This is a genomic window from Haladaptatus rarus, from assembly GCF_054177585.1.
In genome coordinates, this window is sequence record NZ_JBPEHG010000009.1 from 115,344 (window position 1) to 161,621 (window position 46,278).

The following is a 46,278-nucleotide window of genomic DNA, read 5'->3' on the forward strand; positions in this document are numbered from 1 at the left end:
GTGTCAGACAAGGACGCTCAGGCACTTTACAAACGAGCAATTCAAAAGCCTAATTCAATTACTGATGGAGAACGAGAACAGTTGATTGACCTTTACGACGCTGAAATCCGTCTAAATGATGAATACATTGGGCGATTTCTCAAATCATTATCCGAGCGTGGGTTACTAGAGAATACGCTCATCGTTATCACTGCTGACCACGGGGACGCATTCGGCGAGCATGGATATTTCGAACATCCCCGGTACCTACATCAAGAACTAACGCATGTTCCCCTGTTCGTCCGAGTCCCGGACGGAACGAGTGAGACTGTGGATGCCCCAGTCAGCACTCTAGATGTTGCGGTGACTATCTCTGAGAATGCTGAGTACAACGCTCATTCATATCATCGCTCGCTCTTGTCCAAGCATTCTTCCTCTCGGACGGTTTTCTCCCAAGCTCGTGGTGAGGGTGAGTATAAACATATCCGACGATTTGCAGTCCAGTCGGAGCATGGCGAGTGCTTCGCCGAATGGGATGGAAAAGATCAGACGATTTCCGTCAAATCGTGTTCTGATGACGACCTAGCTGGGTCGTTGCGAAATTACGTCAGAGAACGTGTCGAACAGATTGACTCAACAGACGAAGATGATGGTGAAAAGGTTGACGAGGAAATTGAACGGCGATTGAGCGCACTTGGGTACAAGGAGTGATTGGATGCATATTGCTATGATCCAGGACGATTGGTGGCCTCGAACGGGTGGTGGGCCAGTCCACGTTCGCGAACTCGCAATTTCCCTCGCCGAACAGTACGGACATAATATCGATATCTATACACGAGCATTACGTCAGGATGGACGTTCCCATACAGACAGTGAGACGTACGCTGACGGCCTAGTTTCAGTCACACGGTTGAAACCCTGCACCGAGTACTGGAATGCGTTCGGTCGCGTTACATCCCTTGTCACCCCACTCCCAGCACTCCTTGCGAAAGATTACGATATCATACATGGGCATACGTTCCTTCCAGCGGTTCCGACACGCTTCGGTAGCATGCTATCTGACGCAGCAACCGTCTTTACTGTCCATGGAACTGCAATAACATCAGGAGTTGGCCATGATACATCTCTCCTTGGAGATTTAAAACTCCAGATTGAACGCCAGTTCGTACTTGAATTCGATTACGACCACGTCATCTCTGTGAATACAGAGCACCTCGATCTCTTAGCAGACCACCATTCGAATCTTTCGCCTGTTCCGAACGGTGTTGACCTAGATCGGTTTGATGTAGCCACCGAGTCAGAAGATGAAATTCTATTTCTCGGTCGTCTTGCGCCCAAGAAGCGTGTTAGCGATCTCATAGATGCATTTGCATTGATTGCAGCGGACTTTCCCAAAACAGAGCTCGTGATTGTGGGAACTGGGCCTCTAGAGGAAGAACTCAAAACACAAGCCGCCCAGTATGACGTCGCGAATCGTATTCGGTTCGAAGGGCGTGTCTCTGACGATGCAATACCACACCATTATCGTCAAGCGCGTCTGTTTGTCTTACCATCTGTCTGGGAAGGTCATCCATTGACACTTTTGGAAGCTTGGGCTGCTGAACTTCCGGTTATTACGAGTGACGTAGAGGGAATAGCAGAGTTCGTCGAACATGAAGAAACTGGCTATCTCGTACCACCCAAGTCACCAGAGAAATTAGCGGATGCTCTTCGATACAGCCTCTCGAATCCGGAGGTGGCTTCAGAATGGGCTACGAATGCATATGAGTTGGCGAAAGCGGAATACTCCTGGGATGGTGTCGCTGCCCGAACCAATGAAATCTACGAGCGGATTACGGACTAGCTGGACTAGTTATTCCATGTAGCCAAGGTCGGCAAGTCGGTCTTCAACACTTCTGGTGTCGTTATCGGACTTCTGATTGATATAATTGCCAGCAAGCTCATCCCAATCTTTGCGTTCTACAGTCTCCTCGAAACCGGGGAGAACTGTTCCATCCGTATTCGAATCGACTGGAATCCCAAGCGCAGCGGCGATTGTTGGTGCAATGTCGTAGATTTTGGCTTGGTCAATGTTGCCAAGGGAGTGATCTGAAATGAGGATGCCCTCTGACTTGTGGTTTTTGTGTGGATTTCGACGGAAGGTGTCGAGGATAGAGCCACTTACGTCATATTGGTAATCACGAGGTACAAGGAGGATATCGGGGGCGTCTTCAAGATGTTTTCCGCTGTAGACCGCCTCTCGAGGTTTTACTTCATCGAATACTAGGTTTCCGTCTGGGTCTCGCACTTTCCGGAGTTTGGTCATGAGTTCTTCGCGTTCATTATCGTACTCGTGTTTTGGGATGATACCTTCGGGATCGCGTCCCTTGACGTTGAGGTGAATCCCAAGGCTGTTGAAATACAACTGAAAAGCCTTCGAGTTCTCATGATCGACGACTTGATTCTGCGCCGCAATGAGTGCCTCTTCAGGCAATAGGCGTTCGACAGTCTCAGCTAACCCGATCTTCGAGAGCCCACGATGGATTTTTTGCGGTGAGAACCCGATCTGAGTGAGTATATCAGATACTACTTTGACACTACTCCCCAGGTTACTTGACTTTGAGTCGTTATTGACATCGCCCTTTAATTTCGATTTTTCTTGGCGGAAGTACTCTACGTCGCCTTCAGTCGTTTCACAGTAGCCGTTATCTGCTAACCAAGAATTAATGTAGAACGTCCACTCGTAGTTGCCCATTCCATGATCTGAGACAATGAATACACGGGTATCTTTGTCACCGAGGTCAATGATGTCATCCACAAACGAATCGATTTCCTTGAGAATTTCACGGATCATAAACCGGTTATCAAGATCATGGAAAATTGAGTCTGTCACCTGAAATTGAACAGCCATGAGATCCCAATTATATCGTTCATCAAGGAAACGGGCCATATCGCGTCGGCATCGGGCTACATCAATATATTCCTCAACCTCGTCATCATCAGAACCATAGTTTGGATAAATACGGTAGGAACCATATTTGTCTTCAAATTCACTCCGAATCTCTAGGGGGAAGAAGTCCACATCTTCTGTGGCTAAGTAGCCTGGTATGATTGCACCCTCATTTAAATTTGTTGTTGGATGAGTGACTGGATAATTGATAATGAGTGGAACCATCTCATTCGAATCTACGGCCTCGTTTAGATAGAGCGAATCAACGTCAGACCGATCAATGAGGTTTTTATCGTATCCATTTGATGTGAAGAAATCGAAGACGCCATGTTTTCCAGGATTTCTACCAGAAAGCAGTGATGGCCAGGCACACGGGGTCCAAGGGGGGTGCGTGCTAATTAAATCACAATATGTTCCATTCTCACTCAATGACGAAAGATTTGGTAAGGTGCAATCAGCCAACCACTCGCTTATTTCACTATCTCCTATCCCGTCTAACCCAATAAGAATAACTTGTTGGTCACCGGCCATCGTTAAACGAATTCTGAGATGGACGTATATGAATTAATTGCTTTCCGAACAATCCTGGAGATTCTATGGTAGCATCATTTAAGCCATCATTTTTACAGCTACTGAAGGTATCCCAGATCTTCTAGCCTTTGTTTCGTATCTTGCTCCATTTTAGTGTTGCTTTTGCCAGTAGCCCTCACCAAGTCACCCACCGCATCATAGAGCATGTCTTTATGCTCATTTACTATTTCGATATGATGTTCCGAAATGTCCTGATCTTCACCATTGAATTCATTTATTTTATAAAGCTCTTCTGAACCATCTGTTCCCTCGATAAATTTCCACTCTTTTGTATGGATTGATCGGAGTGCTCGATCGTAGCGTTCAATATTTTTATTTATTTCGCTTACATGTTTCTTTAGAGCCTCTTGCGATGGTTGAGGTTCAAGATACTCTGCAATAGTGAAATCACGGCCGTAGTCGGAATTATCTGGATGAACGAGACTATTTGATGAAGTGGACTCTTCAGAATACTCTGTTGGGGCACCAATGATTTCCAGAATAGTAGGAAAGAGGTCACGAAGTTCGACTAATTCATCAAACTGCCTATCCTCAGGGAAATATTTAGGATGGCGACATATGAGTGGCACATTCGTTAGAGTGTTATAGAGGCAATATTGGTGATCCATTAAGCCGTGGTCACCAATGTTCTCACCATGGTCGCCCACGACGATGAATACAGTATCGTCATATTCGTTAATGGATCGTAAAATTTCGACTAGCTCACCAATTCTATAATCAAGATAATTCAGTTCAGCTTTATAGAGAAGCTCAAGGATCTCAAAGTCCTCATCGTTCATCTCAACTGCGCCGGTTAGGTACTTCCAAGGATCTTGATTTACATCTTGAAATTCCTTGGATTGTATGAATTTCTCTTGGTAATTTTTTGGAGGGTCGTAGGGCAAATGAGGCTCAACATAGTTTACGAATAAGAAAAACGGCGAATTCGATTGCCGGTTTTGAAAGTAATTCTTCAAACGAGAATTAGTTCGAGCTGCACCCGAATCTTCTTGAGTTGAATAATTTAAATATGCGGCATACAGTACATTCGCAAGAGAGGTTAGTGGATTTGCTTGAATTTTGTTCCATAGAATTTTAAACTTCTCTTTAATTGATTCAGCCTTTTCAATAGAGGAGAGGTCGTCCCCTTCCTCAAAAATCTCCCATCTGACTAAGAAATCATCAAAGCCCGCATCAAATCCAAATTCTGGACTTACCCAGGTATTATTTGAATATGCAATTGTGTCGTATCCTTCTTTTTGTACTCGTTCAGCTAAGGTGGCAACCTCTGGATTGAATAACTTCGTTCCTGCATGTGTGTTATGAGAAGATGTATATTGTCCGGTGAACATTGAAGCATGAGACGGGAGGGTCCAGGGACCAGACGTCATGCAATTCTCAAATAAACTTCCTCCTTCCACTAAATTGCGAAGATGTGGCATATCTCCATCCTCAATCATTTGGGATACGATTGATGCACGAGCAGTATCCATAACGAGTAATGCTATGTTTGGTTGTTCCATTGACTGAGAGGAAATCATCCGTTCATATAACAATTCATAATTGGTGTAGTCAGTTTACTCTGCTCAGATTATCCTATATGCAATTGTTGCAACTTATAAACTTCAATAGCCACAAGTGACATCTATAGATTAAAGCGAGTGTGACCCTACCGGACAGGATTCTCCCCTTTGGTCAAGAGTTGAAGGCTTAGCCCAACAATGATACCCATTGCCTTTCTCCAATGGAAACGGAAACGTCGGGTGGTGAAAGGCGAAACCAGTTCGAGCATTATAACTCCAATCATTACCCAGACAAAGAGAGGTGAGTGTCGGAGGTTGCCGTATTTCCTGAAATATCGAAGCCGGTTGCGACCGTGTTTAACTCCGATTGTATAACCTGAATCTTGCTTCGGTGGGTCGAAATGTCGAACCGGTAATTCTGGGTCAATAATCGAGTATTTCCCTTCCTTTTTTAATTCCCAACCTACGGCAATATCTTCAAGCGCTTCTCTTCCTCCGTTATATTGTGGGAAGAGATGGTTAACGATTACTTCCCGGCGATACGCGAAGTTATATCCGGGCATCCAATCTGCTTTAGTGGGGGAGTCAATGCCGATAGAACGTGACTGGATGCCGGCTTTATTGATTTTCCACTCACCTTCTTCAAGAAGAAACACTCGACGAAATATTTTCTCAGCCTTCGTATATGTTCTAAGCCTGTTATCGAACCCAGCGAGACCAACGAAATTTGGATCATCGACTCGGTCAAACCAATTTGCGACCCGTGAGAGATAAGACTCTCCAATCTCTGCATCGTCATCTAATACAAGGATAATATTTCCATTTGATTTCCGTATTCCGGTATTTCGAGCAACTGAGAGACCTGGTGGCCCATTTGACTCAGTGTGTATTAGATCTGTATCCGCTGGTAAAGATTCCCTCATTTCGTCAATAACAACTGGTTCGATACCGCCATCATCAACAATAATGAGCTCAATTGGAGGGTGTGTCTGATTGCCAATTGAGTGAACACATCGTTTCAAATCTTCCAGACGATCTTTAGTCGCGATGATAACTGAAATTGTTTGCATATTCATTAGAAGCGCCATTTTAGAATAACATTTGTCATTTGGTCCGCTTAACTACGTATGTAATCGTCTCCTTTATTAATATGGGTGAAAGAGATTTCCATACTTAATGTCCTCGCGGATCATTCGTGGATTCATTTCCGTTGCAGGGGCAAGAATAGGAGCTATCGCTGTTACGATGATTATTACTCCTCTTCTTGTCCGAACGCTTGGAAGTGATCAATATGGAGAGTACGCCGTTGTCACATCTTTTCTTGGCATGACTATAATAATAATAAACGCAGGAATGTTCGATGGTTTGCGAAAGTTCCTGTCTGAAAATCCGGAATCAGAAATTTGGCGAAATTCGATATTCGGGTTTTATTTCCGATATAGTGCTGCTATCACAGCGGGAGGAGTCATCATAATATTGTTTGCTGTTGCACTTGGGTTGCCACAGTCCATTTTTGGAGCTCACTTTGGTCTTTACTTTGTGTTGGGGGCTGTCATCCTTACTGGGAGACAGTTCTTCCAACTGTCACGAAGTGCCCTAATGGGTCTTAATTTAGAACACCTCTCCGAACCTCTGCGAGTCGTTTCACATGTAATTTTCGGTATAGTGGCATTAGCACTCGTGAGTTTTGGATTTGGAGTCGAAGGAGTACTTCTCGGCCGGATCGTAGCTCTCTTGTCAATAGTGACAATTGGTCTATATTTCGTTAAAAGTTCCATATGTCTCTCTTCTGTCGCTACCCACTTCTCCTTAGACATCCCACGAAGAAATTTGATTTCCTTCAGTGCCTACAGTGTCGTATTTGCATTCCTTACTGAATCACTATATCACACTGATATCCTTCTTCTACAGCCAATGGTGGGTAGTTCCTCGACCGGTTATTATAAAGCAGCATTAATCGTGAGCGAATTTCTTTGGTTCGCACCCGTTTCTATTCAAACAGTTTTTCTTCATGCTACATCGCGAATGTGGGAAGAAGGTAAGCAAGAGCAGATTTCTGAATTAGCAAGTCGAGCTGCGCGTTATACCCTCCTTCTTTCACTTTTACTATCAATAGGGCTTGCAGCATTATCAGAAGAATTTATTAGTTTATATTATGGCTCTGAATTCCAGCCAAGTATTATGCCCCTTCTATTGTTACTTCCAGGAACAATTGGTTTTTCAGTTGCAAGACCAATCTTCGCGATTGGGCAAGGAAAAGGGGCTCTTCGGATATTGATTGGTGCTACAGGAGCTGCTGCAGTGATAAATTTGGCACTTAACCTTATCCTCATCCCAGAGTTTGGAATGAGAGGAGCGGCTGTCGCAACTAGCATTGGTTATGGGTCTATGCTATTTTTCCACATATATGCAGCTAGGAGAATTGGGTTTGATCCTCTCTCAGATTTGCGTTTGTTTCGAGTTCTACTGACGGCAGGAGTGGCACTTCCACTAATCTTCGGCATTGCATCGTATATTAGCTCAAATATTATTTCATTGTTCATTGTCCCGTTTTTTGGGTTATTAGTGTTTACTACATTATCAATTACATTTGGAGCAGTCACAAAATCAGAAATCAGTGCATTGTGGTCAAATTTTGATATCTAATATAAAATATCCCTATATTTAATTATTTATTGATATTGCTTTCAATCCATGTATCCGAGGGATTTCAGTCTCGATTCCACATCTGTGGTAGAGGGTTCATTTGGTCGCTCTGTCTTCGGTTGATAATTACCTTCATCTTTGCTAGAAACTCGGCACCAAGGAACCTCCCAAACCTCCCTGACCGGATAACCTCCATGGCCATAGAAACCTTTCTCGCCAAGAGCGTTCCCATGGTCTGCTGTGATTATTGGATCCTCCGCATCGAAATTGGACAATAATAGTTCTACGGATTCCATCACATATTTTGCATTCTCAACGTAAGCGTCCCAGACTTCGTCTTTTGTCACCTCGCCTCGAAGACACCGTTCCCAAATGGAACTTGGCCAGTCATCACCCACAACATCAAGCTCGATTTGAGATCCGAGATCTGGATTCGGGACAGATGGGAAATGAGGTTGCATATAGTGAATAATAACCCGTGTGGCCTGAGAAGATCGTCCGATGTCTATTGCTCGGTCTGTAATTGTCTCAGCTAAAACAGTTCCTACCTGTTCGTCCCATCCATATTTCCACACCTCATCGATTGTTTCAAAATCATCTTTTTCTACAGTTTCTTCTTCTTGTAAAACAATTTCTGTATGTGGATTGGCTGTGACATACGCTGTATTCTTAACTTCAGAGCTATTACTCTGGTCAAACATAGCTCTCATCCAATCTAGGGATTTTCCACTGATGCTAATCACTTCATCTTCCTGTTCGATGAAATCATAATTTTTCCCATTGGTTATTTCACGGAAGAGGTCTGCTCGACAAGCATCGAGGACAATCAATAAGTCCCATTCCCGATCATAGGGTAGTATACCCTCGAACATCTCTTTCCCAAAAATCTGCTTCATGATAAAATTATTATGTGTTTGGGCAGAAGCGTAGGCAATAGCCTCTCTTATTCCCTGTCGTTCAAATCTTAAGTGAGTTTCTGAAGTGAGTTTTCTGGCCTGACGAATTAGATTCATTATGATGAGTAATTCTATAACCAAAAATAAAGCTTTTGAGTCTATCCTAATTTCTGTTAATATTATTTTAGTGCTCTGGGCGACAGTATACTTTAGTCAGCCCCATACCAGAAACACCCCAGCTAGTACTCACCCATCGAAATAAACCAGAACAATACATATTTGTGTTGGGTCTGGAGAGAACTAGGTATGTCTTCGTGTCCTCGTCCAACATTCATTTATCCTGATTATGGTCAGTCAAGTCCATGTAATCACTATGCGCATCGTGATTTTGGCGAGGCGGTTAATGCAGAGTTTGTTGGAGTTTCACCGCCATCGATCATGCCCGCTGGTCATCAAACTATTGGTGGAAAGATATTACAACAAATGCATCTCCCACAGTTGGCAGAACAGCCAATCATTTTAGAATATAGTGAAGTGCTGTATACTGCTCCAAAAATAAAAAGGCAATACCCAAATCAACCACTGATTCTACTTGCAAGCCATCATAAGATCCTTGGTGCTAATATTCATATCCAGCCAGGCGGCATATCGAAAGCAGTTCGAAATTTACATCGAAGATTGGAATGTCGTACCGAATCAGCACTTTTGCGTTATTGTGATGGGATAATCGCCGTTTCAGACTTTCTCGCAGATTATTTTCGTATCAGATATCCAAATAAGATAATTCGCGCCGTAGCTCCTCACCTCAACGAAAACCTGCATTGTCAGCTTTTAGAATGCGATCCCGATTTGAACTCAAATCATGCCGTATTTGTTGGCGTTGCTCGTGACCACAAAGGGGTCAATCAACTCGTCGAGAGCTGGCCACGAGTTCGGGAACGCCATCCAAATGCTAAACTCAGTATAATCGGAAAGAATCATCCAGTAGAATTTGAAAAGATTTCGGGAGTGAATCTGGAAGGATTTGTTAAGAACTTAACCGATGAGTTTTCTACTGCTTCTTTATACATTCATCCAGCACGAATCGATCCGTTTGCTGTCTCTGTTACCGAGGCTATGGCCGCGGGAATTCCAGCTATAGTAACCGATACCACTGGTGCTAAGAAAGCAGTAGAACAGGTTGAATGTGCTAATGTAGTACCTTCATCAAGTGTAGAGATATCCGATGCGATCCTAAATTACTTCGATCAACCTCTCGAGAAGCGAAAAATAATGTCTGATAAAAGTCGGGAAATCGCTTCGAATTTAACCAAAGATACGCAAACAAAGAAATTTAGAGAAGCTTACAAGAGTGTGATCAATTTTCGATAAGTTATATTGTTATATATAAAATTATAATTGCACAGTGTGAATCAGGTACCTGATTTATCCGTTTAATTCCTACAACGTATCAGCTGCGGGGCTGTTGAGAGAAAGTGGACAACTAGCGACACTCGTCAGACCAATATACCCTGGGCACTCCAGTTCGTTAGACTTACTCCACTCACTCGGGGCAGGCTCGTGCTCAAGCTGGTGGTACTGATTGCAGAGGCGTACTTTGGGAGAGATGAGAGAGTAACTAGTTGTAATTTCGCACTCGTCGTTTCACTTGGGTAAGTAAATTCCTGATTCTTTCTCTCCATCAGAATTATATACTTTTGACCAGTATTTTGGTGGATGAATTTCGAAGACTTCATCATTATTCTTCCGAAATATCAAACTTTCTTTAGAACTAGTTTCATTTATATAATTTTTTGATGAGGATAAATTTGAATGATTATATAATGGCTCTAAATCGGCCCCTGAACTATTACCTTTTGCTACCTGATTCCAATAGTCATAATTTGATATATAACTATCTGCGCTGGTTCTGCCAGGGACGTATTTGTGGACAAATATAACCCCTGACACCTCGTTTTCTGTTGCCATCGGACGGAAGTCTCCTGGTTCTCGACTCGGGTATGCAAGACCGGGCATTAGGATACTCGAAGCAAGAACAGCACATACCAATGATATCCCCAGAAGCGACCCGACCTGAGATGCGTTCATTAGACGCATAAGTCCGAAGGCAACAAGTGGAATAACCACAAGTGTCACGGTCGGTAGTGAACGTGTGACTGGACCAGAGCCACCAATCGCATAGGCAACAGCAAACAAGCCGAAAAGGATCACGGTAACCAGTGTCCAATAATCTGGGAGTTTCCCTGACTTCTTCTGGTCACGGATATGTATGTCCAGTACAATCCAAATTCCCAATCCGACTAAAATAATTAAGACAAGTAATTGGGCGGCCCACATAAGTACCCCTGGCAAAACATAGTTGAAAACTTCAATTTGTGGTGGTTCAGCAGCATTTGTCGAAGAAATCGCGTCTGACCCGGTACCCGTGAAAGAAATAATTGTTGCGACTCGGACAACTTGATATCTAAAGTATCCAACTTGAATCCAATAATAAATACCAGTAATTCCAATTAGAAATACAGTGAAAATATCGGGGGCGGGAAAACTCTGGAGGTGGTTAGACGTTTCTCTCTCTCCAGACCAATGGACAATACGTCTAGATAGGACAACAACGATTGATGTCCCAGCAATGACTATCGGTGCGAGATTGTGTGTTATTACTGCGACGAATGAGAGTAGAATAAAAATAAGGAATATCCGTTTATCCGGTGAAGTTGTAAGTATCCAAATTACTCCGGCAACAAGAGTTGTTGCAACGGATTGTGCAATAGGGTTTGCACCCATTATCATTGGCCCCGTCGAAATTCCGAAAACCAGTGCTCCAAGGAGGGGAATTCTCTCTCCAGATACGAGTCGTGATGTTATACAATATGAAAACAGAATTCCGAGTGTTTGTGCGAAGCTGAGTGTGAGAAAAGTACCCAATTTAAGCTCACCAAGATCGCGGTTACTGAGTCCCATAATAATAGCTCCCACAGCTGCAAAATGGTGTGCGGCGGGGTAGTTTGAGTAGTAGCTTATTTTATCCGGAAGAAAATCCCCAGTTTCAATAATCCAACCAATGATCCCCATGTGATAGATCGAATCTTGACCAGTCACGGATGTACTGAACCAGAAAGTTGATCGAAGAATCAAAGAAAATACAAAAATCAATAATAATGTGTTAGCTGGCGAACTATCATTGACGAGAATTCGAACAGTAATGAGGATACATGTTGCAGCGGCTAAAATATAGAAAACATCCGGTATTGCTTCAGATGACATTCTTTGAATGGTTGGGATTGAAGCGATGCCTAAAATCGAACCGGCTGTCAAGAGTCTAGGTGGGGGGCTCTGTAGGTTCCGCCCAGTAAACGGTGGGAAAGCAGTAACTAAGAAAAGTAGACAGGCAATGCCTGCCGCAGCAAGTGGGTATGAAACAATCAAAGATGGAGCAATAAAAGCCCCGATAAGGGATAGAACCGAAATAATGGCAGCTAACCCATACAGGTGTTTGGAAGAGATTCGGTCTGGAACGCTGATCACAGTCAATCTGGTCTCTCTTTGTACTTATGGATGACTGTTAGAAAGTGTAAATTCACCCGTATACAAGTTCAATACATGATACTAAAGTTCAGTCTCGTATATAAGAAGAATCAGTACCTCACAAAGCATCACCACCTAACTTGGTCTGAGCCCACCAGTCCTTCTTGACGAACCGCCGTTAGTGTGTGAGCTCCGCCAAGAGAAGGGGGAGCTGTCGCTGTCGGCGGCGCTCAGCCGCCGACGCGACAGCGTTGCCACTCACGAAGAGGCATGCTTGACCGGCGACTACCGGTGGAACCGGTCGTCCGGTGGTTGGTTCACTGGGACGCCCCGACGCACCGCAAGGGCCGTCCACGCAGCCCGCCGAACCATATTGACGAACTCCTTGTACGGCCACCACCAGAGGCGACACCCGCCGATGGCGGGTGTCGCCAAGTATTCGTAGTGCAGATACCGCCAGACATTCTGCAACAGCAGACTCACCACGACATACAAGAGTCTCACCGTGGTGTCTCGTGTTGTTGTCGTCGCGATCGCTTGCTCGGACAAGCGATATCTCGCCTCGATACCGAACTGTTTCGAGTAGTGGACTCCAAGTTCAACAAGCTCCTCAAGCCCCCTGACGAAAGCAGGGCGTTCATTGGACATACCCGTTCCTGCCTCGGAGAAGGCACTAATATTCCTGGTTCCGTTACGCTACAGAAGAGCGATATTTCAACGACACTCCTTATACGGAGTTTTCGAAGACGGCGTACCCAACCACTTCTGAGACATGATTCGTTTCAGAGTCAGCGCTTCGCTCCTCTTCGACCTTGACCTCGACATCCGTTCCAGTTAGATTCCGATAACGTAGATTTGCCGTATCGAGACCGTTGAACGTCTGTAAGTCCGCGATGAACTGTGGTATTTCATACTTTTGTTGGAAGGTGATACGAGACCATTCATTAGTGACTGTTGGCCCGGTTCGTTGTACCTCGAACGGTGTTCCATCGAGTCGGGCGGTGGTTTGCTGGAGCGCAATATAGCCGACAGTCTCGTCATTTGGATGCGTGCCATCAGAGGCTTCCTCTTCTTGGACGCGCACCTCGAACGACCCACTCGAGACGTTTTGTAATCGCGAGACAATTGGGTCGTTACCATTGAACGTCTGTGACTGTGCGAGAACGACCGGTGTTTCCGTGCCAAAGAAGTCGTCGAGTGGAACTATAATAAACTCGGTTTGGGCTGAGACAGTTCCAGCTTTCACCCGATAGGACGTACCATCGCCAAGTTGCAACTCACGTTCACCTGGTTGCATAGCGAGTGTGTGAAATGTCTCGGCGGCATGCGAGCCATCGAGATACTCCCATTCTTCGAGCTTGTACTCGAAGTTACCCTCAGCGATGTTTTGGAGGCGGATGTGAGCCGGAGCGAGGCCATTAAATGAGAGTGGCTTTGCGATAGCAATATCAGTCGGTTGTACGACTGAATCGACCTGGTGCCACTGATCTCTGCTCGCCTGATTGCTAGAAATAGTGTTCGTCATGAGTACATCTTCTGCACCCGGATTGTACACCTCTCCATCAACCGTCCAGGTCGCTGAACCCTCTGCCTCCGTCGAGACAATACCGCCGGTCACGTAGAAGACGTACGCTTTGTCTGCTGGAACCGTACCACTAGCGACTTCCGCATTCGGTGGCCGTGTTGGGCCGCCGTTTGGCCCCCACTCAATCGGTATCGTCGCACCATTGGTACCCGCCGGGAGAACGTACTCGCCAGCGGTGATCTGATACGTCGTCGGCGAACTATTGCCCGTGTTATCGATACGAACCAACTGTGAAGGCATCATTGGAACCTCACCAAGTGGTGGGGGACTTGGCATTGGTGGTGTAGTATCTGGTGGTGTCGGATCACCATTCGTCGTCATTCGATTCCCGATATACGTAGAGTTGGTTTGCGGACCACTGCCCCCAATAACGCCAGACACGGTTCCCCACGCGTCCGGCACCTGCCCGATGTAGATGCCGTACTCCGAATTGTGATCGTTGGTGACCTGAACCTCCTCGAGTTGGAGGTACTCGAGATTCGCGGGCGTGCCATCGTTCATCGTCCCATTGTACGTGTAGATGGCGTCGTGATTCTTCGTCGAATCGTAACTGATTCGCACCCGCTGGACGTCGATACGCTGACACGGCGTCGGTGCTGTGATCGGCCCACCGCAACTGCTGTCGAGATACCGGTGATAGAAGTCACAATCGGCGATCAGGAGTGTGCCGTCGTAGCTATTAATCCCCGCGTCCGGATCCGCAGGATCGGTCGCCTCAGCGTTCACGCCGCGTTGGAGCGAGCCGCCGGACCAGGCTTGGATCGGGTGTTGGTCGTCTTTGATCGAGACGCAGTTGCGAACATCGGTGAAACCCCCGAGGCGCATCCCATTCTGCGTGTTACGAACGAAGCAGTTCTGGATTTTGAGCCGTCCTTCGACTTTCTTGGCGTAAATCGTGTTCTCGCCCCAGTGCTCGAACCAACACCGGTTGAACGTGAGCGCACCCTTGCCGGATTCGACCAGGATCGCTCGGCGGTTACTCGCTTCGTCTGGTTCACACGACCCCTCGTGGAAATAGCAGTCCTGTAAGAGCCCACGCGTCCCCTCCGCTGACGACAACCGGAAGTACGTCCGAGCTTGTCCCGAGTTGCCCGATCCTACGTTCGTGTCGGTGGCCGCCCGAACTTTTCCACGGGTGATGAGTCGCCTGAGTTCCCAATTCCCCGAACTCGAGTTCATTCGCACGAATGGGGGAACGGGTACGTTCCGCATATCGAGTTCGAACCCATCTAGCACGAACCCGTTCGAGTACACGTCGAACCACCGGATGCTGTCGCCTGACTGACCGGGCACCAAGCGTGCACCGTCCGGTGCGATGAGTTCGAGATCGTTGGTGCCAGATTGCACTACGAGTTCGTTCAGTTTGTACGTTCCCGGCGGGAACACGATGGTCGTATCGCTCCCGACGAGATCCCCAAGTACGGGGTCGATGGCATCCTCTCCGGTATCGTCTGCACCTTCGTCGACGATGTTGTAGGTCGGCATTTACATATCCCCCCTTGATGATCTCCAAAAGTCGACTCCGACACCCAAAGATCGACGGCTGTTCACGGATGTTTGTGATTGCGTGCCATCGAGAGGTCTGTCATACGTTCCCCAATCGGTAGTGCCAACTGTATGCGTTCGCTGAGCGAAGCTTTTACTCGAAACCATACCTCAATTATTCTGTATCGTAACAATTGTTATGAGGTGTCTGAAGATAAACTATCAAATTTATTTATCAATCAAGAACCCATTGATGGGGTAATTTTTGCTGGTTTTCTCGATAGAACTCACAGGGAAGATGGTAGAGCTGGAACCGCAGAACCCGTTACTGGCATTTTTCTGACTCTCGCTGGTGGACTCTGTGGCACCATGGACGTTGCATCCGGAATTGCACAGAAAAGCGAGTGTGGATACTGAAGTTCCTCAAACCCAATAGAGGTGTCGTTAGTGCACACACGGTTGGCCTTGACGACTGAATCGGTGGGCGATTTTAGCACCGCCGTCTTGTTTAGGGAGAGTCCTGAGGGGCGTCGTGGCACTCAACGCTACCGCTCGAGACAAGGAGTCCTAATTAACGACTGCTGCAATCAGCATCTGTTATTGTCAACCATTCCAGAATCGGCAGCTCTCAGTCGCGTGTTATAAACGGTCATCCAAATCTCCTATTCAGACTCTGACTGACGCATATGATTATTGTGCCGTGTTGAATAGCGATCTAATCGGCTGATATCGCGGGTTAGAAAGGTGAAGTCGAGGAATTCGACTCTATCCATGGAGGTCGATCTCCTCGACTTCGTTGAGCAGTGTCGTTACCTAGCCAAACAAGCGTTGGGAAAGCACGCGGGCGAGCCCGCCAGCGGCGGGTTCGCCCGCTGGGTCCATGTCGTCCTGCACTGTTTTCGGCTCGAAGAGGACCACAGCTACCGTGAAACGCCGAATCGGCTTGAGTACATGGCCGAGATTCGTGACGTACTTGGCTTAGATCGGGACGATCTGCCGGAATACACGACGATCTACAAATCGTTCGACCGGCTGAAAATGTGGGTATGGCGGGCGCTGCTGCGCGTTTCCGCGCAGCAACACCCGCAGTCTGGCCACGTCGCACTCGACAGCACGTTCTTCGACCGCCGCTCAGCCTCGACGTACTACCGTCAGCGATCTGGAAGCACCGTACAGACGCTGAAAGTGACGACATTAACCGACAGAGAGTCGCTTGCCGTTCTTGACGTCCATATCTCAGCGCGGTGGAAACACGATACGAAGACCGGGCCGCAGGTCGTCCGCCGGAACGCGGACGACCTGCTCTCGGTGGCAGCTGACAAAGCCTTCCACAACTGGATCACGAACTACGAGTTCTACGCGCTGGGTGTCGAGCCACTCATCTTACAGCGTGGATCGAGACCGTTGACGCTAGGACATAACGCACTCATCCGGGCAAAAGGCTACTCTCAGCGCTGGATGGCCGAAACATCGTACTCGTCAACGAAGCGCTCGCTCGGCGACGCCGTGCGAGCGCTCGGCTGGTATCGACAGTTCCGTGAAATCGTCCTTATGTTCGCCATCTCGAACATAGAACCGCTCTGTGAGCCACTCTAACCGTGACTCAGCATCTATTCAACACGGCAGATTATTGAATCGCTCGAAATACTGTGATTTGACATCCGTGACCCACTCGGGGTCGAACGTTGTTTCAATCTGCTTCACGCGCCCATAACGGCCACGCGAATCGATCCACGTTTCGACGAGACCCATTGTCTCTAGATCGGTCACGACATCGCGCATTGCACGCAAACCGATGGAAACCCCCTCCGGAAGCGAATACATAGAGTACGACTCTTCAACCTGTGCCAACGTAACCGGTTGGACGATCTCACCCGTTTGCCGATTCGTCCAGGCGGTAATCGACATCAAGACGAGAAAGTGTTGGAATGGAAGCTGCTTAACCCGGTCAAGAATGGCTGTTTTGTCTGTCTGTTTAAGATTGACCTCGATACAGTCACGGGTGATGGCATCAAGTTCTCGTTCGTTTGCCGTCTCGCCTGCGTGCCTGAAAAGTGTCAATGTCTTCCGTGCATCACCCCATCGTATCGCTGCTTGTTGGAGGCTATAGCGATATATGTCATCCGACAATGCATCCTCACGTAACGCACGTTGAAGACGTGGAGCCATCATTTCATCTAACTGTGACTGCGTGTACGGCGGGAAGAATATCTGCTCATCGCTCATCGCACTCTGAACGCGACTGTCGAGACGGAGATCCACTTCCAGCAGTTCGTTACTGATGAGGAACGTCGATAGCGAAATGTCGCGTTTGAGCCGGCCTTCACCACGCAATAAGCGATAGAAGAAGTCGTTTGGATCGTAGTTCGAGTCTTGGGCGAGCTGATCGATCTCATCCAGGAGAAGGATCGTGTATTCCGGATAGTCTTCGAGCGCCTCCCAGAGACTGGCAAAGACACCGTCGAACCCTTCGTAGGCCTTCTTCCGCTCGCCCGTTACCTCAAGCAGAATCTCATTGGCGGCACTAAACAGCGTTCGACACTCTTTGAGATTAACGTACTCGACGGCAACCTGTTCATTTCGATCAGCGAATTCGCGACACACCCGTCGTGTTGTCGTCGTCTTCCCTGTACCGGGTGGCCCATAGATCGACACCGTCGTGGGCAGATATCCTTCGTGAACCCCATTGAGGATCGTCGCAAGTTGCCGCTCTTGTTCGTCGCGAGCGATAATTTTGTCCGGTTTCGCCAATGGATCGAGCACACCCTTATCGTCGAAAACACTATCTGTGGGCGTGGTATCATCGAATAGATCGTCGTATCGTGTCATGGGATCTGAATAGAACAGTTGTTCGCTTACTCGTTCAGGGTTTCTTTGCTTAGAGTTCCAGCGGAACTACGAGTGTGTATGTGTCTATGTGATAGAATGGGCCTATGTGAAAGTTTTGTAAAATATTTGAGGGTTAGAACCAATGCTCTGTTGAAAAATTCCTATTCATAATCATTTGATATCTGATTACTCGATCCGTCGGGATATTTTAGTCTGGCGATGGCGACGATTCAGGTCCCTGTCGTGGTCGTTCCGAACTCAAACGAACCGGCGTTCTTCGTCCCACTGACCACCCACGAAAACTCACCCGACTGATAAACACTCCCAGAGAGAAAGGTCCCGTACGCGCGGTCGCGTGGTGCAGGGTTGAACGTTATCACACCTGCATCATTAGCCGGCTCCCGATTGTCGACTGTGAACCGGACGCTGTACCAGACAGACTCCGTGAAGACACTCTTATACGTCTGGCGTTCACCCGGTTTGAGGACTGTTGACGCCGACAGGGACCGCTGAGAGGGTGGCACGATGACGTCGCCCTGAGGGGATTCGGGTTCCTCTCCTGGTTCTGCACCAACGCCGGTTACTTGAGCGGTAATTAAGTGCGGAAGATCGTGCTGATTCTCAAACACAAGACTCCCGGCCGGAAGCCGCTCAGATGGAAGAAACGAACAGCCAGCGAGGCTAATGAGAGTCAGGGTACTGAGCGATGTAAGAACGGTCCGTCGATCAGGAGTGGGCATACGGTGCCCTTCTCATTCCGACAAATAAATTATTGGACTTTTCTATTTGCACTACTGGAATCTGTTTCAAACGCACCTAGGAGAAACGAGGTAAAATACCGTGTGCATAGTGAGAAAATGGGAAGATGCATTCAGCATAATACAGCCTCGTCTAGTGGTTGCAGAGCATATTGTGCGACATAGGTTGTCAATTTATCATAATTAAAATACAGGACGGGAACCAATATTGAAGATAACTCAGACACACAGCCAACCAGTAGAATTTTTAATAGTAAGTGTTATACACCACCGTTCAAGTTATAGCCTCCATGAAAGCAGTTATTCTCGCTGCCGGTGAGGGGTCGAGACTGCGACCACTCACCAATCATCGACCGAAACCAATGCTCCCGGTCGGGAACAAACCACTGCTCGAGTCCGTTATCGAAGCGGTTGCTGGAGCTGGGGTTACAGAAATCGTCCTCGCCGTCGGCTATCACCGGGAGCGGATTCAAAACCACTTCGGCGATGGCGACCACTGGAACGTCGATATCACGTACGCCATTCAAGAGAAGCAGCTAGGAACTGGGCATGCCCTCCTCCAGGCGGAACCCTATATCGACTCGGATTTCATCGTGTTGAATGGCGACCGGCACATCGAATCAAAGGTCGTCGAGGATCTAATCGACGAACGCCGCCAAACAGGTGAGTCGTGTCTCGCAGTGACGCGCGTTGAAATGCCAAACCGATTTGGTGTCGTCGAACTCGACGGCCAGACCGTCACCGAGATCATTGAGAAGCCGATTCCCGGGACAACGTCGTCAAAGCAAATTAATGCCGGTGTGTACGCATTCGGTCCAGAAATCTTTGCGGCGATTCGCCAGACTGAGAGTCACGGTGAACAGGCACTGACGACGACGCTGCAGACCCAATCGGAGATTCACCCAATCCAGGCGGTTCCGTGCAATGGCCTTTGGGGCGACGTCTCCTACCCATGGGATATTCTCTGGCTCAATAACTACGTCCTAGATCAGCAACACACCTCTCCTGAATCAGACGCTCGCCAATCGGCACACGTTGCATCAAACGCCATCGTACATGATGACGTTGTGCTGGATGAGAACGTAACAGTGCAACCTGGTGCAGCCGTGCTCCGTGGAACGTCCATCGGTGAGAACGTCACCATCGGATCAAACGCCGTAATTGAAGACGCTGTGGTCTTCCCGGATGCCACGATCGGCCCTGGTGCCATCATCCGAGACTGTATCGTTGGAGCAAACGCCACAACCGGCGCGAATACCACTATCGAGGGTGGGAGCGCCGACATCACCCTCGAAGATGAAGTCTATCGAGACGTGACATTCGGTGGCCTCATCGGTGATAACGCTCGCCTGGGGGGTAATGTTACGGTGCAACCGGGTACCATCATCGGCGAGGGTGTGACCGCAGATAGTGGTACGATTGTCAGCGGACAGATCGAAGATGGCGCGTTCGTGCAGCGAGGGTAATTCATGTGTGGAATAACAGGCTATATCGGAGATGGCGATTGCTCGACAATCGTTGCACAGAGTTTGAAGAATCTCGAGTATCGCGGCTATGACTCCGCTGGGGTTGCGCTACTGAATGGCTCAATGGAGGTACACAAGAAAAGTGGTCAGATCGACGACCTCACGATCCCCTCGATACCGAATGCCACCTGTGGAATCGGCCACACGCGCTGGAGTACACACGGTGCACCTACTGACGCAAACGCCCATCCGCACACTGACTGTACGGGACAAGTAGCAGTCGTCCATAACGGCATCATCGACAACTACGAGACGTTCAAACGAGACCTCCGCGACGACCACGAGTTCACGAGCGAAACAGATACCGAGGTCATCGCCCATCTCATCGAAGACGCGCTCGCAGCTGGCGATGACCTTGGTGAGGCCGTCGAAGAAGTTGTTTCGATGCTCGAAGGGAGTTTCGCAATCGCGGTCACTGCCGTTGGCCACGATGGCATCATCGCCGCAAGACAGGATAGTCCCCTCGTGATCGGCCACGCAGAGGATGAAACCTTCCTCGGGAGTGATATCACGGCTTTTGTCGAGCACACCCAGACGGTCACATTCCTCGAAGATGGTGACATTGCATATCTCACTGAAGACGATGTGACGATCGTTAATGGCGATCAGCTGGTTGATCGAGAACAGCAGACTATCGATATTGACGCTGATGCAGCCGAGAAGGGTGGCTATGAACACTACATGCGCAAGGAGATTCACGAACAGCCACACGCCGTTCGACAAGCGCTCTCGGGCCGTATCGACGAACTCGCCGGGGCAGTCGATCTCGACCTATCATTGTCCGAAGAGTACTGCAACTCACTCGATGAAATCCAGATCATTGCGTGCGGAACGTCGTACTACGCTGGTTTGTACGCCGCTGAATTGTTAGAACAACATGCGGACGTACGCGTTTCAGTTCACGTTGGGAGTGAGTACGAATTCCGAGGGAACCGTGACCCGTGGCGAACGCTCGTCGTTGCAGTCACCCAGAGCGGTGAGACCGCCGATACGTTGCGCGCACTTCGCAAAGCCGATGGCGCAGGTGCACGAACGCTTGCTGTAACGAATACAGTCGGGTCGACGATGGCCCGCGAAGCAGACGATACGCTCTTCATTCGGTCTGGCCCAGAGATTGGCGTTGCTGCGACCAAGACGTTCGCCTCGCAGGTGACGACGCTCACATTGTTGACTGTCTATCTCGGTCGACAACGCAACGCTCTCTCCTCGAACGAAGCATCGACCATTTTGAAGGAGGTGTCCGCAGTTCCAGGTGCAATTCAACAAGTACTGGATGCGGAGCCCACCGTGCGTGAAACTGCTGAAGAGTTCGCCGACAGTGATGCGTTCTTCTTTATCGGCCGGCGGCTCGGCCATCCGGTTGCACTCGAAGGTGCGTTGAAGCTCAAAGAGATTTCCTACGACCACGCGGAGGGCTTTCCTGGCGGTGAACTCAAACACGGCCCGCTCGCACTCGTCACGGAGAACACGCCTGTAATCGCTATCTTGACCGAGGGAACGAGTGCTGACGAGACGCTACACAACGTGAAGGAGGTCGAATCACGGGGGGCACCCGCCATTGGAGTGACCTCAGAGACTGACCCGAATCCAGTATTCGATGTCACGTTTGAGGTGCCGAAGGTTGGCTTGATGGAACCGGTCGTTGCGAACGTGTATCTTCAATTGTTTGCCTATCACGTCGCGAATCAGAAAGGCCGTTCCATCGACAAGCCACGGAATCTCGCGAAAAGCGTGACCGTCGAATAGGCCAATTTGTTGTTGGCTGTGCGATTTACAGGCCAGTCACGGTGAATTCGGCAAACCAACGAAACTCATTATGAGAATGATATTATTTCGTTTGGAATGCAGGTACCATCATTTTATTCGTTTATTTAGTTCAATAGGGAAAACGATGAGGCTACTATTTGTCATCTACTTCACTGAATACCAACGGCTGAAACATCATGGACCAAGATACACCCATAGGACGATCCAAGCCAAGTCTGGAAGTGTTAATGAAGCTTGCAGCTTACGAGGAAGTCGAACCGACAGCACTTGAACCACCGTTATACGACGTTATCGACCCAGAAGCACTTGACTCATTATTAACCTCCTCAATACGTGATCGGGCACAGTCTACTCAGCACGTAGTATTCAACTATCGAGGTAAGCGAATTCGAGTAGAGAGCGACGGGACGGTAGATATTAGCGATCGGGACGAGGACTGGGTCTAATAAACCAATTCGAGAAACGATTTGCTTGTCTGCGATGACGTCCTCACCTACCGTAAACGGCGGGATTTTCGCTGTTTGAAAACAGGGGAGAAGATGTTATCAGTTCGACCAATCATATTCAAAGAAGCGAGGACAGCAGTTACAGAGTTCAGCGACGATTTCAAGACTGCCAGTTGCCGACCCTACGAGTCGTTCCACTCAATCATCTCATTCACGTCGCCGAGCAGAGGTTCTTCGACGAGCGTTCGAAATGCGCCACGACCGGAGAGCGTCCGAAGGTGGGTCACGTACTCGCGCCATTCGGCGGCACACTCAGTGTGGAGGTGCCATGTGTAAGAAGGTGGGAGAGAGTCGGGTGATCCGATGGTGACATCATTAGTTTGTTGTTCGATAATTTCTTCACACCACGGGCACATCTCTAGACTGGTGCTACTTCCCTCGTTGACTTTTTCGGCGCTCATTACACTATTCAAACACATACGATTATGCTCAATTCTAGCCTTCAGTATATCATCTTTTATTTATACGGTGTCCAGTCACGTTTCCTTCCCTCTGCAAACGAAACGGTCGCGGTCCAGAGTGAAAGCGGCAATCCACAACCGAGGCCACGAGACTTATGCCAATTCGATTGATTCCTTTGCATTGATTGGTGGATCTAATGGGTTCTCAGTGCTGGACTAACGCCGAAGACTATCCGAAAAATGAGGATGGGCGCCCGATCTGTGGGCAGCCACGTCGGAGTGGGCCTGGGCGGTGTCAGTGTGTAGTGCCGATTCCTGGAATGGCCTGCCAGCATCATGATCCAGAGCCGTAACGTGAGGACAAAGTGAACGAGCTTGATTATGGCCCCCTCGCGTTCCCTGCTGCACAACTTCGATGGCACCCTTTTTTCCGGTAATTCTTCTCAACTAGCTCGACGTTCGTCATGCAAAGCCACGTGGTTTGTGCAGCACAGAGCGACGTGACGCCAAGCCATGCCTGCCCAATCACTTCCGAATGTGCATAGACAGTTTGTTGATTGATTCCGTCCCGCACTCACCGACACTTGTAGCAGACGACGCCTTCACCGCTCGTGATGCCGCTGCACTCAGGACAGTTCGGTTCGTTGCTCCACTCGATCTCGCTCGGCAGTGTTGCGTGTTCGAATTGGTCGCACTGTTTGCAGAGTCGCGAGCGAGGGGTGGTGCAGCCGCATTGTTTGCACCCCATGGTTAGTTACACTCCTGTTCGTCGGAACACTTTTCATTAGCGCGTATCGTAGCTTGCATTGGTCTTTCACCCTAGTCAGGAAGACCGGTTCCGGGTGCTGGAACACCCGGGACGATTCTACGTCCCTGAGGGAACCGTCCTTCCTTACCATGTACTAATGGTTACGCGGTGATAAATATACCGGTGTACCAATGAGTACGCGGATTTAAGTGTCCAACCCTCTAACTGGAATCTATGGCAAGGAACTCAGAGACTGGAAAATATAGCTCCAAGATATCTGATGAGGAGATTATCCGGTTTTTCGAGAGTGGTGATCGGCCATTTCACAGTGCTAATGAGGTCGCAGTTCGCTTCAACCAGAAACGTGAGACAGCCCATCGACGGCTTGAACGATTAGCAGGTGAAGGTGAAATTGAAAAAGTGAAGCTTGGGCCACGGAGTGTCGTTTGGTGGCGTAAAACCGTTACTAACAACGACTAATCGTTGTATCAGTCATTTGGATTCAATTCACTCACATCTAATTCCCCACTGAGGTATGCCTCTCCCTGTTCGGTAATCTGGTAGTAGCCTTTCTCACCGAGTAGCGAATTAACTAAGCCATGCGATTCTAACCCCTTCAACCGTCGCCGAACGGTCCTCCGTGTGAAATCATGACCCTGCAGACGAAGGTTTTCATGAATAGGCGTCACTGGCAATGCGAGCCCAGTTTCTTGTAGTAACTCAAGGATGATATCGTCCTTCTCATTCATCCATTTCGCCCGCTTGCGCATTCACATAGTGATTCCAGACATTAGGTTTAGTTTCTCCGGAAGTATCATCCTGTGTTCGTAAATCCAGACTTTGATATCAGTATTTACAGACAAGACTTAATATGGTCCCTTTCATCGTGTACACTAACGACTGCTCGACGGGCGATTAGCCACAGAAATCCAAAAGGCGCGTGGTACCAGCACGCGCCCGTCGTGCGGTCGTTAGGAACGAAACCGCATGCCCCTCTACACGCACGCGGGACAAAAGTGTCCCGTCCGAGAGCCGCAGCACTCGCAAAGCACCTACCAACTCACGACACCTCGTTTTGCACACCCGTCGAGGGGTGAGGTCCAATGACCGACTCCACCCCTCCCACGGAAACCATCCTCTCCCTCGAAGCAACCGACCCCATCCAGGTCACCACCACCAAACGCACGCTCACGGGCGTCATCTACGACCACGACCACTCAGACCCAACCCACACCCACTGGGGGCCAGAACCCGGCCACCACACACTGCTGTTCGCGACTCCCAGCAACGACCTGTACCGCCTCTGTTGCACCTACTACGACGCGTACGACCACACCCAACACCGACTCGACCGCTACGAACTCACACCAAATGGCAAGTACGCGTGGGTGCGCACACACGCCACGATCGAGACCGTCACGCGCCCCGCCGACACCCACACCACGGGTGAACACACCGACCACCAGCCAGCCGGTGTCACCGACGTACAGCAGGGGCGGGACAAATGAGCGAGTCCCACGACCCGACTACTGCGACACCTCTCCCCGATTGCTCGGTCAAAACACACAATCCAGAGACCACGTGGCGAACTACCCCCGTCTCTGACGGGCTGCTCGCGTTCTTCGACCCCTGTCGGTTCTGCTTCCCAGACGGTACCGTCGATGTCGACATCGTCGTCCGGAGTGGCTGCCATGGCAACTCCCTCCACCGCCCCAACACAGCCGGACCCGAGGAGGTGACGGTCAATGAGTGACACCACTCCGGTCGGAGCGGCCGCAGTCACCGAAGACGGGATTTCGGTCAGCGAGCTTGCCGAGTACGTCCAGGGACTCACCAACCGTATCGCCGACCTCGAAGCGGACGTGGCTGAGAAGAACGCGCAGCTCGACGATCTTGACGAGGCACTCACACAGAAAGACAACCACATTGACGAAGTTGAAGCGGAACTCGCACAGAAAAACCAGCGAATCAATGCCCTTCAGATGACCGTCGAGCAGCAAAACGAACGAATCGAGGAGCTCGAAACCACGACAACCAAAGCACAGGCCCATCGGGAAGCAATTACCCGCAAAACGGAGGCATGCAACGACCGTGTCGACGAGCTGCAAGCACGCGAACTCGAGAAAGGTGCCCATCTCCTCGCCGAGAACGTCGACCAGAATCGCATCACCGTCGAAGGTAACACCCTCGAACGTATCACGAAAGACGATGGTCAAACCTACTTCCGACTCCCTGGTGAAGAGGATGCGCTCGATCGGGGCGGCACAGTCGCCCATTCGACGGCCGACCTCCTCCCACTGCAACGACTCGCTCGCTACGACGACGAGATGCTCGCATCCGTCACGAATCGCAAGCCCGACGAACTGGCAAGCAAGGCGTGGCGTGAACGCGATGACGCCGGTCGCTATTCGTTATGGTCGACGGGCAGTGGCGAGATTCGTACCTATCTCGATGCTTCAGATCTCGCCGAGTGGATTCGCCTGAAAGAGTCCGGCGTGAGCAAGAAGTACTCCCAGGAACTCGCTCGTAGAACCATGGACGCGATGCACGAACTCTCGATGCATCGACTGGGGATGACCAAACGAAAGCGATCCAAGGATGGGTTACGGTATCGAGAGACGCGCCTCGTATTGAAAGCGGACGTTGAGCTTCCCGGTGAGGTGTCGAATCACAACCCGAACGATACCCCGGCCACAGACGAGGCTGCCGGAGAGTAGCGTGGCCGGAGCATAATCACGCCCGAGAAGGTAACACCGCTCCCACGAACATCCAAACGGACGCGGTTGTGGACGTCCCGAAGTGACACAGTTCAGGACTGACGCGATACGGCTACTCGTGAGTACGGCAGTTGTATCGGTGGCTATCGCCTATGATCCAGCGGGCGGTGGAAAGGTGGTACCGGCCACCATGTTTGTGGCCGGGACTCCCGTCATAGAATTTTCGAGTCGGTAGTCTCGTTCTCGGCATCGTCAGTAACCGTCAATACGACTTCGGCGGCGTTACTCGTCGTCCGGACGTCGGTGCTTCCGGCGGCTGTAAATCCACTCACGTTGGTCGTGGCCGAATCCAGCACGGAACCACTCCCATCGAGCAGTTCAATGGACACGTACGAGAGGTCACCGTTCGCGTCCGAGACGCTCCAATCGACCCTGAACCAATTCCAGCGTGGGTTGCTTCGATCGGTTATGATGAACATATCGATCGACGGGGGGGTGCCGGTATTGCTGACGGTCACCGTGATTTCGGACGCCGCGCTCGTGTTGGACGCGGAGTCGGTCGCCTGTGCTGTTAGGGTGTGGTCGGCGTCGGCGACAGCCGTTGTATCCCAACTGTCTTCGTAGTATCCGGTGGTCGAATTGTAGGACATGGATCGCCATGCGCCACCGTCGAACTGCCATTCGACCGTGAGCGAGCCCGTGGCGTCGCGGTCGTCACCGGCCGCGATTTGCAGGGTCGTCGAACCGCTCACGGTAGCCCCGTCGGTCGGGTTCTCCCAGGTGACCGTGGGTGCGTTATCCGTGTTTTCGGTCGATACGGTGATCGACGTGGTCGAGACGTTGCTGTCGCTGTCCGTTGCTCGGGCATCGAGCGAGTGAACGCCATCTGCCACGTCTGCGGTATCCCAAGAGCCTTCGTAGTACCCACTTCCGGCGTTCCACGTCGCCGTATTCCACGTCCCACCGTCGATTCGGTATTCGACGGCGAGCGATCCAACCGTGTCCTCGGCGTCAGTGGCGTTGATTTGGAGCGTGACCGTTCCGCTGACGGTGGCTCCATCCGTTGGATTCGCCCACGAGACGCTCGGCGTTGCATTGCCATATGGTTCCCCATCGACAGTCACGGTCGCTGGGCCAGTCGTTTCGATCGAGACGATACCACCAGTCACATAGAAGGCGTACGCCTTTCCTGCTGGAACCGTGCCAGTGGCGACGGCCGAATTCGGTGGCCGTCTCGGCCCACCGTCCGGACCCCATTCTGTCGTGATCGTCGCACCGTCGGTTCCCGCCGGGAGAACGTACTCGCCAGCAGTGATCTGATAGGTCGTCTCCGAACTATTGCCCGTGTTGTCGATGCGGACGAGTTGTGACGGCATCATCGGTATGTCCCCAAGTGGTGGTGGACTCGGCAGCGGTGGCGTGGTATCCGGTGGGGTAGGATTCCCGTTGATGGTCATGTGATTCTGAATGTAAGACGAATTGGTCTGCGGGCCGCTGCCGCCGATAACACCGGACACTGTCCCCCACGTATCCGGAACTTGTCCAATGTAGATGCCGTATTCCGAGTTGTGGTCGTTGCGGACGTGCACGTCCTCGAGTTGGAAGTACTCGAGATTCGCGGGCGTGCCATCGTTCATCGTCCCATTGTACGTGTAGATGGCGTCGTGATTCTTCGTCGAATCGTAACTGATTCGCACCCGCTGGACGTCGATTCGCTGGCACGGCGTCGGGGCCGTGATCGGCCCACCGCAACTGCTGTCCAAGTAGCGGTGATAAAAGTCACTATCAGCGATGGTGAGCGTTCCGTCATAGGTGTTAATTCCCTGTGACGAATTCGCCGGGTCAGTCGCCTCCACGTTCACTCCTCGTTGGAGCGACCCGCCCGACCAGGCTTGGATTGGGTGCTGGGCATCTTTGATCGAGACACAGTTACGAACATCTGTGTTACCACCGAGTCGTATCCCGACCTGCGAGTTACGAACGAAGCAGTTTAGAATTTTAAGCTTTCCTTCGGGTTTCTTGGCGTAAATCGTGTTCTCGCCCCACAACTCGAACCAACAGCGGTTGAACGTGAGCGCACCTTTCGATGATTCGACCAGGATCGCTCGACGATTACTCGCCTCAGTCGGTTCACACGACCCCTCGTGAAAGTAGCAATCCTGTAAAAGACCACGGGTGCCCGCTGCCGACGATAATCGAAAGTATGTCCGTGCATCGCTCGAGTTGTTCGACCCGATATCCGTGTCAGTAGCCGCCCGAACTTTTCCACGGGTGATGAGTCGTCTGAGTTCCCAGTCGCCTGCGCTGGAGTTCATTCGCACGAACGGTGGCACCGCCGAGTTCCGCATATCGAGTTCGAACCCGTCTAGCACGAATCCATTCGAGTACACGTCGAACCATCTGATATTGTCGCCTGACCGACCAGGCACTAGCCGTGCACCGTCCGGTGCGATGAGTTCGAGGTCGTCGGTGCCGGACTGCACCACGAGTTCGTTGAGTTTGTAGGTGCCCGGGGGGAACACGATAGTCGTATCACTCCCGACGAGATCACCGAGAATGGGGTCGATAGCGTTCTGGCCAGTATCATCCGCTCCCTGTTCGACGATGTCGTAGGTGGGCATTCACGTCCCCTCCTTCGATGAGGTCCTGGTGTCACCGCAGCTACCAGAGTATCGATTCCGAGCCACAGTTCTATCAGATTGTTTATCACTAAGAATTAATCCGATCGCCCGCCGATCGGTTATGCCACTCACATATAGTTGCCGATTACTGGTTTTATTCGATACCATGATCCATTTTTTGTTCACCCTAACAATTGTTATGAGGTGTCTGAAAATATAATATCAAAATTATTCACCGATCAATTACTCCATGACAGCGTGATTCTTACTTGTGTTATTGGCAAGCAGCATGCAAAAAATGTCGAATCTGGATCACTGAATCAGCGCATCCGCGCGTCGGTTTCACGGATCATCAACGGTATGACGACGCATACGGCGCGTTCATCGAATCGGAGTTGGCCGATTTCGTGAGCCGGTCGTTCGAAGAGCTGTGTTGTTCGGCACTTCGGTCGCTGTACCCGGAGGACACGATCACGCAGACCGGGCAGTGGTGGTACGGTGAACACAAGTTCGACGTCATGGGCCTCTCCGCGGGAGACACCCTGACTGCCGGTGAGTGTAAGTTCCAGCAGTCGCTACTCGGATACGACGCATTCTCGAAACTCGAACGTCACGTCGCTGAACCGCTCCTTGTGGTGGCTGGAAGAGCGGTGAGAGAAGGCACGTTTTTGTATCCTGACTGCGCATTATAACATGGACATGGAGGTGTCCATGGACATGTCGAACACTGATGACGACACAAAAGTCGTTCAAACCGAACTCAGTCCCGCCGAATACGCCCGCTTTCGCCGTCTCGCACAGGAAGAAGGGAAATCACTGAAAGAGGCACTGCGCGAAGCCGCTGCCGAATACATCGACGCCCATGATGCGCCAGACCCGAGCGACCCCCTCTTCACAGTCGCCGATGAGATGGCAGCACTCAATGAAGGCCGGCGCGGTGAGCCGCTCGCCCCGGACGAGCTTGACGATGCACTCTACGAGCGCCCACATGGGAATGACCATGAGTGACGAGGGCGACTCGCCGCCCGTCCCGCCGGGATTCGCGCCACCAGGGCAACGCGCGACACCCCTCTTTCTCGATACCAGCGGCTTGTATCCGTACTTTGACACCCAGTCGCCAGTCACAGAGGAAGTGACGCAGTTCATGCAGGCACTGCCGGAGTTATCGTATCGACCACTACTCACGAATCAGTACGTCGTTGACGAACTGCTAACCCTGCTCGACTCCCACGTTAACCATACGACGGCAACACGGGCGTTCGAGACGCTCCGTGACTCGGAGGCAATCCATATCTTGAGCATATCAGACGACCTCTTTTGGGCAGCTGGCGAGCAATTTTGCGCGTACGACGACCACACACTGTCGTTTACTGACCATCTGATAAGCATCCAGGCCCGCCGTGAAAACGCCGAGTACATTTTGACGTACGACCCGGACGATTTCGCAACCCTCGGATTGACACCGATCCCACGATTGTGACCGCGCTTATCGATTTCGAAGGCGTCCTGTTGAGTGTCAGTCGTCGTCAGAATTCACGACGAATCGAGATCATCCGATTGAGTCCCAACGCCCTCAGGCCACCCCGGAGGAACCTCTGCGCTTGGTTGTGCGAATGCTCATTTGAGTACCATCGGTGTGCGTTTGAGTGAGAGCACCAAATCGCCGTCTTGATTAAATGCACGGGGCTCCGTCGTGACGATTACGATGTGTTCACGGGATCCGCTTTCACGTTTCTCTAGTATCTCGGTCTCCGCGAAGATGGTGTCACCGTGGAAGACGCGAGCGTGATGGCGAACCTCGTCATAACCGAGATTTGCCGTCGCGTTGACTGAGATATCGATGACACCCATTCCGACTACGAGGGCGATGACGAAGTCCCGTCGACCAGTCGTTCGCCGAACTCCGTCTCGGCGGCGTATGCTTCGTTAAAATGCATCGGGTTACGATTCATCGTGACGTTCGTGAACCAGACGTTGTCCGTCTCGGTTACTGTTCTTCCAAACGGGTGTTTGTACACGTCGCCCACGGTGAAATCCTCGAAGTACCGCCCGTGCCAGCCAGCAACGAGGCGTCTATCGTTCTCGCTCATGGTACACATCGATAGTCGACCGAGAGCATACTACTATTCGCGGAACGGCACTGGCTGGATAACTGCTTCATAGCGATGTGAACCCGGTCGAACCCGTTGGGCAAAATTCTTTTTTACCAACCAGTGGTGTCGTCCATGGGGGAAATAAAGATGACACAGACACGACGACGAGTCCTTCGAGCCATCGGCGCGAGTGGACTCACCATTTTCGGTGGGGTTTCGAGCGCACAAGAAACGACTACGACGAGCGGCGGGGAGGTCACTCGTGTTCGAATCATCCACGCCATCCCCGACGCGCCGGCAGTCGACGTGTTCGTTGACGGAGAGCGTGTTCTGGAGAGTGTGGAATTTAAAACTGTCAGCGACTACCTCGAACTCAAACCAGGAAATCACACCGTTCAGGTCGCGCCCGCAGGACAAGGCCAGGGGAGTGCGGTTATTGAAGAACAGGTAACGCTCGAAGCAAACACAGATTCAACGATTGCGGCAGCAGGCACGGTCGATAGCCCCGAAACGTACTTGTTCGACGACAACAACGAGACGCAGTCAGGGGATCAGGCTCGTTTGCGAGTAGTTCATCTCTCACCCGATGCACCCGCAGTCGATATCGCGGCAGACGGTGACGTCCTCATTGAGGGACTCGAATTCGGCAATGCCAGTGACTACGTCAACGTGCCTGCCGGATCGTACTCCATCGAAGTTCGACCAGCCGGAGAGAACGAGGCTGTCGCGACGTTCGATGTGACGCTTGACGGTGGCACGGTCGTGTCGGCGTTCGCAGTCGGTCTATTGGAGGCCGGCGACGAAGCACAAGCGTTCGACCTCGTAACAACCCTGGATGCAGGGGGCGAAGAGGCATCGACCATGACTACCACCACGACCAGCTAACGGTTGGCGGTGGTAGTTATAAGATCGCAGAAGAATGCCCATGACTTCAGTCATAGGAGAAATCACGACGACATGCACATCTTTTCATAATAGAAATTAAATAACGGTGAGAACACGGACAGACGTACGTGACGGAGCTCCAGCGCGACGACTACGAACTCGGCCAGTCATCCAGTTACACTCGCAGCTATTGAGGCGTATGAGCACCGTTCTACTCCTGAATAGCTCCAACAATTAGCTGTTTGGTGGTAAGTCAATAGTAAGCTCATTTTTTATTTGATTCCCATCAGAAACCCTGTTGATGATGCCGCTCTCTTCAAGAGCGTCTAACTGACGCAAAATCGTCGATTGGTCTGTCTCAGTGATCTCACTCAATTTCGCTTCAGACAGTGGGCCGTGTTGATGAAGCGTATCGATGAGTTCACGCAACGCCTCGTTCCGGAACGCGGCAACGACCGAGCCATCATATCGACCATCGCTCCCTGCCACGAAGTATCGACTCGATCCCTGGACCGATTGCGTATCGAGAAACCCGTCTGCGGTGAGATTACGAAGATGGTGCTCCACCATCGATTGACTGATCTCCAGATGCTCCACGATGGATGCCATATTCGTCCCTGGATTTCGCGTGACGAAATCAAAGATATCCCTCCCTGTCGAGCTGTCGATTTGCTCGTTTGGTTTCAATACGGTCGAGCGAATAGTATCACGATACTTCCAGCCAGCAATCGTACCCAGGCCAAGAAGTCCCCCAACGGCAAGCAAAGCAAGTAGCAGTGATGGGAAACTATTCGTCCCGTTTTGGGATTTTCCCGTGTCGCCCTGTGATTGTGGGCCGTTTCCTGTACTGTTGTTCCCCTCTGTCGTTGATCGGGAAGTCGAAGAAGTGACCGTCGTAGTGGTCTCTCCTCCATCACTCGTCGATATCGATGTCGTGGATGACGTGGACGGTTCGCGCGACGTAGTGGTCTGCGTCGTAGAACTCTGCAACGTCGTTGATGAAGTCGTCGTGAATGTCGTGGTCGTTGTTGTTGTCGTGGTCGATGGTGTAGTTGTGGTCAGTGATGTAGTCGTGCTCGTTGGTGGTGTCGTCGTGCTCGTCGTTGAACCAGAGTCACACGGGAGCGGATTGTCTTTGGTGACGGTAGAGCCGAATGTATCGACTCGCACACTGAGGATATCTTCCCCTGCGTATTGCCCCTCACCGTGAAAGACGTTGCGACCGTCATACGGGCCATAAAACGACTGAGAACCCGAACGGAAATATAAAACGACTCTCACATACCGCTCGCCACTCACTGCAACTGATTTGCATGATTGGTATTCGATCTCGATACCATCCGACTGTAATGAGTGGGGTACCTGAGCAGTAGCGAGCGAGCTAGCGAGAAGCGTGCACAGCACCACCATACACAGTAGTCTTCCACCCGTTGTTCGGGATGAGGGCATTTGGCTAATTGCTTGGCTGTGGCGCACCAGCAAATAATTGTCGAACCTCAGAAATAATTTAGAAAATAGGTAAAATATATTCTTCTCTATCTAATTTGTGACCGATTGAATATTGCTTGGATCCTTTCCGACGAGGAGAGCAAAGCACTCCCAAACCACTGACATCTTCTCGCGACTTCAGTCGTAGGCTTTCTGCTTACAAATCAGAAAACCACGAGAAGAGTATGCGCGTCGAGTGGAATCATCCCGATCCCATGGGAGGGCTCGTGCCCACCGGGTGGCCGATTACAACGTCATATTCGGGGATTCGCCGAACCCGCTGAGGTCAATTCGCGGACACTCTATTCTGCCTGTAGAATACATTGTCGGGAACCCATTATACATCAATAATATTTTACATAACATTAAGTAGTTGTGAATGTAACTAGTTGTGGGAAGAGGGAAGTAGTTGTCGCAACCATTCACCCCTCTTTCCAATAGCAACCCATGTTGAACCGGAGAAATTCTAACACGAAAAGCAGTGACGCACTGAACGGATTGGGAAGCGCGAATCCGGCCAGAACCAACGCTCGTCCCGATGAGCACCACCGTGTCAGTTCAACGTCGATTGATCGCAGCGTGGGTGATACCACCGACGAGCTTTCATCGATAGCCACAGAAAGAAATCGAAAACGCGGCCGTGTCTCGTTGCACGCGACCATGCGATATGACGGAGGTGTTCTGCGACGATGATGGACTCCAACCGTCGCCAATTCCTGCAAACAACAGGCGCGTCCCTCGGTGCTCTTGCGCTCACATCGTCGATTGTCGGCGCCGATTCGACCCAGCGGTTCATCGTCGATCGACAGAGTTTGGGGAGCGAACGAAACGTCGAGGTGATCCACGACCTCGATCCAGTAGACCTCCTTGTTGTGAACGCGACCGAAGATGCGCTCACCGGCGCCCAATATGCCCGTGACGATCTGTACTCACCCAGGGTACCTGCCGGTGGTTCTAACCAGTCGCCACGGGTTGCGTATCCGCCAGAAGGTGACGAGTTGTTCACGTATCAATGGGATAAGCAAGATCAGCGGATTCCGGAAACTCACGAGATCACTCGCGGAGAAGGCACCCGAGTGGCAGTCATTGATTCCGGCATCGGAGCAGGACATCCGGACTTGCAAGGCACCGTCAACGCCGACCTTTCGAAGAACTTCACGCCTGACTCGTATGGAGCACCGGGCCCCTACGGCGGCGCTCACGGAACACACGTTGCTGGGAGTATCGCAGCCAGTGATCAGAGCGATGCAGGTGTCATCGGCTCCGCGCCAGGGACGGAACTCGTTGATTTACGCGTGTTCTCTGAAACCAATTCCGCCAGTTTCTCGGCGTGGATGGGTGACGTCCTGGCGGCGATTGTATACAGTGCCGAAATTGGGGCAGACGCTGCAAACCTCAGCCTCGGGTGGACGTTCCGATTTCGAGAGGATGATTGGGGGCAATTCTGGGGACAGGCGATGCAGCGAACGACGACCTATGCGAACCGAAACGGGACTGTCCTCACCCACGCCTGTGGCAACTGGGGTGGCACGCTTCAGTTCGACAAAGATCAACGTGACTCCTCCGAGACAGCAGGTGGTCTTACCGTGAGTGCGACTGGTCCGATCGGATTCAAGTGGGGCGATAACGGGCTTGAACAACCACCGTATGCGCCCGCATTCTACACGAATCATGGAACGAACGCCGTCGATCTCGGGGCCCCTGGTGGAAATGCAGCTGTCGACGCCATCGGGACGGGTGTCAACTGGCACTACGATCTCGTTGTGAACACCGTCGCAATACCGGAATACGATGAGAGCGGTGAATATCTGGGAGCCACCTATGGCTACGACTGGTATGCAGGCACCTCGATGGCTGCACCGCAGGTCGCAGGAGCCGTGTCACTGCTGAAAAGTGCCAACCCACAGTTGAATGCGAACCAGGTCAAGAGCACCTTGAAGCAGGTTGCAGCGGTGCCCGAGGAGTACGAGAAAAAGTATTACGGGTCGGGATATCTGGATACGTACGCTGCTTTGACCTCTATCTCGCCCTAACGGGGAAGATTCCACAACCGGGAAGTTACAGAGAGTCACGGAGAAAGCCCAATTCAGAAATCGCGGGCTTTCTCCATGGGCCTCTGTAATGGCGTTAAGGCACGGCGGTGGAGGTCATTCGATGATTGCCTCGTTTTGATCGCGGGCATCGGCAAGTTCCTGTTCTAGTTCGGCAATCCGATCCAGAAGGGCACAGATGATTGCAGCGTATGCACTACCCAGCTGTTTCTCCACTTCTGTATGGTCGGCTTTGAGCCCTCTTGGCCCGGAATCAACGGGTCTTCGACTCCTTCATGCAGTTCGAGTGCTAGTTCGTCCACCGCGTCGAAACAGGCGTCATATCCCTCGGCGATCGTTTCGCGAAATTCTTCGGACTCTGCCTCAGCTTCGATTTCAGCAATGAGTTTGAGTCGGGCTTTCTCATACAATTCATTGAGATGGGAAACTTCCTGTTCATGTTTGTAGAGTCGGTGTCGAAGTTCGGCGATCTCGTCACTTGGGATTATATATTTGTTTTCGAACATGAGTAATCAATTTTGTATTTGCTACTCCGGTTTTCGCCAATCACCACCGAACCATGAGATGGCCTCAGAGACACGCCCTTCAAAGAGAAGCGCAAATCCGATGACGAAGATGGCGATAGGGGTTAGGCAAAAGTGGCAGTCTTAACAGCGATCTGCTCGGGGGAGACATAGCGGGGACTCATTTTAGTCTTGGAGATATTCAACATCCAATAACAATCAGTACGGATATCCCGGTGACTGCGGGACAGCACCGCTAGCGAATCTCCGGCCAAGCGTAGGTGTGGATCGACTTGTCTTCTGGTCGGCGCCTGAAACAGGACTTATCACGAGAGTGACTTCCTCACCCGGAAGGTCGAGGATTTCGCATACAGATTCGAGGCCCAAACTCACGACTTCAGTTGGGTTCCTGATGTGATTAGATGTGTGAAATATCGTCTCTCAATTCAGATTTCTATTCTGACCGAAGCAACCAACTCTTACGCTCGAAAAGCCATCTTCAGACACCTCATAACAAAGCCCGAATCCTCGCTCTGATTTTTTGTTCATGGGTAAAAACAATGATGTAACTGGGATTGAACGTAGAGAATACATAAAGGGATTAACACTAGGTGGCACGAGCATCTTCGGGCTGGGTGGGCTGACCGCAAACGCCACTGCAAAGACGGACGGCGGAGACGAGGAGGATACCGATACCGCATGTACCATCGCACAAGCCAACAGTAACGCAGTTATCAGCGTTGATTCGTCGAATGCGACTGATTGGACGATTAATGACCGCATCTTCGGCAAATTCATCGAGCACAATGGGAGGGATGCATACCCCGGCATCTACTCAGATCACGTGGCCAACGGCTCCTTCGAGGTGTGGAATATCCCGACCGCAGGTGATCGCACGGCCGTCCTGTACCCAGGGACGCCAACATACGAGGAGATCGCCTATCCATGGGAACCAGTCGAAACGGCTGGAACCATCGATTACGTCCAGACACCCGGTGGGATACACGGACGAGAAGCGGAACCCGACTTAGAACTGGGCGATGGCGTACCCGCTGACAAGCGCCCAACCCCATCGGGCGTAACTAATTCTCGATTCCAGCGCATTTTCCTCACGCCAAGTGGAACAAACAGCGCTCAGGGCGGTGTAAAACAACGAACCGCGCTACCAGATGAGCGCACGCTCGAGTACGTCGTGAAGTTCTCAGTTCGCGGACGGCAGATTAACGTCTGTAATGTGCGGCTCGAGGCACCTGATGGGAGCGTCCAGACTACTGAATCGGTTCCCGTCACGCGGCGCTGGCAGCGGCGGTCGGTGACACTACAACTGAGCACCCAAAGTCCACAGCGATTTCAGGGCTCGCCATTCGGTGAATACGAACTCTCCTTCACCGCCGAGGGTGAGGGCCGGTTGGATCTCGATTGGGTGATACTCCGAGCCGGCGACGCCATCAATGGGAAATTCAATCCGACGACCGTCGATCTGCTCACCGAATTCAACGTGACGAGTCTACGGTGGCCGGGCGGCAATTTTGCGAGTCAGTATCACTGGCGAGATGGTGTCGGGCCACTCCAAGAACGCCCGGTCGTTCCGAACGTGAACTGGGGTGGGCTCGAACGGAACTATCTCGGTACCAACGAATTCCTTGAGTTCTGTGAACTCACCGGCATCGAACCGATCCTCAACGTTGGCTTCTGGTCGGAAATCCCACCGGAAGAGGCGGCTGACTGGGTCGAGTACGTGAACGGCGACCAGTCAACCGAAATGGGCCAATTGCGTGCAGAACATGGCTATCCCGACCCATGGAACGTGACCTCGTGGCAAGTCGGCAATGAGGTCTACGGGCAGTATCAGATCGGCAATGCTGATGTGTACGACTATGCCCGCGAATTCCAGCGATACCAGGCTGCAATGGAAGCAGCCGATGCAAGCATCGACGTCCACGCTGTCGGTATCGATCCGATGTATACGGATTTCCATGACGGATCGTCTGAAACCCGGTTTGGAGAGCCACCGATCTGGAATCAAGAGCTGTTCAGAATCGCCGGGCAGTCGGTGATGAGTATCGATATCCACCGCTATGTCCGGGGAATCGTCAATCGGGCGAATCGCGAAGACTGGCTGCAAACAAACGAAACAGACCCGGTCGGGTATAACGAGGTACTCGTCAACTTTCCCAGTGAATTCGACCAGCTCATGCAGGAGGTCGTCGGGGAAGCTGCCCAGTACGGCATCGATGGCCTCCAAATCGATGTCGGTGAGTGGAATCTCCAACCGGCAGTGAACCCCGGGTGGCCACGTGCGGACTATCCGACGATGGCTCATGCCGCGTTTACGGCCAGCATGTTCACCACGTTCATGCGTCGTGGCAATGCCATTTCGATGAGCCACATGCGGGATAACTCGCTGTTCTGGCGCCCGTATCCGATCGATTTCCGGCCGGTTCCACCGTGTGATTATGCCGCTCAAACCTTCGCAGAACCCTTCGTGGAGGACGGCACGGAGTGGAACCGTCTCTCGACAACCATTGATAGCCCGACGCTTACCATTCCCGAGACAGGTGTCAGAATCCGTCAGATGGAAAACGTCCCCTACGTGGACGCAACTGCCATTGGAGATGCGGAGAGTCAGTCGAAAGCCATCGTGTACGTTACAAACCGCAATTTGCGGGAAACGTACACGACCGAAGTAAGCGTCAATGGATGGTCGCCCACAGGCGATCCGTCTGCCGCCCAAGTCCCAGTCGTCCTTCAAGCACCAACGAATAATAACCCATTTGCAGAACAGACGAGCTGGACGACGACGAATGGGTTCACCCGAGAAACCGGCCAACTGGAGCCAAATGCTAACGGAAATATCGAGGTGACACTGCCGCCAGCCTCCATCGTGAGGCTCGAATTCACGCTCTCTGATCCACTATCTACCGCGACGGTCACGCAAAATCAGCCGAATAGCGATGTGTGGCACGAATTCGATTCCGATGCCCAACAGAGTCGCGTTGTTATCGCAAAACCCCTCTCGTACAACGGCGATCATCCCGCTCATGTTCGCCTCCGCAACGTTGTCAATGGCGACTTCGAGTACAAACTCGAAGAATGGGAGTATCTCGACGGCTCACACGTCGGCGAAACGTTCCACAGTCTCGCTGTGGAACCGACCGAACAGACGATGCAGTTGGGAGATGGCACGACCTATCGGGTGAAAGCAGGAACCGTAGCTGTTGACCACACCTTCGAATCCGTTGTGCTCGGGAATTACTTCGGCACGGAGACACCCGTCGTGCTCGCTCAAGCCCAGACATTTAATGGGGCCGACCCAATCGTCACCCGGCTCCAAAACGTCTCGAATAGTTCGTTCGATGTTCGAGTCCAAGAAGAGGAGGCCAAAGGCTGGCACACGACTGAAACGGTTGGCTACATTGCGCTCCAACAAGCATCGGGCGTACTCAACGGAAGACCGTTCGAAGTCCGGCGAACTGGCACAGCGGTCGATGAGAACTGGACGCGTCTCACGTTCGACCAACAGTACGAGCAGCCACAATTCATCGCCGACCTGCAGACGTTCAACGGCCCCGACACGGCAACCCTGCGCTATCGGAATCTCACGAGCACCGGCGTTGAGGTCAAGGTCGAAGAGGAGCAAAGCGCCGACACCGAGACGAATCACACGACCGAACGCGTCGGGTATGCCGTCTTCGAAGGCTCTGTTTGAGTTCTCCCACGACTACCGTCGTTGGATTTCCCACGGTTATCCAGGCCGGTCGTGGGTGCTAGGATACGAGAAAGGCACTGATGGCCGATTTCCTCAAAAATTTTCAGACAGACAGGCTGTCTTAGCAGCCCTCGTCGGAAGTGCGGTCAGACCCCCATATCCATTTGTCCAATTCTGAAGACGTAGCAGTACCACTACTCGACTTGCTGGATTTGGTTGTCCATCCATCTAATTCTGACGACGTAGTGGTACCGCTACTCGAATCCCCACTCGTTTCAGACCCACTGCTGTCATTCGACTGCGAGTCGTCCGATGTGTCACTACTCGAATCGCTGGATTTGGTAGTGGTAGTTTCGTCTCCGGAAGAGGAATCCGACGTCTCTGTCGAAGTCGATGTCTCGGTTGTTGTTTCGCCCGAGGAAGAACTCTCTGACGAGTCGTCAGTGGTCGTGGATTCTTCAGTGGTCGTGGATTCTTCAGTGGTCGACTCGCCATCACTGCTCGTGGACGAACTCGAAATCCGCTGCCCGATCCAGTCCAGCAGGTCGTCGGTCTCGTGATGGGGCGGGATGGTATCACCATCGAGGACGAGCGTCGGAGTGAACTCAACACCATAGTCGCCGGCTGTATAGCGGCTTTCTGTGACTTCGTCAGTGTACTGGTCGTCGGACGCTCGGTCGATGATCGTATCTCGATTCTCCACCCCACTGGACTGCATGCGGTCTTCCATTTCACTGAACGAGACGTTCCCCGAGATGAGCTCCGAGAACATGTAGTTGAAGAATCCCCAGTAATCCGCAGGAGAGACGTCCCAGACACCTAATGCAGCTTCCGAAATAAGGGGATCGCTATCAGAAATATAGTAGTACGAACTGCCGTGAGAGGTCGTTCCTGGTGGCTGGTATGCGAGTGCCCGGAACCGAAGGTTGAGATCACCAGAGGTGACATACTCGTTCAGCACTGCTTCAAGATTACCGTCACGGACAAATTCCTGCGTGTAGGGACACTTAAAGTTGCCATACACCGTCGCCGTGGGGTTGTCTTTGTCCGTCCCCATCGTCGCATACGTGAGTGAATCAGTATCGTCTGGAATTGGTGCATCAGGAGTTTCTTCAGCAATGACTGGAAGTGTGTTGGTTGCCCCAACTGTTCCGAATATACCAGTAGTTTTCAGAAATGTTCGCCGAGTGGGATTTTGCTCTGACATCCGTTCGTGGAAAGATAGCTCGAAGGTATAGAACTATACAACCGTTTACTGAATTTATGTGGGTAAGAACTGTTGCAAAACTGTTTCGGGCACATTTAACCGATTATGAGCCGATTATGTCGGTAATAATATCTATCGTGATTCAGAATGGCCTCAATAAACCGGCGAGCTGTTCTATAAATTCGTAATAATTTCAATTTAAATTTTATGTTGGTGAAATCGGCATATTGCCAATTTGATTTCCTCCTGCGACTAACGGCGTGGGCTTTCTCTTTGAATGTGTGTAACCACAACGCAACCAGAGAAATCTTTCCTTCGACTTCATAGATGTGTCCTCGAGAGACAATGTATACTCAGATCGGCCAGCATACTTTTAAAGCCGAATTCTAATACATAATTGTATGCTTGAGGATACTCAGGAACGAGCGAAGCAACGTGCTCAGTCCCACATAGATGAGGCGAAAGATGAACTTGGAAGACAGATGTTTGATGCTTTTGAAGAGCACTTTCCGGAGCAGACAAAAGCTCAACAGCGAGAGGATCGCCTACAGATGTTCGTCGTTGGTGTCGCTGTCGGTATTCTCGCTCACTACCTCTTCAATCGGTGATCTAATTCTAGCAGTTTTTATCTGATTTTAGAACAGAGCCGATAGTATCCTCCCGATGCGGTTTCAATATTGGCGATTGAAGCAAACTGAAGTAAAGAGAACCAATGTGTGAACTACGTCGCCCTACCGCGTTCGGGCCTCTCCGGCCCTCACTTGTTGCGGTGGGCGCTTCCTGTTTCTGTGTCAGAACGTGCAAGAAGCGGTCCCACAGCGTCCACAAGAGCGAAGCAGGAAACGGTCCTACAGCAGTTCCAGACTCCACAGGCGAGGTCCCTTGACAGGCGGTTCGGAGTGGGACACTCCTCCCGGCTGGACACTCAACTCCCACGTTCGATGCACGCTTTTTGGTGCGTTTGAACATCGAACGTATTGTAGTAAGTGTCTTACTACACCGTTCGAACGCGGGGGAAGTACGGCTATGGCGTATAGTGAACGTACCCACAGACGTCGGGTGGATCCTCCTCCCTCCTCACTCCCTTCGGTCGGTCGGTGAGGAAGAGGGCTTACCCGCCTGCAATTCAGCTAAATTCGTTCGCTAATCCCTATAAGAAGACGACTTGTCTGTCGACGCCGGCGAACACGGTTCTGGATTCTGGGTCTTTCATTGCAGTCACCTCGAAATCGAAGTCGTCACCCGCGACAGCGCTCTCATCACGCGCCCTGCAACCTTCTCGCACTAGAATTTGTTTACAAGCTCGATCCGTTCGAGTTTGCCCCCACACTCGGAGTACGCGATATGCAATGTCGTCGCTAGGGCTGTTTCACCGCAGACAATCCATTTGTAGAGTGGGTAGTCTTTTTTGGAGGGCGGTACCATTTGATGAGCGTTCCCCTTATTGATCCCATTCTATAGTGGAATTGGCTATAAATGAAATTTTGCGGTTGACGTGATTATGGGCAACTAACCATGCTCATTCAGTAGTGAATGTTAATCAAATAGCAACGGCATCGAGTCAGTAGGAGCACAATTGAGACAAGTTTGTGAAGATCTCAGGAGCATCGTCGGTCGCTGCACTCGCACTCTCCATAACGACCGTTGGTCACAACATATGAGAACGTCAATTGACGTGATATGAAGAAAAAGAACGGTAACGTGGATTAGTTCGGCAGTTCCTTCCGTCCCGTTCGCACGCATAGCCAGCACGGGAAGCCGTCGAGACCGTCGCAGTCACAGTCTTCAGGTTCGGCATCGTCTTCGTCTTCCGAAGGGAACACATCGAGCGTCCCGTCGTCGGTTGCGTTTTCGACGGCGGCCATGTGCTTGCAGAACGCATCACGGTGGACGTGATGCGGGCACGTACAGACCATCAGTTCGTGAGTCACGTCGTCGATGGAGACAGTGTACTGGTGGGCTGCGGGGTTCTCATGGCACTCATTGGTGACTTCGATGAGTCCGAGGGCATCATCAAGCGTGCTGCAAAACGGCCAGCCCCATTCCATCGCGTGGTTAGATACACCCGGTAGGAAGTGCTTGTCACCAGAGTCTTAGAATAAGACTTCTTGTTACTCAATTCAGGAAGTAAGTAACTAAACTACTTACTGTGATCTACTTGACTACAATTAATGTCCGACGAGACTTCCTCAGAGGTCGATACGAACAGTTTCCCACTCCAGCAATCGCGGCGCACACTAGTTCGACTCCTCGGTTCAGCAATTGCTATGGGAGCGATTTCTGGGTCTGCTGTTGGGAGTAGTGACAACAACGATAGCAAATGTACGGTTGCTAATCGCAAAGACAAGCGGAGTGATTCCTTCGATTTGAATGGTCTGTCACTCTCCGACGACGAATTCCACCTCGAGTGGATGCAGTTCACGCCAACTATCGATGGTGAAACAAAGGAGATGTTCGCTATCGAGGGATTTGAGGCGACCATCAAGAACGATGAGGTCACCAGGATGGATGTCGATTCCATCGAGGTACACGAAGACCTTGAGAAAATTGTCAGTGAATTAGTCAGTTATCTCGCAGACGGGGACACCCCCGATGAATTCAATACTGCTCCAAATGCAGTCCATGAGTATCTCGATCAGATCGATACTCGGCACTTCGAGCGTCTTCAGACAGTTATGGAAAATGAAGGTGGTACGGACATGCTCGAACATCGCCTCCAAAATGGTGTACCAACGGATGCAGACACTGGAGGATACGGTGGAGCATTCGTACTAATTTTGGTTCTTTTTATCCTGCTAGTCATCATCGGCGCAGGCTTCGGGATTGGCGGTGGTTCTTCCGGGAGTTGAGACTAGAAAAAGGTGAAGTGGTGGTTAGTTCGGTAGTTCTTTTCGTCCGGTTCTTACGCACGGCCAGCACGGGAAACCGACAAGACCCTCACAATCACAGTCTTCTGGTTCTTCGAGCCGCGATTAAACGCTCGTGTCACATTTTTGTGGCCTCGTAAATAGTCGTCGTCCCGCTCAGTTCGTTCGCGACGATGAGAAGCGAGTTGTCCGTAGGACTACCTTCGGCCGGAACGAAGGTCAGCCCCTCCGGTGCAAGGTCACCGGCTGCACCGGCCGCCAGTTCACCACTTTCGAGTGCTTCGGCGAGATCCGGGTCGGAACCGGTCAATCCCAGTTTGGCGAAATCGAATATCCGATTGTTCACGTACTCGACGAACACAGGTTTCTGAGGGGTAGAAATGTCGAACACCATCACACCACCAATTTCCTCCAACCCAATGAACGCGTACTCGATTCCGTCGACGGTGCCAACTGCCACTCCTTCCGGTTCAGGGCCGGCTGCTGGACTCTCTTCGTCGAGCTCAATCGAGTCCGAGCCGGTGTTGAACGCAGCTTCAGGGAGTTTTCCTTTGGAGATGAGGTCAGCGATGATGCTCTCAATCATGCCGCCGCTCTCGAAGACGAGTTCGATACCATCGTCGGTCGGTTTCCAAATCGCGAACGAACGGCCCCCGTAGATATACAGCTCTTCGAGTATTCCGTCGTCGTTTACGTCACCAAGGAAGGTCGATACTCTGAGACCTACTAATGACAAGAGTGTGCACCTGTCGAACCGTGATTCGTCGATCGGAACGTCGATACGTCCGTCATCATCCGTGTCGAGTCCGAAGGTTCCATTCTCCTCGATGAGAGTGCCAAACTCTGTGAACCCACTGTAGCCACGAGGGTCGCCCTCGTTGGCAGTGACCAGATATGTCTCTCCTTCGACTGTATATGCGTCTATCGAATCGGGTTGGTAGACTCCGAAGAGCGGTTGCGTTTTGATATCGATCCGTTTGTCGTCTATCGCGTCAAGCGCGTTCCTCGGGAGCGAGAAATTCTTAATTCCGAGCGGAACGATGTTACGGACGCTCGCCTGGACAATGTCGACAATGGCAATGGCGTTGTTTTCCTGAAGAACGACGTACGCCGTCTCGGAGTCGTCGGAGACCGCGATGTACTCCGGTTCGAGGTCCTGTGCAACCGTCGCGTTCGGTCCATAGATGAGGACGCCTTTCTTGCGGAGCGCCTCCTTTTCCGAATTGAATTTTTGGAACCCGGTGGTTGCAACGTCCACGTTTTGGAAACCACGGGAAACATCTATGATATTGACCGAACCGGGTGGGTCAATGTCGTACGAATCGTTGGGTTCGCCCTCGCAGGCGACGAGTAATGACTCGCCATCAGGGGTGAACGTCACCATGTCGGGGAGAAAACCGACAGTTACCGAATTCAGAAGGTCGAGATTCTTGGTATCGTAGAAAAAGATCCGACCCGGCTCGGTTTCCGGGTCGGCAGCGACGGCGACCGCAACGACGCCATCGCGAGCAGCAGCGCTGTTTGCAGGGCCAGGGTTCTGCCAGACATCCGTAATTCGAATCGAATCGACCAGCGTCGGGTTCGAAGGATCGGAAATGTCGAGGACGTCAACACTGGTTTCGTTTGCATCCACGACGAATGCACGCTCCGTGCTTGCGTCGTAGGTAGGGATTTCCGCGGCATCCTCGTTGTACACGCCGCTCTCGTACCGCCCGATCTGTGTCAGTAGGCCCATCGATTTTTCATCGATATGCCTGGAATCTGCCCCTCCAACCGTCGATACTGTCGGGGTCAGGAAGAGCGCCCCACCAAGTTTGAGAACACTTCGTCGCCCCAGCGTTTGTCTTTCCGTCATCTGTCTGTCCATCGACTATTAGCTATTATTTAGTAATTCACTCTTGGTTACACCCACTCCTACATTTATTTCCCATCAAAGCTCGCGTTGACGAGTTTGCAGTCAGAACGCAGTCAGAATGTGCACCCATACACGGAGGGGTACGACAGTCAGGGTCTGTTTACTATTAAAAGGTCGAAAGCCAAGAGATCAATATAAGATGGGGGGCAGAAGTGGGATTACAGAAATCGAGGAGAAAGCCCACGACTTCAGTCGTGGGATGAATCCAACCACTCCGACACAATCCATCCTCAATAGCACGGCGTAGGGTTGATGGAATCACCACATCTAATAGTGAACAGCATCTATCTACGACCATGCCACGCGGGTATAGTCGAGAACGAACGTCGGTTCACAACCTCCACTACCACTTCATCTGGTGTCCGAAATACCGCAAATCGGTGTTGACGGACGAGGTTGCCGACCGCCTCGAAGACCTCATCGAGGAGAACGCTCTTCTGTAGGAGATTGTTGATACAGTTCAGCTGTTGCTCTCGAATCGAAGAGGGCAAGGACACCGCGTTAGCGGTGTCCGACACGAATGATTCCGCTGGATGTGTTTGGTTCGGA

At 51.2% G+C, this 46,278-nt stretch carries 36 protein-coding genes and 3 pseudogenes (1 of these 39 cut by a window edge); 22 read left to right on the forward strand and 17 right to left on the reverse strand.

Going from position 1 to position 46,278, the window contains the following annotated elements:
* Together ACR3FE_RS18555 and ACR3FE_RS18560 are read left to right on the forward strand one after the other, a co-directional pair.
* Positions 1-690, forward strand: partial view of a sulfatase gene (locus ACR3FE_RS18555; RefSeq protein ID WP_458208978.1) — the 3' portion only. Its footprint begins 576 nt before the window's first position; 690 of the gene's 1,266 nt are visible here — the last part of the coding sequence; the start codon falls outside the window, past its left edge; it ends in the stop codon at positions 688-690.
* A 16-nt stretch (positions 691-706) separates the two neighbouring features.
* Complete coding sequence (locus ACR3FE_RS18560; RefSeq protein WP_458208921.1) at positions 707-1,822, forward strand: glycosyltransferase family 4 protein; 1,116 nt, start codon at positions 707-709, stop codon at positions 1,820-1,822.
* A gap of 9 nt (positions 1,823-1,831) precedes the next feature.
* On the opposite strand, the gene ACR3FE_RS18565 is transcribed toward ACR3FE_RS18560, so the two are convergent.
* The 3 genes from ACR3FE_RS18565 to ACR3FE_RS18575 form a co-directional block, all read right to left on the reverse strand.
* On the reverse strand, positions 1,832-3,439 hold the full coding sequence (locus ACR3FE_RS18565; RefSeq protein WP_458208922.1) for an alkaline phosphatase family protein: 1,608 nt from the start codon (positions 3,437-3,439) through the stop codon (positions 1,832-1,834).
* Positions 3,440-3,537: 98 nt separating this feature from the next.
* A complete protein-coding gene (locus ACR3FE_RS18570; RefSeq protein WP_458208923.1) occupies positions 3,538-5,001 on the reverse strand; it encodes a sulfatase family protein in 1,464 nt (487 codons plus the stop codon).
* Positions 5,002-5,147: 146 nt separating this feature from the next.
* The gene (locus tag ACR3FE_RS18575; protein WP_458208924.1) at positions 5,148-6,071 is read right to left on the reverse strand and encodes a glycosyltransferase family 2 protein; all 924 of its coding nucleotides are present in this window, start codon (positions 6,069-6,071) and stop codon (positions 5,148-5,150) included.
* Positions 6,072-6,177: 106 nt separating this feature from the next.
* Here ACR3FE_RS18575 and ACR3FE_RS18580 point away from each other — a divergent pair, with 106 nt between their 5' ends.
* On the forward strand, positions 6,178-7,647 hold the full coding sequence (locus ACR3FE_RS18580) for an oligosaccharide flippase family protein (RefSeq protein WP_458208925.1): 1,470 nt from the start codon (positions 6,178-6,180) through the stop codon (positions 7,645-7,647).
* 41 nt (positions 7,648-7,688) lie between these two features.
* Here the strand turns inward: ACR3FE_RS18580 and ACR3FE_RS18585 are convergent, their stop codons facing one another.
* A complete protein-coding gene (locus ACR3FE_RS18585) occupies positions 7,689-8,660 on the reverse strand; it encodes a hypothetical protein (protein WP_458208926.1) in 972 nt (323 codons plus the stop codon).
* A gap of 189 nt (positions 8,661-8,849) precedes the next feature.
* Between ACR3FE_RS18585 and ACR3FE_RS18590 the strand changes: the two genes are divergently transcribed.
* Positions 8,850-9,914 (forward strand): glycosyltransferase family 4 protein, encoded by a 1,065-nt coding sequence (locus ACR3FE_RS18590; RefSeq protein WP_458208927.1) that lies wholly within the window; start codon positions 8,850-8,852, stop codon positions 9,912-9,914.
* Between the two features lie 273 nt (positions 9,915-10,187).
* Here ACR3FE_RS18590 and ACR3FE_RS18595 read toward each other — a convergent pair whose 3' ends face one another.
* The 3 genes and pseudogenes from ACR3FE_RS18595 to ACR3FE_RS18605 form a co-directional block, all read right to left on the reverse strand.
* On the reverse strand, positions 10,188-12,068 hold the full coding sequence (locus tag ACR3FE_RS18595; RefSeq protein ID WP_458208929.1) for a hypothetical protein: 1,881 nt from the start codon (positions 12,066-12,068) through the stop codon (positions 10,188-10,190).
* A 285-nt stretch (positions 12,069-12,353) separates the two neighbouring features.
* Positions 12,354-12,656: pseudogene (locus ACR3FE_RS18600) on the reverse strand (ISH3 family transposase); the annotation flags it as partial.
* 139 nt (positions 12,657-12,795) lie between these two features.
* Complete coding sequence (locus tag ACR3FE_RS18605) at positions 12,796-15,138, reverse strand: hypothetical protein (protein ID WP_458208930.1); 2,343 nt, start codon at positions 15,136-15,138, stop codon at positions 12,796-12,798.
* Positions 15,139-15,342: 204 nt separating this feature from the next.
* Here ACR3FE_RS18605 and ACR3FE_RS18610 point away from each other — a divergent pair, with 204 nt between their 5' ends.
* Entirely contained in the window at positions 15,343-15,555 is a 213-nt protein-coding gene (locus tag ACR3FE_RS18610) for a hypothetical protein (protein ID WP_458208931.1), read from the forward strand.
* A 354-nt stretch (positions 15,556-15,909) separates the two neighbouring features.
* Positions 15,910-16,734 (forward strand): IS5 family transposase, encoded by an 825-nt coding sequence (locus ACR3FE_RS18615; protein WP_458208932.1) that lies wholly within the window; start codon positions 15,910-15,912, stop codon positions 16,732-16,734.
* Between the two features lie 18 nt (positions 16,735-16,752).
* On the opposite strand, the gene ACR3FE_RS18620 is transcribed toward ACR3FE_RS18615, so the two are convergent.
* Positions 16,753-17,967 carry a Cdc6/Cdc18 family protein gene (locus tag ACR3FE_RS18620; protein WP_458208934.1) on the reverse strand — a complete coding sequence of 405 codons (1,215 nt, stop codon included), beginning with the start codon at positions 17,965-17,967 and terminating at the stop codon, positions 16,753-16,755.
* A 1,048-nt stretch (positions 17,968-19,015) separates the two neighbouring features.
* On the opposite strand from ACR3FE_RS18620, the gene ACR3FE_RS18625 reads away from it, so the two are divergent.
* The 3 genes from ACR3FE_RS18625 to ACR3FE_RS18635 all read left to right on the forward strand — a co-directional run bounded on the left by ACR3FE_RS18625 (position 19,016) and on the right by ACR3FE_RS18635 (position 22,464).
* Positions 19,016-20,191, forward strand: a complete 1,176-nt coding sequence (locus ACR3FE_RS18625; protein ID WP_458208935.1) for a sugar phosphate nucleotidyltransferase — start codon at positions 19,016-19,018, stop codon at positions 20,189-20,191.
* A gap of 3 nt (positions 20,192-20,194) precedes the next feature.
* Positions 20,195-21,997 carry a glutamine--fructose-6-phosphate transaminase (isomerizing) gene (gene glmS, locus ACR3FE_RS18630; protein WP_458208937.1) on the forward strand — a complete coding sequence of 601 codons (1,803 nt, stop codon included), beginning with the start codon at positions 20,195-20,197 and terminating at the stop codon, positions 21,995-21,997.
* A 197-nt stretch (positions 21,998-22,194) separates the two neighbouring features.
* Positions 22,195-22,464, forward strand: coding sequence for a HalOD1 output domain-containing protein (locus tag ACR3FE_RS18635; RefSeq protein ID WP_458208938.1), 270 nt, complete (start codon positions 22,195-22,197; stop codon positions 22,462-22,464).
* 182 nt (positions 22,465-22,646) lie between these two features.
* Here ACR3FE_RS18635 and ACR3FE_RS18640 read toward each other — a convergent pair whose 3' ends face one another.
* Together ACR3FE_RS18640 and ACR3FE_RS18645 are read right to left on the reverse strand one after the other, a co-directional pair.
* The gene (locus tag ACR3FE_RS18640) at positions 22,647-22,925 is read right to left on the reverse strand and encodes a hypothetical protein (protein WP_458208940.1); all 279 of its coding nucleotides are present in this window, start codon (positions 22,923-22,925) and stop codon (positions 22,647-22,649) included.
* A 1,236-nt stretch (positions 22,926-24,161) separates the two neighbouring features.
* Positions 24,162-24,443, reverse strand: coding sequence for a winged-helix domain-containing protein (locus ACR3FE_RS18645; protein ID WP_458208941.1), 282 nt, complete (start codon positions 24,441-24,443; stop codon positions 24,162-24,164).
* Between the two features lie 333 nt (positions 24,444-24,776).
* Between ACR3FE_RS18645 and ACR3FE_RS18650 the strand changes: the two genes are divergently transcribed.
* From ACR3FE_RS18650 to ACR3FE_RS18660, 3 genes are read left to right on the forward strand one after another with little or no spacing between them, the layout of a single operon-like run.
* A complete protein-coding gene (locus ACR3FE_RS18650; RefSeq protein ID WP_458208942.1) occupies positions 24,777-25,181 on the forward strand; it encodes a hypothetical protein in 405 nt (134 codons plus the stop codon).
* Positions 25,178-25,426 (forward strand): hypothetical protein, encoded by a 249-nt coding sequence (locus tag ACR3FE_RS18655; RefSeq protein WP_458208944.1) that lies wholly within the window; start codon positions 25,178-25,180, stop codon positions 25,424-25,426. The genes ACR3FE_RS18650 and ACR3FE_RS18655 overlap by 4 nt, the downstream gene beginning before the upstream one ends.
* Positions 25,419-26,390 carry a DUF8008 family protein gene (locus ACR3FE_RS18660; protein WP_458208945.1) on the forward strand — a complete coding sequence of 324 codons (972 nt, stop codon included), beginning with the start codon at positions 25,419-25,421 and terminating at the stop codon, positions 26,388-26,390. Before ACR3FE_RS18655 ends, ACR3FE_RS18660 begins: the two co-directional genes overlap by 8 nt.
* 212 nt (positions 26,391-26,602) lie before the next feature.
* Here the strand turns inward: ACR3FE_RS18660 and ACR3FE_RS18665 are convergent, their stop codons facing one another.
* On the reverse strand, positions 26,603-29,011 hold the full coding sequence (locus ACR3FE_RS18665; protein ID WP_458208946.1) for an Ig-like domain-containing protein: 2,409 nt from the start codon (positions 29,009-29,011) through the stop codon (positions 26,603-26,605).
* A 269-nt stretch (positions 29,012-29,280) separates the two neighbouring features.
* On the opposite strand from ACR3FE_RS18665, the gene ACR3FE_RS18670 reads away from it, so the two are divergent.
* From ACR3FE_RS18670 to ACR3FE_RS18680, 3 genes are read left to right on the forward strand one after another with little or no spacing between them, the layout of a single operon-like run.
* Positions 29,281-29,703: a DUF234 domain-containing protein gene (locus ACR3FE_RS18670; protein WP_458208948.1), complete on the forward strand. Its 423-nt coding sequence runs from the start codon at positions 29,281-29,283 to the stop codon at positions 29,701-29,703.
* Between the two features lie 25 nt (positions 29,704-29,728).
* Positions 29,729-30,019: a ribbon-helix-helix protein, CopG family gene (locus tag ACR3FE_RS18675; RefSeq protein WP_458208949.1), complete on the forward strand. Its 291-nt coding sequence runs from the start codon at positions 29,729-29,731 to the stop codon at positions 30,017-30,019.
* Positions 29,979-30,491 (forward strand): type II toxin-antitoxin system VapC family toxin, encoded by a 513-nt coding sequence (locus tag ACR3FE_RS18680; RefSeq protein ID WP_458208950.1) that lies wholly within the window; start codon positions 29,979-29,981, stop codon positions 30,489-30,491. Before ACR3FE_RS18675 ends, ACR3FE_RS18680 begins: the two co-directional genes overlap by 41 nt.
* A 53-nt stretch (positions 30,492-30,544) precedes the next feature.
* Here the strand turns inward: ACR3FE_RS18680 and ACR3FE_RS18685 are convergent.
* Positions 30,545-31,110 (reverse strand): annotated as a pseudogene (locus tag ACR3FE_RS18685) (MaoC family dehydratase).
* Positions 31,111-31,251: 141 nt separating this feature from the next.
* Here ACR3FE_RS18685 and ACR3FE_RS18690 point away from each other — a divergent pair.
* The gene (locus ACR3FE_RS18690) at positions 31,252-31,989 is read left to right on the forward strand and encodes a DUF4397 domain-containing protein (RefSeq protein ID WP_458208951.1); all 738 of its coding nucleotides are present in this window, start codon (positions 31,252-31,254) and stop codon (positions 31,987-31,989) included.
* A gap of 234 nt (positions 31,990-32,223) precedes the next feature.
* Here ACR3FE_RS18690 and ACR3FE_RS18695 read toward each other — a convergent pair whose 3' ends face one another.
* On the reverse strand, positions 32,224-32,754 hold the full coding sequence (locus ACR3FE_RS18695) for an ArsR family transcriptional regulator (RefSeq protein ID WP_458208952.1): 531 nt from the start codon (positions 32,752-32,754) through the stop codon (positions 32,224-32,226).
* 121 nt (positions 32,755-32,875) lie between these two features.
* On the opposite strand from ACR3FE_RS18695, the gene ACR3FE_RS18700 reads away from it, so the two are divergent.
* A complete protein-coding gene (locus ACR3FE_RS18700; protein WP_458208953.1) occupies positions 32,876-33,199 on the forward strand; it encodes a hypothetical protein in 324 nt (107 codons plus the stop codon).
* 967 nt (positions 33,200-34,166) lie between these two features.
* Positions 34,167-35,510, forward strand: a complete 1,344-nt coding sequence (locus tag ACR3FE_RS18705) for a S8 family peptidase (RefSeq protein ID WP_458208954.1) — start codon at positions 34,167-34,169, stop codon at positions 35,508-35,510.
* Positions 35,511-35,674: 164 nt separating this feature from the next.
* On the opposite strand, the gene ACR3FE_RS18710 is transcribed toward ACR3FE_RS18705, so the two are convergent.
* Positions 35,675-36,034, reverse strand: coding sequence for a hypothetical protein (locus ACR3FE_RS18710; RefSeq protein ID WP_458208955.1), 360 nt, complete (start codon positions 36,032-36,034; stop codon positions 35,675-35,677).
* A gap of 544 nt (positions 36,035-36,578) precedes the next feature.
* On the opposite strand from ACR3FE_RS18710, the gene ACR3FE_RS18715 reads away from it, so the two are divergent.
* A complete protein-coding gene (locus tag ACR3FE_RS18715; RefSeq protein ID WP_458208956.1) occupies positions 36,579-39,740 on the forward strand; it encodes a hypothetical protein in 3,162 nt (1,053 codons plus the stop codon).
* Between the two features lie 121 nt (positions 39,741-39,861).
* Here ACR3FE_RS18715 and ACR3FE_RS18720 read toward each other — a convergent pair whose 3' ends face one another.
* Positions 39,862-40,797 (reverse strand): DsbA family protein, encoded by a 936-nt coding sequence (locus ACR3FE_RS18720; RefSeq protein ID WP_458208958.1) that lies wholly within the window; start codon positions 40,795-40,797, stop codon positions 39,862-39,864.
* Between the two features lie 551 nt (positions 40,798-41,348).
* On the opposite strand from ACR3FE_RS18720, the gene ACR3FE_RS18725 reads away from it, so the two are divergent.
* A complete protein-coding gene (locus ACR3FE_RS18725) occupies positions 41,349-41,555 on the forward strand; it encodes a hypothetical protein (RefSeq protein WP_458208959.1) in 207 nt (68 codons plus the stop codon).
* 1,098 nt (positions 41,556-42,653) lie between these two features.
* Here the strand turns inward: ACR3FE_RS18725 and ACR3FE_RS18730 are convergent.
* Positions 42,654-42,995, reverse strand: coding sequence for an SWIM zinc finger family protein (locus ACR3FE_RS18730; protein WP_458208960.1), 342 nt, complete (start codon positions 42,993-42,995; stop codon positions 42,654-42,656).
* Positions 42,996-43,118: 123 nt separating this feature from the next.
* Here ACR3FE_RS18730 and ACR3FE_RS18735 point away from each other — a divergent pair, with 123 nt between their 5' ends.
* Positions 43,119-43,796 (forward strand): YjcZ family sporulation protein, encoded by a 678-nt coding sequence (locus tag ACR3FE_RS18735; RefSeq protein WP_458208962.1) that lies wholly within the window; start codon positions 43,119-43,121, stop codon positions 43,794-43,796.
* A gap of 136 nt (positions 43,797-43,932) precedes the next feature.
* On the opposite strand, the gene ACR3FE_RS18740 is transcribed toward ACR3FE_RS18735, so the two are convergent.
* Positions 43,933-45,669 (reverse strand): choice-of-anchor I family protein, encoded by a 1,737-nt coding sequence (locus ACR3FE_RS18740; protein ID WP_458208963.1) that lies wholly within the window; start codon positions 45,667-45,669, stop codon positions 43,933-43,935.
* A gap of 356 nt (positions 45,670-46,025) precedes the next feature.
* On the opposite strand from ACR3FE_RS18740, the pseudogene ACR3FE_RS18745 reads away from it, so the two are divergent.
* Positions 46,026-46,163, forward strand: a pseudogene (locus ACR3FE_RS18745) (transposase); the annotation flags it as partial.
* Positions 46,164-46,278: the final 115 nt, after the last annotated feature.

Excerpts from the sequence above, each read along its gene's own strand:
- ACR3FE_RS18675 (WP_458208949.1), top strand. The coding sequence starts at position 29,729 with ATGTCGAACACTGATGACGACACAAAAGTCGTTCAAACCGAACTCAGT.
- ACR3FE_RS18660 (WP_458208945.1), top strand. The coding sequence starts at position 25,419 with ATGAGTGACACCACTCCGGTCGGAGCGGCCGCAGTCACCGAAGACGGG.
- ACR3FE_RS18570 (WP_458208923.1), bottom strand. The coding sequence starts at position 5,001 with ATGGAACAACCAAACATAGCATTACTCGTTATGGATACTGCTCGTGCA.
- ACR3FE_RS18690 (WP_458208951.1), top strand. The coding sequence starts at position 31,252 with ATGACACAGACACGACGACGAGTCCTTCGAGCCATCGGCGCGAGTGGA.
- ACR3FE_RS18715 (WP_458208956.1), top strand. The coding sequence starts at position 36,579 with ATGGGTAAAAACAATGATGTAACTGGGATTGAACGTAGAGAATACATA.
- ACR3FE_RS18605 (WP_458208930.1), bottom strand. The coding sequence starts at position 15,138 with ATGCCGACCTACAACATCGTCGACGAAGGTGCAGACGATACCGGAGAG.
- ACR3FE_RS18635 (WP_458208938.1), top strand. The coding sequence starts at position 22,195 with ATGGACCAAGATACACCCATAGGACGATCCAAGCCAAGTCTGGAAGTG.
- ACR3FE_RS18680 (WP_458208950.1), top strand. The coding sequence starts at position 29,979 with ATGCACTCTACGAGCGCCCACATGGGAATGACCATGAGTGACGAGGGC.
- glmS (WP_458208937.1), top strand. The coding sequence starts at position 20,195 with ATGTGTGGAATAACAGGCTATATCGGAGATGGCGATTGCTCGACAATC.
- ACR3FE_RS18705 (WP_458208954.1), top strand. The coding sequence starts at position 34,167 with ATGATGGACTCCAACCGTCGCCAATTCCTGCAAACAACAGGCGCGTCC.
- ACR3FE_RS18620 (WP_458208934.1), bottom strand. The coding sequence starts at position 17,967 with ATGACACGATACGACGATCTATTCGATGATACCACGCCCACAGATAGT.
- ACR3FE_RS18575 (WP_458208924.1), bottom strand. The coding sequence starts at position 6,071 with ATGCAAACAATTTCAGTTATCATCGCGACTAAAGATCGTCTGGAAGAT.
- ACR3FE_RS18730 (WP_458208960.1), bottom strand. The coding sequence starts at position 42,995 with ATGGAATGGGGCTGGCCGTTTTGCAGCACGCTTGATGATGCCCTCGGA.
- ACR3FE_RS18640 (WP_458208940.1), bottom strand. The coding sequence starts at position 22,925 with ATGAGCGCCGAAAAAGTCAACGAGGGAAGTAGCACCAGTCTAGAGATG.
- ACR3FE_RS18725 (WP_458208959.1), top strand. The coding sequence starts at position 41,349 with ATGCTTGAGGATACTCAGGAACGAGCGAAGCAACGTGCTCAGTCCCAC.
- ACR3FE_RS18560 (WP_458208921.1), top strand. The coding sequence starts at position 707 with ATGATCCAGGACGATTGGTGGCCTCGAACGGGTGGTGGGCCAGTCCAC.
- ACR3FE_RS18655 (WP_458208944.1), top strand. The coding sequence starts at position 25,178 with ATGAGCGAGTCCCACGACCCGACTACTGCGACACCTCTCCCCGATTGC.
- ACR3FE_RS18565 (WP_458208922.1), bottom strand. The coding sequence starts at position 3,439 with ATGGCCGGTGACCAACAAGTTATTCTTATTGGGTTAGACGGGATAGGA.
- ACR3FE_RS18720 (WP_458208958.1), bottom strand. The coding sequence starts at position 40,797 with ATGGGGACGGACAAAGACAACCCCACGGCGACGGTGTATGGCAACTTT.
- ACR3FE_RS18710 (WP_458208955.1), bottom strand. The coding sequence starts at position 36,034 with ATGTTCGAAAACAAATATATAATCCCAAGTGACGAGATCGCCGAACTT.
- ACR3FE_RS18580 (WP_458208925.1), top strand. The coding sequence starts at position 6,178 with ATGTCCTCGCGGATCATTCGTGGATTCATTTCCGTTGCAGGGGCAAGA.
- ACR3FE_RS18645 (WP_458208941.1), bottom strand. The coding sequence starts at position 24,443 with ATGCGCAAGCGGGCGAAATGGATGAATGAGAAGGACGATATCATCCTT.
- ACR3FE_RS18740 (WP_458208963.1), bottom strand. The coding sequence starts at position 45,669 with ATGACGGAAAGACAAACGCTGGGGCGACGAAGTGTTCTCAAACTTGGT.
- ACR3FE_RS18585 (WP_458208926.1), bottom strand. The coding sequence starts at position 8,660 with ATGAATCTAATTCGTCAGGCCAGAAAACTCACTTCAGAAACTCACTTA.
- ACR3FE_RS18735 (WP_458208962.1), top strand. The coding sequence starts at position 43,119 with ATGTCCGACGAGACTTCCTCAGAGGTCGATACGAACAGTTTCCCACTC.
- ACR3FE_RS18650 (WP_458208942.1), top strand. The coding sequence starts at position 24,777 with ATGACCGACTCCACCCCTCCCACGGAAACCATCCTCTCCCTCGAAGCA.
- ACR3FE_RS18615 (WP_458208932.1), top strand. The coding sequence starts at position 15,910 with ATGGAGGTCGATCTCCTCGACTTCGTTGAGCAGTGTCGTTACCTAGCC.
- ACR3FE_RS18625 (WP_458208935.1), top strand. The coding sequence starts at position 19,016 with ATGAAAGCAGTTATTCTCGCTGCCGGTGAGGGGTCGAGACTGCGACCA.
- ACR3FE_RS18665 (WP_458208946.1), bottom strand. The coding sequence starts at position 29,011 with ATGCCCACCTACGACATCGTCGAACAGGGAGCGGATGATACTGGCCAG.
- ACR3FE_RS18590 (WP_458208927.1), top strand. The coding sequence starts at position 8,850 with ATGTCTTCGTGTCCTCGTCCAACATTCATTTATCCTGATTATGGTCAG.